General features: G+C 46.5%; 33 protein-coding genes. 17 read left to right on the forward strand and 16 right to left on the reverse strand.

Features of this window, described 5'->3' with window-relative positions:
* Positions 1 to 27 precede the first annotated feature (27 nt).
* The 5 genes from VM802_RS17715 (at position 28) to pth2 (ending at position 3,572) form a co-directional block, all read left to right on the forward strand.
* Positions 28 to 1,176, forward strand: coding sequence for a hypothetical protein (locus VM802_RS17715; RefSeq protein ID WP_325532926.1), 1,149 nt, complete (start codon positions 28 to 30; stop codon positions 1,174 to 1,176).
* A gap of 7 nt (positions 1,177 to 1,183) precedes the next feature.
* Positions 1,184 to 1,777 carry a hypothetical protein gene (locus VM802_RS17720; RefSeq protein ID WP_325532928.1) on the forward strand — a complete coding sequence of 198 codons (594 nt, stop codon included), beginning with the start codon at positions 1,184 to 1,186 and terminating at the stop codon, positions 1,775 to 1,777.
* A gap of 143 nt (positions 1,778 to 1,920) precedes the next feature.
* A complete protein-coding gene (locus VM802_RS17725) occupies positions 1,921 to 2,391 on the forward strand; it encodes a hypothetical protein (RefSeq protein ID WP_325532930.1) in 471 nt (156 codons plus the stop codon).
* A gap of 8 nt (positions 2,392 to 2,399) precedes the next feature.
* On the forward strand, positions 2,400 to 2,882 hold the full coding sequence (locus VM802_RS17730; RefSeq protein WP_325532932.1) for a DUF2441 domain-containing protein: 483 nt from the start codon (positions 2,400 to 2,402) through the stop codon (positions 2,880 to 2,882).
* A 294-nt stretch (positions 2,883 to 3,176) separates the two neighbouring features.
* Positions 3,177 to 3,572: an aminoacyl-tRNA hydrolase gene (pth2, locus tag VM802_RS17735; protein ID WP_325532934.1), complete on the forward strand. Its 396-nt coding sequence runs from the start codon at positions 3,177 to 3,179 to the stop codon at positions 3,570 to 3,572.
* A gap of 43 nt (positions 3,573 to 3,615) precedes the next feature.
* On the opposite strand, the gene VM802_RS17740 is transcribed toward pth2, so the two are convergent.
* The 5 genes from VM802_RS17740 to VM802_RS17760 form a co-directional block, all read right to left on the reverse strand.
* Positions 3,616 to 7,002 (reverse strand): UvrD-helicase domain-containing protein, encoded by a 3,387-nt coding sequence (locus VM802_RS17740; RefSeq protein ID WP_325532936.1) that lies wholly within the window; start codon positions 7,000 to 7,002, stop codon positions 3,616 to 3,618.
* Positions 6,995 to 10,213, reverse strand: a complete 3,219-nt coding sequence (gene recC, locus VM802_RS17745) for an exodeoxyribonuclease V subunit gamma (RefSeq protein WP_325532938.1) — start codon at positions 10,211 to 10,213, stop codon at positions 6,995 to 6,997. Before recC ends, VM802_RS17740 begins: the two co-directional genes overlap by 8 nt.
* 17 nt (positions 10,214 to 10,230) lie before the next feature.
* Complete coding sequence (gene recD, locus VM802_RS17750) at positions 10,231 to 12,045, reverse strand: exodeoxyribonuclease V subunit alpha (RefSeq protein ID WP_325532940.1); 1,815 nt, start codon at positions 12,043 to 12,045, stop codon at positions 10,231 to 10,233.
* A gap of 64 nt (positions 12,046 to 12,109) precedes the next feature.
* Positions 12,110 to 12,316, reverse strand: coding sequence for a YwbE family protein (locus tag VM802_RS17755; RefSeq protein WP_325532942.1), 207 nt, complete (start codon positions 12,314 to 12,316; stop codon positions 12,110 to 12,112).
* 51 nt (positions 12,317 to 12,367) lie between these two features.
* Positions 12,368 to 12,607 (reverse strand): SPFH domain-containing protein, encoded by a 240-nt coding sequence (locus VM802_RS17760; RefSeq protein ID WP_325532944.1) that lies wholly within the window; start codon positions 12,605 to 12,607, stop codon positions 12,368 to 12,370.
* 118 nt (positions 12,608 to 12,725) lie between these two features.
* On the opposite strand from VM802_RS17760, the gene VM802_RS17765 reads away from it, so the two are divergent.
* On the forward strand, positions 12,726 to 13,001 hold the full coding sequence (locus tag VM802_RS17765; RefSeq protein WP_325532946.1) for a hypothetical protein: 276 nt from the start codon (positions 12,726 to 12,728) through the stop codon (positions 12,999 to 13,001).
* Positions 13,002 to 13,074: 73 nt separating this feature from the next.
* Here the strand turns inward: VM802_RS17765 and VM802_RS17770 are convergent, their stop codons facing one another.
* Entirely contained in the window at positions 13,075 to 14,925 is a 1,851-nt protein-coding gene (locus VM802_RS17770) for an ABC transporter ATP-binding protein (protein ID WP_325532948.1), read from the reverse strand.
* A 345-nt stretch (positions 14,926 to 15,270) separates the two neighbouring features.
* On the opposite strand from VM802_RS17770, the gene VM802_RS17775 reads away from it, so the two are divergent.
* On the forward strand, positions 15,271 to 16,485 hold the full coding sequence (locus tag VM802_RS17775; protein WP_325532950.1) for a glycosyltransferase family 87 protein: 1,215 nt from the start codon (positions 15,271 to 15,273) through the stop codon (positions 16,483 to 16,485).
* Between the two features lie 60 nt (positions 16,486 to 16,545).
* Positions 16,546 to 18,834 carry a GH92 family glycosyl hydrolase gene (locus VM802_RS17780; RefSeq protein WP_325532952.1) on the forward strand — a complete coding sequence of 763 codons (2,289 nt, stop codon included), beginning with the start codon at positions 16,546 to 16,548 and terminating at the stop codon, positions 18,832 to 18,834.
* Between the two features lie 134 nt (positions 18,835 to 18,968).
* Here the strand turns inward: VM802_RS17780 and VM802_RS17785 are convergent, their stop codons facing one another.
* From VM802_RS17785 to VM802_RS17800, 4 genes are all read right to left on the reverse strand, one after another.
* Positions 18,969 to 20,051, reverse strand: a complete 1,083-nt coding sequence (locus VM802_RS17785; protein ID WP_325532954.1) for a family 10 glycosylhydrolase — start codon at positions 20,049 to 20,051, stop codon at positions 18,969 to 18,971.
* A gap of 5 nt (positions 20,052 to 20,056) precedes the next feature.
* Positions 20,057 to 21,223, reverse strand: coding sequence for a carbohydrate-binding family 9-like protein (locus tag VM802_RS17790; protein WP_325532956.1), 1,167 nt, complete (start codon positions 21,221 to 21,223; stop codon positions 20,057 to 20,059).
* Positions 21,192 to 21,596, reverse strand: coding sequence for a GxxExxY protein (locus VM802_RS17795; protein ID WP_325532958.1), 405 nt, complete (start codon positions 21,594 to 21,596; stop codon positions 21,192 to 21,194). Before VM802_RS17795 ends, VM802_RS17790 begins: the two co-directional genes overlap by 32 nt.
* 296 nt (positions 21,597 to 21,892) lie before the next feature.
* Positions 21,893 to 23,941 (reverse strand): M13 family metallopeptidase, encoded by a 2,049-nt coding sequence (locus tag VM802_RS17800; RefSeq protein WP_325532960.1) that lies wholly within the window; start codon positions 23,939 to 23,941, stop codon positions 21,893 to 21,895.
* Positions 23,942 to 24,030: 89 nt separating this feature from the next.
* On the opposite strand from VM802_RS17800, the gene VM802_RS17805 reads away from it, so the two are divergent.
* The 3 genes from VM802_RS17805 to VM802_RS17815 all read left to right on the forward strand — a co-directional run bounded on the left by VM802_RS17805 (position 24,031) and on the right by VM802_RS17815 (position 25,896).
* Positions 24,031 to 25,218, forward strand: a complete 1,188-nt coding sequence (locus VM802_RS17805) for a DUF5009 domain-containing protein (RefSeq protein WP_325532962.1) — start codon at positions 24,031 to 24,033, stop codon at positions 25,216 to 25,218.
* A 156-nt stretch (positions 25,219 to 25,374) separates the two neighbouring features.
* Positions 25,375 to 25,620 carry a hypothetical protein gene (locus VM802_RS17810; RefSeq protein WP_325532964.1) on the forward strand — a complete coding sequence of 82 codons (246 nt, stop codon included), beginning with the start codon at positions 25,375 to 25,377 and terminating at the stop codon, positions 25,618 to 25,620.
* A gap of 24 nt (positions 25,621 to 25,644) precedes the next feature.
* Positions 25,645 to 25,896: a hypothetical protein gene (locus VM802_RS17815; protein WP_325532966.1), complete on the forward strand. Its 252-nt coding sequence runs from the start codon at positions 25,645 to 25,647 to the stop codon at positions 25,894 to 25,896.
* A 1-nt stretch (position 25,897) separates the two neighbouring features.
* Here the strand turns inward: VM802_RS17815 and VM802_RS17820 are convergent, their stop codons facing one another.
* From VM802_RS17820 to VM802_RS17840, 5 genes are read right to left on the reverse strand one after another with little or no spacing between them, the layout of a single operon-like run.
* The gene (locus VM802_RS17820; protein ID WP_325532968.1) at positions 25,898 to 27,784 is read right to left on the reverse strand and encodes a monovalent cation:proton antiporter-2 (CPA2) family protein; all 1,887 of its coding nucleotides are present in this window, start codon (positions 27,782 to 27,784) and stop codon (positions 25,898 to 25,900) included.
* Positions 27,785 to 27,788: 4 nt separating this feature from the next.
* Positions 27,789 to 28,394 (reverse strand): NAD(P)H-dependent oxidoreductase, encoded by a 606-nt coding sequence (locus VM802_RS17825; RefSeq protein ID WP_325532970.1) that lies wholly within the window; start codon positions 28,392 to 28,394, stop codon positions 27,789 to 27,791.
* Between the two features lie 27 nt (positions 28,395 to 28,421).
* Positions 28,422 to 30,275, reverse strand: a complete 1,854-nt coding sequence (locus VM802_RS17830; RefSeq protein WP_325532972.1) for a chloride channel protein — start codon at positions 30,273 to 30,275, stop codon at positions 28,422 to 28,424.
* A gap of 17 nt (positions 30,276 to 30,292) precedes the next feature.
* On the reverse strand, positions 30,293 to 31,213 hold the full coding sequence (locus tag VM802_RS17835; protein WP_325532974.1) for a transglutaminase domain-containing protein: 921 nt from the start codon (positions 31,211 to 31,213) through the stop codon (positions 30,293 to 30,295).
* A gap of 21 nt (positions 31,214 to 31,234) precedes the next feature.
* Positions 31,235 to 33,811, reverse strand: a complete 2,577-nt coding sequence (locus VM802_RS17840; RefSeq protein ID WP_325532975.1) for an NACHT domain-containing protein — start codon at positions 33,809 to 33,811, stop codon at positions 31,235 to 31,237.
* Between the two features lie 596 nt (positions 33,812 to 34,407).
* On the opposite strand from VM802_RS17840, the gene VM802_RS17845 reads away from it, so the two are divergent.
* The 5 genes from VM802_RS17845 to VM802_RS17865 all read left to right on the forward strand — a co-directional run bounded on the left by VM802_RS17845 (position 34,408) and on the right by VM802_RS17865 (position 54,596).
* Positions 34,408 to 48,384, forward strand: a complete 13,977-nt coding sequence (locus tag VM802_RS17845) for an Ig-like domain-containing protein (protein ID WP_325532977.1) — start codon at positions 34,408 to 34,410, stop codon at positions 48,382 to 48,384.
* A gap of 91 nt (positions 48,385 to 48,475) precedes the next feature.
* Positions 48,476 to 49,483 (forward strand): PorP/SprF family type IX secretion system membrane protein, encoded by a 1,008-nt coding sequence (locus VM802_RS17850; RefSeq protein WP_325532979.1) that lies wholly within the window; start codon positions 48,476 to 48,478, stop codon positions 49,481 to 49,483.
* Positions 49,484 to 49,547: 64 nt separating this feature from the next.
* Positions 49,548 to 51,608 carry an OmpA family protein gene (locus VM802_RS17855; RefSeq protein WP_325532981.1) on the forward strand — a complete coding sequence of 687 codons (2,061 nt, stop codon included), beginning with the start codon at positions 49,548 to 49,550 and terminating at the stop codon, positions 51,606 to 51,608.
* Positions 51,609 to 52,175: 567 nt separating this feature from the next.
* Complete coding sequence (locus tag VM802_RS17860) at positions 52,176 to 53,591, forward strand: MATE family efflux transporter (protein WP_325532983.1); 1,416 nt, start codon at positions 52,176 to 52,178, stop codon at positions 53,589 to 53,591.
* 81 nt (positions 53,592 to 53,672) lie between these two features.
* Complete coding sequence (locus tag VM802_RS17865) at positions 53,673 to 54,596, forward strand: PfkB family carbohydrate kinase (protein ID WP_325532985.1); 924 nt, start codon at positions 53,673 to 53,675, stop codon at positions 54,594 to 54,596.
* An 84-nt stretch (positions 54,597 to 54,680) separates the two neighbouring features.
* Here VM802_RS17865 and VM802_RS17870 read toward each other — a convergent pair whose 3' ends face one another.
* On the reverse strand, positions 54,681 to 55,472 hold the full coding sequence (locus VM802_RS17870; protein ID WP_325532987.1) for a S1/P1 nuclease: 792 nt from the start codon (positions 55,470 to 55,472) through the stop codon (positions 54,681 to 54,683).
* Between the two features lie 106 nt (positions 55,473 to 55,578).
* On the opposite strand from VM802_RS17870, the gene uvrB reads away from it, so the two are divergent.
* The gene (gene uvrB, locus VM802_RS17875) at positions 55,579 to 57,633 is read left to right on the forward strand and encodes an excinuclease ABC subunit UvrB (RefSeq protein WP_325532989.1); all 2,055 of its coding nucleotides are present in this window, start codon (positions 55,579 to 55,581) and stop codon (positions 57,631 to 57,633) included.
* Positions 57,634 to 57,671: the final 38 nt, after the last annotated feature.

Genomic DNA, 57,671 nt, shown 5'->3' on the forward strand with positions numbered 1-57,671 from the left:
ATCTAGAAAATCAAATTTTCGGTTTTATTGGCGACTACTGTTGCCCTCTTGTTTTTTGCCTGTAAGAAGCAGGATAATCGTTCTAATCAGCCTCAGAGTCTCAAAACAGAGGCAAAATCTTACTTTGATGATGTACTGGCAAAGCAACCAGGAAATAATGCCATTCAGGAAACTAATCGGCTTTCCTATGATTTACTTCCCGATTGGAGCTCGGTTAAAGAAATAAAAGTACAATCATTCAGTACAGTACTGGTGCCGCTGGTCTTCTCGAATAAAATGCCATATTCGTTGGATTCGCAGAAAGAAAGAAGGTATTTAGGTGCGCCATTCCTAGCCTTTTATAAAGGCTCCTCTGGCAGCATCGTTGCAGAGGTTGTGTATAAATCCCCTACAGCAGATTCGAGAAAAAGTAAATTTGAAGGAGACATCCTTGTTACTTCTTGGGATGGAACAATAAAGAGAAGTTCTTCATATAAAAATGGAGTTGCGCATCGGACAAATGTGTCTATTAGTTATACTGCGGCGAAAGCTAAAACAGAAGGCTATAACTGTGCTGAATTTGATTATTTCCAGGATGTTTATGTTGGAGGTAAATACCAGGGTACGCAATACTTGTACTCAAAAACAGTATGTTTTGATGACGGGGGAGGGCCGAGTGGTGGTTCCGGTGGTGGCGGAGATATGGGTGGAAGTGGTACCAATCCGGATTATTCTGCACCCGATATTGATCCGGAAAATACTAATAGTGTTGACTGTAGTGCAATTGTTTTTAAGCAAACTAGTTCAGCAAACTGGCAAGAGGCAGGAATTACCAAGATTAGATTAAAATGGGTATGGAGTTCAAATGAAGGGATGACAGCAATGAGGACGGTTTATATCAACCAGGTGGTTATAGGGTTGCCACTTAAATATGCTAACGGCACTGAGATTACGCCAGGTCTTGCAGCATCGCTTGCAGCAACATATACAGACTTGGCAAAAATATTTACATATCAAGAGTTTAAAAACTCTCCATATATGCCAGATGACGGAACTGTTACCCTTTATTTCAGGAAGAAATTGAATGAGTTAATGATTGTTAAAGGGGGAACGGCTGGGGTTGCTGGATCTGGAAGCCCCAACATAATTTACAAAGAAGAGCAAAGGACTGCGTGGAATCCCTATGATTGTAAATAAAATTTAAATGAGATTCGCCATAAAAAGGAAGTTTGTAAGAGATTATTTTTTAATGGGGTTTTTTTTGACTTTTTTTAGTTCTAATTTGGTTGGACAACAACCAACTAATACAGCCATGAATCTGGATAAAATACTAAATGATGGAGCAACGGTTCGTGCTTTTGTGGACTCAGAGTTGATTAATTATAATGTCAGCATCAATGAAAAGATAGAGACCAACCATCCTTTGCTGCTTTATAATTTTAATAAGATCCAACCAGAGAAAAAGGTATATACAATATTCAATCTTCCTGTAGATAAAGTTCTGGCATATAAAAAGGACTCAGAACAATTCTGTCTGTTCTTGCTCATGGAGTTTAACAAGGATAGTCTAAATGTTTTTGCTGAGCGCCTGGGATACGCTCACAATGTCACTACTGATGATTATAAAGCGGGTGATTTTGATTTTTTAGCATGGCATTGGAAAGATATGGAAGCATTTATTCTGCCCGACAGAGTAAGCATGGGAAAGTATCCTGGCACAAATAGAGTAATTGTACAGGTTACTAATATGGATCTAAAGGAGGTTCTGAGCTCAGAGAAGATTTTTTTGACAGAATAGTCAATCTTATCTCAAGCTTATGATATACGTTTCTTGATCTGGTATATTCTAGCATAATTTCTTTCAATACATTAGATTGTCGGAAGTAGGGATCAATGAATTTCTAATGCCTACCACAGGCACTGATTTTAAAAATGTACATTATGTACAATTACTTTACATGCTTTGTTGAAGCCTCTAGGGGCGTAGCAAATTTGTCCTATACTCCTGTGTTTGATGGTGGGGATTTATACTACTCGATTAGGGGAGATGAACAACATGAATTCAAAATGACCCGTGGTGATAATGGCCAATGGAAGGTAGTAGTGGGGGAGAGATACCCTACATGGGTTCATGAGAGGGAGCAAGAGCTGAGTTCTCTAATTGAGGAAGAGGCCGCAAAGCAGAAAATCTTCCATGACAGATTAGTTGAAAAAGGTTTTATTTTTCATGAACGAACTGATAGCCATCATCCTTATTATCAGCTAGTCGTTGGAGAAAGAAAGATAGTAATGGTTTTTGATAATGGTGAATGGGTACATTTCATTGAACCGGATAAGATGACACTGATAAGAATTTTATATAACGAAGAAGACTTGGATGCTATAATTAGAGCTGCAACACCGGTGACGTAACCATAATTTTGAATCCAATTAATCCAATTATGGTTTACTACCATTGTAGCCATAGAGAACTAGATAAAGGTGATATTATAGAACCCGGGAATTGGGGAAAGATGATTCGTGAGGCAGGTACGAAGCACAGGTCATGGAATCGAGAGATGCTGTTAGAGGAAATGCGAGTATTACATTTTCCGGAGAAGCCATCGCGCCTTAACAGCTGTTTTTGCTGTATTTCTTTGGAAACAATGAATCTATATCAGAAACATCTTTGCCCCAATGGATATATTTATGAAGTTGAAATAATGGATGCTTTTGCCCCTTTTCATACTGGTGATTTTAATGCTGTTGAACCGATGCCTAGACACCACGCGGATAAGTATCAAATAGCATATGGATATTGGCAATATCGTTATAAAACGACTATTGAATTTGAGGGGAAGGCCATCGCCTGTACAGAATTCCTTACAGCATCTAGGCTGCGAGTATTGCAGAAATTATCATAGTTCAATTAGAACATACTTTTTTTATAGGTTAACTTACTCTGCACGGGACCAATAATAATAACGACTCTTTTATTATCAAATTCGCTTTATGACATTGTTCCCAATGATATAAGCGTAACAAGAAAGCGACGCGGCTGGAGCAGGCATATTAACTTCGATGCCCGTTTCGGGTGGAGCGTCAGAAAGGAAGGGTCAGGCAGCTAATGGACCAGCTCTCCGGATATTACTATTGGCGTGAGTTGCGTGATCTTTTAATCCTTTCAGAAAATGAATTAGCTTAGCGGAAATTTTTTTATGCCTTCCAGGATTGTAAAACAGGTGATCATTATGCGCAAGGATCTCAACATGCGCAAAGGTAAAATGATAGCGCAGGGTGCTCATGCTTCTATCGCTTTTCTCACCAGGCATGCGGTGATTGAAGGGAGTGAACTGCGCACTGGCCTGAAGAACCCGGAAGAAGTAAATGAATGGATGACAAAGGGATTTACCAAGATCTGCCTGTATGTGGAATCAGAGCAGGAGCTGATCGACGTTCATCAGCAGGCATTGGAAGCTGGTCTGAATACCACGCTGATAACAGATTCCGGCCTTACAGAATTTGGCGGCGTACCTACGAGAACCTGTTGCGCCATTGGTCCCAACCTGAATACCGAAATTGATATGATCACGAAAGATCTGAAGCTTTTATAGGTCTGGGTGTGTAGCCGTTAACGGTAGCACTATATGCTAAAGACTATCTCCTTGTTAATAACTTTTCCAGTACCTGTATTTTTTCGAATGATGGTTTAGTTGTAAAAATACCACTGTTACTGTTGTTGCGGATACCGCGTACAAAACAATAAATGACCCCGCCAAACTGTGTGTGGTAGTCAAATCCGGGGATTCTGTTCTCCAGGTATTTTTTCACAGCGACCGTATATATCAGGTATTGCAGGTGGTAGTTGCTCTCATTCATCGCCTGTGCCAGCGCTGTCTGGGAATAGTCTTCCTGGTTGCTTCCCAGGTAATTGGATTTCCAATCGAGGATATAATAACGGTTAGCATGTTCAAAGAAGAGATCTATTTTCCCGTTCATCATACCTTCAAGCTCCTGTTCGGAGAAACGTTTCACATTAACGGTCAGGTGCTCATCGGAGAGTTTGTTAAGCTGCGCTGATTGGAATCCGGGTACGGGAAAGTCGAACTCCAGTTCGGTGAGCCGCTTGTGACGACCAATGGAAGCCAGTTTTAAATGATCGCCATTTATATCGATGAGGGTATGGAATACATGTTGCATCAGCTGCCGCAGCATGGGGAGGTATTGTTCACGCTGGCTGGGTACGAACCGGCGGATAGCTTCTTCCAGCCACTGTTCCCAATTGGAATCATCCGCGAAGTTGATGTTTTCGAAGATGAAGTGCAGAAGATTACCTGTTTTGGCGCCTCTGCGCAGTGTGTGGAAAATGAAGTTATCATATGCATCGGGCTGTTGCTGCGGGCGGGCGCGCAGTGGCTGCTCCTGTTTGGCGGCGAGCATACTATAGCTCATCTTGCGCCAGTGTTCTTCCAGTAATGCAAAGTGAACGGGCGTATGTTTTCCTGATGCAGAAGGTTGCTGATGCTGAATATATTTTCCTTCAGGTGTTTCTGGCAGCGGGCCATCGAGCAGGACGAGGTCGTGGCCGTGCATGGTTACCTGTATACCGTCGAGGAAAGGTGTGAGCGAAGATTTTTTAACCCTGGTATTCCTGAATATATAACATTTATAAACGGCTCTGGTGATGGCCACGTAAATGAGGCGACGGTTTTCCTGCTCCTGCTGGCGCCTGTATGCTTCCAGCTGTTGTTCGGTGAGCCTGTCTTTTTCGGTGCCGGCGTAATCACCGGTTTCGGGATCACGGAAGCTCACAAACCTGATCTGCGCATTTTCTGTGAAATCAAGGAAAGGCGTCAGTACAATTTTGTATTCCAGCCCTTTACTTTTATGGATGGTAGCGATATTCACGGCTTCTTCATCGCTTTCTACCCGTTGCATGTATTCATCGCCTTCCGTGGCCATGCCGTCTATGCCACGTTTGAGCCAGGAGATTACGTCCCGCATGGAGAGATTTTTGCGGCTTTGTGTTTCGTGCACCAGTTCCGTAAGCTGAAAGAGGTTGGTGATGATGCGTTCTCCGTTTTCGGAATGTCCCTGCAACAGCATATTCCTGACGCCAAAATCGGCGATGAAGGTCATCAGTGCGGTATAGGCGCCATCTTCCTGCCAGAGGTCGCGGTACTTACCGAAGAGCGTGAGCGCGGTTTCATCATCAAGGCGGAGTATTTCCTGCACATGGAAGCCGGTAAACGGAGATAACAGCGCGCGGTTAATGCTGGATCTGTCGGGTGTTTCCATCGCCTCTAAGAGGTATAGTACCATCCTGGCTTCGTCTGTTTGCAGAATTTTAGCGTCATCAATGGTTACTGCGGGTATGCCCAACATGGCCAGCTGATGTTTTACATCACGACCTTCATTGCCTGTTCTCACGAGGATACCGATGTCTGAGGGACTGATGGCTTTATCGTTGATGCGATAGGAAGGATCAAGCAGTAGTTGCGCTACCTGTGCGGCCACGCCTGCACTGATATCGGCTTTCTTTGCATAGTGCAGTACGGTAATGGGGACTTCTTTGTGTCCCTGTTTATACAGGTATCCTTTACTGTTATTTTCAGGGCTTTCTACATTGAAATACCCGATACTGTTTTCTTCTCCTTCAAAGTAGAAGGTGTTAAAATCTTCTGTGGGCTTGAAAAACAGATTCATGGCATGGATCATATTTTCCGAGGAGCGGAAGTTATGATTCATGTCGAAGAGGTGCTGTACGTTGTTGCGTGCCCTGAAGTAGGTGAATATATCAGCAGTGCGCCATGCGTAAATACTTTGCTTGGGATCGCCGATATAGAACAGGGTGGTGTTTTCACTGAATGCGTTATGGAATATTTCGTATTGCAAGCGATCGGTATCCTGAAATTCATCGATGAATACTGCTTTGTACTTCTGCTGTAGACCGTCCACCAGTTTGGGGTTGTCTCTCTTCACCAAAGCGGTGTGCAGGTTGTTGATGAGGTCATCATAACCAAGCATATTGCTTCGTTCCTTGAATGCTTTGGTGCCGGTGGTAACTTCCTGTATAATCAGGCAGTATAACTGGTGACGTACGGATTGCACATATTGGTGCAGCTTTTCGCAGATAGTATTGAATATGTCTATTTCTTCCAGCACATTGGCGAATAACTTCTGCACATATCCTTTATCTCTTTTATCAATTAGTTCTTTGATAAAATCGGGGGGAGAAGCAACTTTATCCAGCAGGCCTTTTTTTGCATAGGTGTTGGACTCACAGCTTTTCCTGAGATCATTTGCATGGATGTTGATGTAGCCATGCAATGCTTCTTCCGCCTGCTGTTGCGCTGATTCAAGTTGTACCAGTGTTTCGAGCCATCCGGTTTGTTGTGCTTCGCTTATATCATAGCCGGCGTTTTCATCGAAGCCAAGGTATTTCTTTCCACCAAGATGTTCCCGCATAATCTTCAGCATATCGTCTTTCATATCTTCCGACCAGATATGCTGTAATAATTCAGGATGAAGTGTTGTGATATTTTTGCGCCATGATTTATTCAGTTCGTTTTCGATGATGGGCGTAATATCCGGAACCATCTCTGCGCCGAATAGCTGCTCGGTCTCAAATGCAAACTCATTCAGTGTTTGCTGGCAGAAGCCATGAATGGTGAGTACAGCTGTTTCATCCAGCAGCAGTACCGCATCGCGCAGGCGTTGCTGTACTTCAAGATAGTGAGACCTATCAATCGCATCCAGCACGAGTGTAGTGATATTATCGTCGCCTATTTCAAGACCGAAGCTCACTTTATAAGCGTTGCGGATAAATAACCTGATACGCTCCTGCAACTCTGCTACAGCGGCTTTTGTAAAGGTTACCATCAATATCTCTTTGATGGAAAGATGTTTTTCCAGCACCAGTCTTAACACCAGGATAGCAATGGAATAGGTTTTACCTGTGCCAGCACTGGCTTCTATCAGGTTACTTCCTTCCAGAGCAACCGTAGCCGCTTCAAAATGCTTATATATCTTATGCTCAATCATTGGCCGCTGCTGTTTTGTCGAAGTATTCCGGGAAGATCTCTGTCAGCGGTGTTATCAGCAGCCTGCATGCCTGCCTGTAAATCGCATACAGTTCATCTTCCTCAAAGTATCCTGCTTCGTATTCCTGCAAAATATACGGATCAGAAACGGAATGCTGTGTCTCGAAATTCTTTGTTATCAGTTTATCAAACTCTTCTTTATCCAACGTTTCTACCTTATCAGGCGTAATACCGAAGGACGGATAGAATGGGAGGACATTCACGAAGCCTGATTTGTATATCTTTACCAGTTCACTCAACCGGCTATGCGCTGTTTCCCTGGATAAAGGCGTTGCTTTAAAAACAGTTTTTTTCTCAACGCCGGAAATAAAGTACATCCCTTCAGTAGCTCCGGCTGCAACCGCTGCCAGGTAACGGATATAGGCTTCCACGAGGTACTTCATTTCATTTTTCGACCAGGTGATTTGTATGAGATGCCCGTTGAATATCTTATTGATATTACCTTTCAGCATTACGTCGCCAATCGGAAGTTCAATAGCTACTTTCTGCTCTGGCGCACCATGCGTACATGCATCATACAGGCTGCGGACCGGTGATACCTCTGCTTCCTGTTCCTGTATAGCAACATAGGCCATACTGCCCAGTGGTAGCTGTCCTTTTTTAACGAGACTGTTCTGCAAAGCGGATACCTCTGCCTCTTTCACTGGCAGCAGATTGTTTTTGAGCTGCCACTTTTCCAGTTTGTTAAGATGGAAAAGTTCGGTTTCGCTCAGGAGTATATGCTCGTCGCTGTAGTAGATACCCAGGACTTTGTTGTAATAGGCTTTGAATGGATTTTTGAAGAAGCTGACGAGATCATTCAACGTAATTTCTTCAAAATTCAGCGGGTCGGCTACTTTTTCTTTATGAATGATGTCTTTCCGGAGAGATGAATTGGTATGAAGATAACTGTAAAGACGATAGTCCGGCTGGCCGTATTTCCGGCTGAAGCCCTGCATGGGATGCTGTGTTACCAGGTGTTTTCGGATACCATGTCCTGCTGCTGTACCGGATTCGATATAATCGATCAGTTCATCCACGAGTGCGGAAGGCGGCAACAGGGTATTGTCTTTGACATCTCTTCCTATATAGCTGATGTAGAGGTACTGTTGAGCAGACATGACGGTTTCGAGGAAAAGATGTTTATCATTTTCCTTGATATTACGATCGCCGCGTTGTCGCTTCTGCTCCATGATATTAAAGCTGGACCTGATTTCGCGGCGCGGGAACTTATCGTAATTAAGGCCCATCAGCGCCACGACTTTGAAAGGAATGCTTCGCATAGGGATGAGCGAGCAGAAGGTAATTCCCCCATTGACAAACAAGCCTGAACGTATAGTACCGGTAAGTGTTTGCAGCAGGCTGTGGCTGAAGACATCGAAGGTCACTTTATCGTGCATGTATTTATTCAGCGCATTGTAATCAGACAACTCTTTAATAAGCGTAGTATAGTCTTCATCAATATCATCATCTTCCTGCGGCTCAAACACGAGGTTGTGCAATACCCGTTCGGCATACACCACCCAATCTGCGATGCTGCGGGTGTAGTGCCGCTCTTCTATTGATGCAATCAGGACTTCCACAAAATGACAGAAGCGGATGATCTCATGGGCATCGCTGCCTTCGAGTATATCCAACGGGTAGAAGCTGTCTGCTCCTGCTCCATATTCTTCTTCACCGCTCATGCAGATGCCATACATGATGCGCTGTATGCCATATCTCCAGCTTACAAAGCGGGTTTCATCCTCCTGGCGTCCATCAATACCGAAACGGATGTTAGCTGCCTGCACAATGCTTCTTATCCTGATGGGATCATTGAGCGAAAAACGGTTACGGATATATGAGAAATCAAGTAGCTGCATGACTGTTTCTGCGGTGAAGTTGTCTTCGTTCATGTGCAGAACAGCCTGTAGTGCATTGAAGAGGTTATCGTTGTCGGTATAGCTTTCATCAGCAATGGTATACCGGAACTTGTAGGGCGCATTATTGAATACAGCCTTGATATATGGTGCGTAGGCATCAATATCGCTTACCATCACAACAATATCGCGGGGAGACAGTGCTTCCTGCTTCTGATCGATGAGATGCACGAGGTAGTTGTAAAGCACTTCCACTTCCCTGGCTATGGTGTAGCAGGAATTGATGGTGACTGTACCATCGTGTATATCCTCTTCTGTAACCGGGTTACGGTCGGTGGTTGCGGCGGAGAAAATATCGTGTTGTATTTTATGCAGCAGCGTATCCGGAGCGGGTGGCACGATGCCGATCTCTTCATAGGCATTGAAGAAGGCATCGTATTCAAAGAACAGGCCGAAGCTGTTTTGGATTACCTTGCCCCAGCCTGTGAGTAAGGCGTTGCCTGCATTGGTGTTTTCCGGTATCCGGCCTTCACGCTGCCGCCACCTGGCCAGTTGTTTTTCGCTGCGGTCCTCAAACCAGAATACTTCCGGCGCCGGGTTGATGATATGAAAATGCACGTCTATATAGGCGGATAGCTCATGCAGTATCTTCACGTGGTATGCGGTGATAATGGAAAGACCGAACAGGTGTATCGCCGGGATCTTTTTGGATAAGCCCATTTCAGCTCCTTTATGGCGAAGCGTTTCCAGTATATAGTTGCCTACGATGGTTTTGTCGGGCAGGGCATCTCCGGAAAGCTGCTTTACTTTTATCCACAGCCACTCCTGCCATTCGGCCTGTTGTGTATAGCCGTTGGAGTGGTTACTCCATTCCCGGATCATATCCGGGCGGTATACCTGGTACTGGTCAAAAAGGTCCGCAACTTTTTCGGCGAGGCCCATGCGTTTAAGATCGCTGTCGGGGCCGGTTCCGGTGTAGTAGTCGGCCACGGATGGGAAACGGGAGATAAAGGCGGTTTCGCCCATCAGTTTGTAGAGCAGCCAGCTGAGGTTCTGAGGGGAGAGTACTTCTGTGTAGGCGCCACCCAGCAGCATATAGATATGATACAGCAGGTCGTTGGGTTTCATGAACCGGCAGTTGGCGGCAATGCCCAGCCGGTGGGCGAGTTGCAGTTTCAGCCAGTTGTTCATCCCCTCCGTTTGCGTAACGATATAATGGGACTGAAACACGCCGTTGCCGGCCTGCTCCAGGTCTTCCGACAATCCGGCCGCCAGGCTGTTCAGTGAATTGGAAACCTTTAAGTATAACGACATGTCAGTATCCTCGCTTGTTAATTCTTTGCATTCATCATAAATCTTGCCGCAATGCCGGAAGCCCTTTCTACCCGGCGTTCTGCTGCCAGTAGTATAATTTCTTCCGGTCCCTGTACTATCACCCGTTTCCTGGCCCGGCTTACGGCAGTATACAACAGTTCCCGTGTAAGTATGGGTACTTCTGCCGCTTCCGGCAGTACTATCAGTACTTCTGCAAACTCAGATCCCTGGCTTTTATGAATGGTCATGGCAAATGCTGTTTCTGCCAACGTAAGATAACCGGGCAGCACGCTTTTCAGTTCTCCGTTGCTGTCTTCAAACCAGGCCATCAGAACGCCGTTGTGATCGGGACGAATGATGCCGGTATCTCCGTTAAACAACCCATGTTCATAATAGTTGCGGGTAAGTATGATAGGTCTGTTTTCGTAGAAGGCGGTGTTTATATTGAGTAATTTTTTATCCTGTAAATATTTTTCGATGTCCCTGTTGATGGCATAAAGTCCCTGCCCTCCTTCGCGGATGGCTACCAGTACACGCAGTTCATTCAATTTTTTCAGTGCCGTTGCGGTATCTTCTTCCCGGATAAAAGTAGTATACCCGGAGATGAATTTTTCGAAGAGGGCTTTATCTGAAGATGGATCTATCACTACTTCAGGGTCAGCGCCAGCCGGGAAAAACTCCCTGATAGCGGCGGTGTCGCTGTTGATGATAGCCCGACTGAACTTACCGATGCCACTGTGTCCTGTGAAACGATGACTGCGTCTCAATTCCACCAGGTGCTGAAACAGTGGATGATGGTCGTTATCATTCACCGCAGTGGCGGGGATATGACGTGCGGGTTCACTGATGAAGCTGTTGATGAGTGAGCGCCGCTCTGAGGAAAAGAGATTTAGCGTTGTCTGTGCCTGGCACAGATCTCCGAAGAGGCTTCCCGCTTCCACCGATGCCAGCTGGTCTTTATCGCCCAGCAGTATGATCCTGGTTTGCGGACCGATGGCTTCCATCAGTTTGGCAAAGAGGGCTACATCTATCATGGAGCATTCGTCTGCTATTACTACATCGTAGTTCAGCGGATTGTCCTTATTATGTTTGAAGTACGGCGTGTCTTTTACGGGCTTTAGCAGGCGATGGATTGTAGAGGGGCTGAGTGCCCTGAACTTACCGGTGGTGGCGTCATCTATACTGATGGAGGTATTGCGGAGACTTTCCGCCATACGTGCGGCGGCTTTACCTGTTGGAGCGGCGAGTGCTACTTTTAGAGCCGGGTCAGTTGCAAAGAGTATGGCTAGTATTTTGGCTACGGTGGTAGTTTTGCCGGTACCGGGGCCACCGGTGATAATCGTGAAATTGTTCAATACACCCGTGATGGCCGCGGCCAACTGCCAGTCTACCGGATCATCGGTTGAGCGGATCACCTCATCCGTTGTAAAGAGACGGCTGATCAGGGCGTGTTGCTGGCGGAGTAACGCTGTTCTGTTGGCCAGCACGGTCTTTTCTGCATCCAGCAAGGTCTTTACGCTTTTGAGAAAACTGCTTTCGTAGCGGTAATAGCGTTGCAGATACAGTTTATTCTGATATAAAACGAAAGGCTGTGTGTCGTCGCCGTTTTTCCCAACAAGTGGTACGGATGTCAGCGGAGATGCCCCATTTTCAGGGATGGAGTAGCTGGCTGGCAGCGATTCCTGTTCCTGGCTGATGGTGTCAAGATCCAGGCAGATGTGTCCTTCGCTCAGTTTCCTGGAGAGGAGATATGCATAAGGCTTCAGTGCCGGAATATTGAAATATTCGGCAAACTGCTGATGAACATCATTTAGAGTGACCAGGTTTCGCATGATATGAAATACGCTTGAAATGCTTCAAAGTACGACATTTTACGCGGGATGCGGATGGGTCAACTTAATCTTCTTCTGTAACGTTGATTTCTTCCACACGGCCTATCTGTCCATCTTCCAGGCGAACCTTTATGCCGCGTGAGTGGTAAGGAGCGGATGTGAGGATGTCCTTCACGATGCCATAGGTTCGCTTACCGGTACGCTGATCTTTCTTCAGGATGATGGCCACTTCCAGGCCAGGATAAATATCGTTTCTGTTGCGTCCGTGCATATCTGAAAATAAAAAAGAGTCAGCGCAAAGCTAACTCTTTTTTAAAATTTATTATTTGGAGATGAAGATCTGCCTGAGCTGATCTATCAGCACACCGTTGCCGTTGATGCTGATATTGCTGATCTTCTCAGTGATCTTTTCCACATATTCCATTTCTTTCAGCTTAAACAGCATTGGATTGTCTTCCATCAGTTTTGCTGTATTCATGAGACTACGGGTACTCACTGTTTCTTCTCTCCTCATGATGATATTGGCCTGTGTTTTCTTTTCCGCCACCAATACCTGGTTCATGATGTCTTTTTAATACCTGACAGAAAGATCTTTTGGAATCCGCGCCTGTGCTCGTTCTTAATGGTGCTTTTTTCGTTAAATTTGTTCTGTGTTTTTAACCCGAAAAAAATTTTAACTTATGAACCTTTACAGAACCTTACATCATCCGGACGGCTGGAGCAGTCTGGCTGAGTACGAGATCAGAGGCAACGGAGTCTTCACAACTGTAAACCACGTCAATGGTGTCAACGTGCAGCCCTGGTTTGAAATCAAAGACAACAAGGTGTATCCCACAGTGCATCATCCTTCGGGAATTAGCACAACGCCGTGGTATGAGATTAGTGGCTCGGCGATGAGAAATGCGGTTAATCATCCTAAAGGGACACAAGGAGTGCCGTGGTATGAATTGCATTAAAGAAAAAGGCGCTGATGATACGGCGCCTTTATTATTTTTAGTTTGCTGTGCAAATCAATTTAACAATAGTATTCTATTTATATCCGGCTGCCTGTAGCTCAAACAGCTCTGCATATTTTCCTTTTTGTTCAAGCAATTCTTCATGGCTGCCTAATTCTGCCAGTTGACCTTTCTCCAATACGAGGATACGGTTGGCCATCCGTACAGTAGAGAATCTGTGAGAGATAAGCACTGCTGTTTTATCTTTTGTAAGATCCGCAAAGCGGAGGAAGACATTGTATTCTGCACGTGCATCCAGGGCGGAAGTAGGTTCGTCAAGGATAAGCAATTGGGCGTCTTTCATATAGGCGCGGGCCAATGCAATCTTCTGCCACTCGCCGCCGGAGAGCTCTATGCCTTGATTAAAGCGCCGCCCAAGCATCTGTTCGTAACCTTCCGGCATCTTTTCAATAAGTGGTGCAGCAAGACTCTGTCTGGCAGCATCTTCTATGAGCGAATGATCATTGGCCTGGTTGATGTTGCCTACGGCAATGTTCTGTGATACTGTCATCTGGTAACGCTGGAAGTCCTGGAATATAACGCCGATGTGTGTACGCAGCTCCTGTATATCATACTCCCGAAGGTCAACGCCATCCAGTAATATCCGACCTTCCACCGGATCATATAACCTCGATAGCAACTTCACCAGTGTTGTTTTGCCAGCGCCATTCTCTCCTACCAGCGCCAGTTTTTCGCGGGGATATAATGTAAAGTTAAGGTTACGTACGGCCCACTTATCGGAGTTCACGTACTTAAAGCCCACGTTTTCGAAAGTAAAGCCATGTTGCATCGGCTTGGGAAATGGCCGTGATTGCTGCTTGTTGGACATCTTCGGTTTTATATCGAAGAAATCAAACATGTCTTTCAGGTACATAGCTCCTTGCGTGACACTGGAGAAACGGATCAGAATTCCCTGGAAGGTAACCCTCAGTTGTCGGAAAGAGCCGGCGAGGAATGCGAGGTCACCAATAGAGAGGCGGCCACTAATCGTCTGAAAAATAATGATAAGATAAGCGGCGTAATAGCCGCCACTGCCCAGTACCGCGAACAATGTTCCCCATACGGTGTGCCGTTGTTCAAGGTTTTTCTTGTCGCGGTAAAACGTATCGGAAATGGTTTTGAAGCGGTTGATAAGGAAATTGGAGAGGTCAAATACTTTTACCTCTTTGGCGGTTTCGTCACTGGCGCCGATGTACCGGATATAATCCAATTCGCGGCGTCCGGAGGTTTGGCCCCAACTGAGCTTGTACGAGAGGTCATTGAAGTGCGACTCGCTCAGAAATGCGGGTATCACGGCCACCAGCAGTAGCAGTATCAGCCAGGGATTAAAGATTGCGAGGCCAGCTCCCAGAAAACACATCGTGATCAGGTCTTGTACCTGACTTAATACTTGTGAGAGCAGGATGGTTCTGCCGAAGGTTTGTTGTCTGGCCCTTTCCAGTTTGTCATAAAATTCTGAATCTTCAAACTGGTCGAGGTCCAGCGTGGCAGCATGCTGCATGATTTTTACAGAAGTATGGTTGGAAAACAGGTCGCCCAGTAAGGTGTCCAGCAAGGAAATAGCCCTGCTGAGGGCGTCTGATAATATAGCCAGTATGAATTCTGTTATCACTAGCTGCCACAGGTACTGGGAGTTGTGATGGATGCTGTCTTTACTCAGTATTACTACCTGATCTATGATAAGTTTACCGATATATAGAAGCAGCGAGGGCATGGCTGATTGGGCTATCCTCAGAATGATATTGGCGATGGTCAGCCCGGGGCTGGTTTGCCAGACCATCCTGAAAAATGCCGGGAGGTTACGAAGGGCGGCCAGCCGTTCTTTAAAGGTTAAGTCATCATCGTTGCCGGGGCGTTTCTTCCGGGTGCTTCCTATTGCGCTCATAACTGAAATATACTGAATCTATGTATTCCTTATAACTAAAATCATGAGCTAAATCCTTTATCTTTGGCCGGTCGAAAATGCAGTATTATGACAGTGTTCCTTATTGCCATTGCGCTTATCTGCGCTATAACTGTTACCGGGTGTATAACAGCAATCAATATGCAATCCAGGCAATGGTCTTCTTTTGAGGACTGATCAGATATTTTACTTTCTTTTAATTTATGTGGGTCCGGTATAGCGGTATGTTGTACGGGTAAAAATTGTTGGCAGCCATATAGAGGGCTTGGTCTGTTCCTGCGTTATAGTAGGGTATACACCGTTTAACCTGACAGATATTTTTAGTATATGCGTGAAAAAAGGAATGTGCTGACTTACTTGGGAGAAAAAGAGTGGCTGATTCTGTTTTTATGGTTTGGTTTAGCCTTTCTGGGCGCGATTATGGAGATTTCGAGAGATAACTATAACAATTTTCTCATCTTCAAGAATGTTTTTTTCCATGTGCTGCACCAGCAGTCGTTGTATGTGGAATATCCGGCAGATTATTACGATGTAAACCTGTACGGGCCGGTATTCAGCATTATGATCGCACCGTTTGCCGGCCTGGAAACGAAGCTCGGGGCGTTGCTCTGGGCACTTGCGGGAGCCGCGGCGTTGTACTATGCCATCAGGGAGTTGCCACTTACAAGAGTTCAGCAGAACATCATCCTGCTGCTGTGCAGTCAGGAGCTGATGGGGTCCAGTGGCTGGTTTCAGTTGAATCAGTTTATAGGGGCATTCATCATCCTTACTTTTACGTCTATTCTTAAAGGACGGGATCTGTGGGCGGCGTTCTTTGTTGTGTTAGGTACGCTTACGAAGTTTTACGGTATTGTGGGATTGGCATTCATTTTCTTTAGCAGTAATCCGAAACGCTTTATTGGCGGGTTATTCCTGTGGGGCGCGGTGCTATTTGCATTGCCGATGGTGATATCATCTCCCCAGTTTATTATTAATTCTTATTACGAATGGTATGCTGCCATTGTTCATAAAAACAGCCTGAACCTGCGCACCAATGTTACTTTCCAGGATCTATCGGCCGGAGGATTTATCAAAAGGGTATTCCGCCTCCCTAATCTGAGCAGTCTTGCAATATTGGTACCGGCGGTGGTGTTGTTCCTGTCGCAGTATATCATGTTGAAATATCGTTATAACTCCCGTTATCGCCTATACCTGTTATGTTCTGTTCTGATGTTCCCGGTGTTGTTCAGCTCAAGTTCTGAATCACCTACGTACATCATTGCTATCCCGGCTATCTGTATCTGGTATGTGATTCAGCAGCCGGTTACAAAGTGGACCAACATATTCCTGTTTTTCTCTATACTGTTGGTGAGTTTCTCACATTCCGATGTGGTAACTCCGTGGGTAAGGAAGAACCTGGCAGTGCCCTATGCCTTAAAAGCCCTACCCTGCCTGGTTTTGTGGTTAAGGATTGTTTACGAGATCTTGTCGAAGAAATTCCTCCTGCAGAAGTTGCCGCCTGTTCAGCCGGTACCAGTGCTACAAACTGCCGGCCACTTATAAAAAAATGGCTGGGAAAAGTTGTCTTGACCGCGTATATTGCCTGTTTAAAGGTTTTTGATTATGAAATCGCGATTCAAGATTGGCAGTGCCTTCGCGTTGTCTGCCGCAATGCTCGGAGGCTTGCCGGCACATGCGCAGAAGAAACAGATTGTTACGCCTGGCTTTGTAGAAAGTAAAGCAGTTGCTTCGGTAGATCCGTACATTGGCTCCGGAGGCCACGGACACGTTTTTGTTGGCGCCAGCGTTCCCTACGGCGCTGTGCAGGCAGGACCTACCAATATCGTTAAAGGGTGGGACTGGTGCTCCGGTTATCATTATTCAGACAGTGTTGTAATTGGTTTTTCACAGACACATCTCAGTGGCACCGGCATCGGTGATCTTGGCGACGTGCTCATCATGCCTTATACCGGTAAAATAAGGACCCAGCGCGGCACACAGGAAAATCCTGCCGCCGGGTACGGTTCCCACTATTCACATGCCCGCGAGACCGCCCGCCCAGGCTACTACTCCGTGCACCTTGACGATCATAATGTTCAGGTAGAACTGACAGCATCAGAAAGAGTAGCATTTCATAAATATACTTTCCCGAAAAATCAACAGGCAAACATCATCATCGACCTCAAAGAAGGGATCGGCTGGGATGCGCCGGTAGAGACATTTATACGCCAGGTAGATGAATATACGCTCGAAGGATACCGCTTCTCCAAAGGATGGTCAGAAGATCAGCGCCTCTGGTTTGCGATTAAATCTTCGGTACCTGTAAAACAGTTCCTGGTTTTTGAAGGAGATGAACAGAAAGACGGGAAATCACTGAAAGCCAAAGCTGCAAAGGGTGTTATCGCATTCGACAAATCTCCCGGACAGGTTATGCTGAAAGTAGGCATCTCCCCGGTGAGCAGTGAGAATGCACTGGCTAATATAAAGGCAGAGATTCCCGGCTGGGATTTCAAACAAGTAGTGAATGCCGCTAATGGCAAGTGGGATAAGGAACTGGCCAAAGTAAACATCGAAACAAAAGATGAAGTTGCCCGCAAAGTATTTTATACTGCGCTGTATCATACTATGATAGCTCCTGCGCTCTTCAATGATCATGATGGCAGTTATCGCGGAACTGATAAAAAAGCATATCCCAACCCGGGCTTCGACAATTACTCTGTTTTCTCTCTCTGGGATATCTATCGCTCCTGTGCACCACTCAGTACCATTCTTCACCCTGAAAAGGTAAACAGCTTCGTGAATTCCATGATCGCTATTCACAAGCAGCAGGGTAAATTGCCTATATGGCCGCTGATGGGCAGTGAAACCAATTGCATGGTAGGGTATCACGCAGTACCTACTATCGTGGATGCCTACCTGAAAGGCTTCACGGGTTTTAATGCTGAAGATGCTTTTGCTGCAATGAAAGCCTCTTCCACCCGTGATGACCTCGGTGTGAAATACGTAAAAGAACGAGGTTATATCCCCGCTGATAAAGAGTATGAATCTGTTTCGAAGGCGTTGGAGTATGCGATAGATGACTGGTGTATTGCTGCTATGGCTAAGAAAATGGGCAAACAGCAGGACTACGAATATTATAAAAAGCGCGCCGGCTACTACAAGAATTACTTCGACAGTACCATCCGCTTCGTACGTCCGCGTATGAGTGACGGCAGTTTCAAAACACCTTATGATCCTTTCAACTCCATCCATGAAAAAGGTGATTTCACGGAAGGAAATGGCTGGCAATACACCTGGCTGGTGCCGCAGGATGTAGAAGGACTCGTAAATCTGATGGGCGGCGACGAAGCCTTCACCCGTAAGCTCGACAGCCTCTTCACCGCCAAGGGGGATATGGGTGCACAGGCCTCCAGTGACATCTCCGGCCTGATAGGCATGTATGCACATGGTAATGAACCGAGTCACCATGTTACCTATATGTATACCTTCGCCGGTAACCAATGGAAAACTGCTGAAAAGGTAAGGCAGGTCATGAAAGATTTCTATTTCGATCAGCCTGAAGGCCTTGCTGGTAATGAAGACTGCGGTGCTATGTCTTCCTGGTATGTTTTCTCTTCACTGGGCTTTTATCCTGTAAACCCTGCAAATGGTGTTTATGTATTCGGCAGCCCGCTGTTTGACAAAGCCACACTGAAGCTCAAGGACGGTAAAACGTTCACTGTGCAAACAATCGACAACAGCAAAGAGAATATCTACATCCAGCGCATTACACTTAACGGTAAACCATATACGAAAAGTTTCATCACCCATGATGATATTATGAAAGGGGGTACCCTGGTTGTGAAAATGGGTAGCAAGCCTGAATACAACTTTGGTAAAGCTACTACAGACAGACCCTCCAATGTATTATAATTATCAGTATTGAGATTTGCGTGATGAGGCAGATGATTGTGATATAGCGAAATATATAAAGAGACCGCCCTGACAAATAACTGTCAGGGCGGTCTCTTTATATCATGAATGCGGTGATCTGCTGACTTTTTCTTTTATACGGAGGCCAACGTCTGGAGCACTTCCGGAGTTACGCTACCAAAGATAGATACCCCTGCGGCACCGTTCTTTAATGCCAGTGATATGGCTTCTCTCAAAGCATTATAGTCACTGTGGAAATCAGGCAGAAAGAGGCCGGCATACAGTGGAAATGCGCCGTGAAGTGCTTTGACGCCTTCTGCAACGGCATCGCCGATCCAGGCTACCGGTTCTTTATAAAATCCATGATAGATCATCGGACAAACAGCATTCAGTGGCCAGTTGGTCCAATCCTGCCGCACAATGCGCCTGGCTATTTCCGGTGTGGGAAACACCGCTGCTGAAATCGGTTTTTTATGTTTGGCGGCTACCTGTGCGATGTTGTTGACCACATTGGTGATACGGTCATATCGGAACTTGCGCCAGGATGGGCTTTGGTCGGGGTGTTCCATGTCAAGCGGATCTTTCCCGTATTGTGATTTATAGTTACTGCGGCATTGATCACAATAACAAAAATCGTATTCCGGTAACTCTTTTGACTGATCGATGCCATAGTGACTCCAGAGGTTGACGGGCAATATCACATCGCAGAAGCGTACATAATCCAGATGGATACCATCTACGTAGTCTTTTGTGAGTGCCTGTTCCACCTGCTCCCGGAGATAGTTTACCACTTCAGGTTTGGAAGGACACAGCCACCGGTAGTAATCCACATAAGGGGGATGATCGGCGCAGGACTCCCCTTTTCTGTTTTTGGCGTACCATTCCGGATGGCTTTTCAGCAGTTCCTTTTCACCGCGGTTCATTGTCCAGATCCAGCGGTGAGCCTTGATTCCATTAGCCCTGGCGGCTCTGAAGTGTACTTCGCTGTCTGCTTCAAAGAAAATATCCCCTATACCTGCTTTCTGGTAGGATGCGTAACGTTTCTCCAATACGTCTTTTGTTTCTTTCGGATCAGGATTGATCCATACTCTGTGCTTTGCTACTATTTTCTCCAGTCGCGGTGAAGCCTTGCCCGTTGCGGCTGCTGCCGACAATGGTGCCTGGGCCAGTGCAAGGCCGCTTATGCCCAGGGTTTTAATAAAATTACGTTTATCCATGTCCGTTATTTTCTTTCTGAATAAATGCGTCCCTCCTGATTCAGATGGATACTGCCTTTAAAGGTACTGCCGTTGATGATGGCCTCATACTGCGAAGAGGTACCCTCTATATTAAGATGATATACTTTATTATTTCCGGCGCTGATTTCCGGAGTTACACCCAGCTCTTTCGGTGTAGATGCAAACCGTCCGTGGGCGCGTTTGTACTGTTGCTGTCGATGATAGATGTCCCATAGGTATCGTTTGGCATCCTCAGTAGCAGGTACATTAAATATGACGTTTCCGTTGCCGGCAGTTTGTGTAGTGAACCAGAGATAGCCCCATCTTTCCGGTGCATGCATGTTGATAATATCCTGCGGTGACCACACCCAGTTGTGTTCCGGACGCTGCTGCTTTACATACCTACCGTTGCGGATATCGGTATCCCATTCCACCCTGGAGAAATTAATACGCCATATAGCGCTGTCGGCGGGATGTTGGGGGTCATTAAAGAAGCGCAACGCACTGAATGGAATGGCCATTTCTACTGTCCAGGAACTGTCTTTGTCTGAAGCCTGATTGATAGTGCCGTTAACGCTAACGGCTGTACGTAGTCCCTTGACGTCCCAGTTAAGCATAGCTGTACCACCGTTCCTGTATGGCTTTTGCATAAAGAGGTCCATTACGGTATTTAATGCATTGATCTCAATTTCGAAATATTGATGTGTATCTCCGTCTGGGTCAATAAATACTTCAAAGTCGTTGTCATGGAAGATGATGGCGTCATGTTGCTGCAAGGTGCCCCATACATGTGGCTCCTGCATAGTGGCGGCTATGTAGAGGTAGTTATCGTCCCATAGCATTTTCAGGCGGGTGCGCAAGGATGGCGCGGGCCTGGCATCCCCTTCAATATCTTTGAAATCTTCGCTCCATGCCACCATATTCCAGCTGGCCTCATCTGGTTTACCATCTATGACGATGCTGTCTGCGGCACGGTAACAAATATAATGGCGGGGCGTGCCCTTAAATGGCAGAAAGGACTCTGAGAAAGTCTGTGCTGAAAGCGGACTGAGGATAGTTAATAGTATAATTGTCTGGACTGTGATTTTTGTGATTTTTTTGATTATCCTGAGGGATAGATGATGATGATTAAGATTTTTTTTATGAAAGAGGCTTCTTATAAAATTTTGCATTGTTGACACGTTTAAATTCCAGGCTTCTGGCTCCAAAGTTGATTAATAACCCGACCTCCAGGTTAAATGCCTCAAGATAGTTAATTGTTTGGGCAAGATGTGCATCTTCTGTTTTAATTATTGCTTTTAGCTCAACGCAAATGACTTCATCAACCAGGAAGTCTACCCTTCGGGTTCCTACATGCAGGGTTTTATAGAATACAGGTATTTCTTTTTCTCTTTCAAATGGGATTCCGTGCTCAGTAAATTCAATAGCCAGTGCCCGCTGGTAAATTACCTCCTGAAAGCCATTACCCAGTATATTGTGTACGTTCATGGCGCAGCCAATTATCTTACTGGTCAGAGACGAGTAGGCATAACGATCATTGATCATTGTATTGGGTTGGTTAATCAAACAACAAAATAAATAGATAAATAAATGGATAACGATAAGCGCCGAGTGACGGCTAACAAACAATTCAATGGATAATGACAAGCGTCATTGAAATTATGTATCGAAATTAAACAAAAATCCTGATTAACAAAAAATAAAGTTACAACTTCAAATTTTGTTAATCAGGATGAAGATAAAGTTTAAAAGACGATTATTCTATTTGATCTTCCTACATCAGCAGAATCATTGTAATCATAAAGAAATCACAGTTCAGACAATATTGACGTTAATTTCCATTACCAAATCCGTACCCTCAAACTATCAGCTCTCCACATACCATCTCCTGATTTTACGCCATATACCTGGTAGAATGCGTCTACATCACTGAATGGCCCATTCACCCTGAATTTGGCGGGAGAGTGTACGTCAGTCAATACTCTTCTGGCGAGTTCCTGCTTCTTGGTGTGGCTCAGCCATCCGAGGGAGTAGCCCATAAAGTAGCGCTGAGCAGGTGTATAGCCAGCGATCTTCTCTCCTTTTTTGAATTGTTCAGTATGTTGGAAAGCATCCCAGCCCAGCAGGATACCGCCGAGGTCGGCGATGTTTTCACCTAGGGTGGCCTTACCATTGATATGCAGGCTGTCTACCACTACGTACCCGTCGAATTGTTTTACCATAACGGCAGCACGCTGATTGAACTTGGTTTCATCATCTTTGGTCCACCAGCTTTTCAGGTTGCCGGTAGCATCAAACTGGCGGCCTTCGTCATCGAAACCGTGTGTGATTTCATGACCAATGGTGGAAGCGCCGGCATAGCCATATACCAATGCATCGTCCAGTTCTTCATCGCGTTTGCCCGGAACGGTGAATATACCGGCCGGCAATACGATCTCGTTGTTGCTGGGGTTATAGTAAGCGTTATATGTTTGCGGCGTCATTTCCCATTCGGTGCGGTCTACTGGCTTACCGAGTTTACTCACATTGTACTGATGCCACCATTTGCGTGCTGCAGTGACATTGGCGAAGTAAGACTGGTCTTTGATCTGCATAGCGGAGAAATCTTTCCACTTATCGGGATAGCCTACTTTCTTGGTGATCTTCGACAGTTTATACAGTGCTTTCTGTTTAGTGCTGTCACTCATCCAGGTGAGGTTTTCGATACGTGTTTTCAGTGCGCCACGAATGTCTTCCACTAGCTTTTCATATCGCTGTTTAGCATTGGCATTGAAGAACTCTTTTACGAACAGTTGTCCGAGTGCTTCACCCATAACTCCTTCTTCAGCATCCAGTACGCGTTTCCAACGAGGCTTCTGCTTTTCCTGGCCTCTGAGCAGGGTACCATAAAATGTGAAGTCGGTATTGGCAATACTATCACTGAGTTGAGATGCGCTGCTATTGATCAGGTGCCATTTGAGATAACTTTTCCAGGCATCCAGCGGCTGCGATTTTATAGCGTTACTCAGCGTGGTATAAAATTCCGGTTGTCCTACGATTATTGTATCTGCAAATGATGTGATTCCCTGTTGTTTAATGAAGGCAGGCCAGTCGATGTTGCCGGCGATTTTGGTCAGCGCGGTTACGGGCATCTTGTGGTAATTGGCTTCAGGATCGCGCAGGGCTTCCAGTTTGCGGCTCGATTTGGCGAGTTGGGTTTCCAGTTGTACAACTGCTTGGGCAGCGGCTTTGGCGCTGGTGCTATCCAGGCCGGTGAATTGCAGCATTTTAGCTACATGCGCCGGATAGGCTTCGCGTATTTTGGTGGTACGGGCGTCGGTGTTGAAGTAGTAATCACGATCAGGCAGGCCCAGCCCTCCCTGATAGAACTGCAATGCCATTGCATCGCTGTTCTTAGCATCCTGACCTACTCCCACATTGCACAGGGCGCCGGTAAAAATATTCTGTTCGGCGGCAATCTGTAGCAGTTGCTGTGGCGTGGTAGCAGCATCGATGGCCTTCAGCTGATCTGCAATGGGTTGTATGCCGGCAGCGTTAATGGCTGCGGAGTCCATCCCGCTTTTCCAGAATGCAGCTATTTTCCTGGAAATATCGTCTGTAGGTTTTTCTATGGCCTGCTCATTGATAGTGCGTAATCTTTTATATAATTCTTCCTGTACCAGGTTAGCGACGCTCCATGAGCTGTATTCAGGAGGTATGGGGTTGCGTTTGATCCAACCGCCATTGGCAAATTCAAAGAAATCCTGTGCGGGGTTCACAGTACTGTCGACGTTTGCTGCGAGAATATCTGCAGTAGATTGGCTGGCATCGGCTGTTCGCTGGCCCTGGTTACACGCCATGAGCGTGGCTAAGCCGGCAATCCCCATGCAGGTAAAGAGATTTTTTCTCATAAAATTATCCAGGTTGTTGATTAGTAGGTAGGAAAGGTAGTTAAATTTAGCTATTTTGATGAGCCGCTTATCAATCCGACGGTTATTCTATGATCAATCAACTTACCCGTAACCGCATACTATCCATTGACGCCTTCCGTGGTATCACCATCCTTGTAATGATATTTGTAAACAGTGTGGCTGGAGTAAAAGGAATTCCATCCTGGATGCAGCATGCCCATGCTGATGAAGACAGGATGACATTTGTGGATGTGGTATTTCCTGCATTCCTTTTTATTGTGGGTATGTCTATTCCTTTTGCGATCAATAGCAGACTAACAAAGGGCGACAGTTTCTTTCAATTACAAAGGCATATCGCCTGGCGAACAATAGGGCTGCTGGTATTAGGGGTGTTTATGGTAAACACTTCTGATCTCAATAGCGAAGCAACGGGAATCAGTGCAGCATGCTGGGCGTTGTTGTTTTACATATGTGTTGTACTGGTGTGGAATGTCTATAAATTTCAGCAGCCGTGGATCAGCTGGTGTTTCAAAGGTGGCGGTATAGTGGGGTTGCTGATACTTGGATGGATTTACCGCGGCGGAGAAGATGGGACGATGCGCCTTACACCGCAGTGGTGGGGTATCCTGGGACTTATCGGTTGGGCTTACCTTTACAGCTGCATTATTTATCAGCTGTTTAAAGGTGTTGTCAGTGCTTATTTTTTAATGATAGCTGTATGTATCGGTTATTATATTTTGTGTCAGCAGCCGTTTATACATCACGGTGAATGGAGCTGGCTGGGGTCGCAAGCTGGTAATGCAGCGCATACGGCTATTGTATTGTGTGGGATGGTATTGTCATTGTTTTATTTTGATGAGGAACTGGGATTGAAAGGAAGCAGATTAGTGAGCCGGGTAACGGGCTTTTTTAGTATGTTGCTGTTGTTCGGCGTATTCCTGCGGCCTGAGTACAAGATCTCAAAAATACACGCTACCCCCAGTTGGTGTTTGTTCAGTGCAGCCATATGCGTGGTGGTGTTTGCTGTTTTATATTTTCTTACAGATATAAAAAAAGTTACTGGATGGACTACTTTCTTCAAACCGGCGGGATCTAATCCACTACTCACCTATATACTTCCTGATATTGTTTATTTTGGGATGATGGTTGCGGGCATACAGCTCCCAGCTTTGCTGGGAGAGGGGTTGCCGGGAATCATCTGGTGCATGTTCTTTGCGGTGATCATGCTGCTGCTCGTAAAAGGATTAAATAAAATTGGTATTCGCCTTCAGTTGTAACAATATTCCCCCCTGCTACGTTATAGTAACGTAATGTAGAAAATTATCTACGTGAGCAACATCCTACCCCGGTTGTTATACGTAGATATTTCGGTGGCATTTGGTTTGAGGCACATCAACTGGTACTTAATCTTTTTATCCCAAAATATGACCCTGATGAAAAAAATTGCAATTATTTTAACCGTCACAGGTGTGATTTTAGCTATCTTAGCGCAGTATGCTTTAATCAATGACTGGGTGTGGTTTAAAGTGTTTCATACCCTTGGTTTTATCGGATACATATTTATCATCAGTGGTCTTGCTTATTTTTCCCTGTGGTTTATCCATCAGCTTTCCCGCGATGAAAAAGACAGGATAAAACGTTTTTATCATCAGCAGCATGAAGCTGATAACGAAATATAACGGGCTGCGCAACGATTGTGAAGAATGTCTGCGGATACTTTTACTCTTAAATTTGAATATAAAGGCCATCCACATATCCTGGATGTGCATGCCGTTTCCAGCCAATATAAAACCGTATATAAAGTGACGGTGGAGGAGCACGAAATTACTTTTGAGCCTGATGAAGAAGGCTACGTGCGCGCAGTGAAAGACAACCCCTTGCACGAACATTCAAAGTCTGTAGATGTGGCTTTACTGCATCATGTTGCAGAGCTGATCGTTGCCCATATACAATAACTCAGTTTTCCTTTTCGCCTCTTACTTCATCGCGGATGGATGCTGCATCCCAGCCCTGGCCTTCATCAAGCCATGTTTTCACTTTGTCTGAAGCGATCAGTTTCTCCATTTCTTCCACGCGTTCTTTCATGATATTGAGGAATTCTTTCTTATCGTCGCGGAGGGCGGATAGGCCTTTGAGGCTTTTTTCGTCCTGGCGGAGGAAAGTGCGAGCAGCGCGATGGCTGTGATAGGCCCGGATGCCGAGCATGGTCAATGCGTCTGCCCCCATACGTAGTGAGGTGTCTACTGTTTCGCGGTAGATGTGCAGTACGCCGAGGTCCATCAGGTCAAAGGTATCCTCTATCTGCTGTGCTCTTACGAGCAATTGCAGGTGAGGAAAGTAGCGTTTGGCGATGTTTACTATTTCGCGTGTCTGGTCGCTATTGTCTGTGGCTACTATCAGCATTTTAGCGTCTTTGGCGCCGGCGGCAGCCAGCAGGTCGTAACGGGAGGCATCACCGTAATATACTTTGATACCCAGGTTGTGCAAGGCATCCACCCGGTCGGAGTCAAGATCCAGGATTGTACATGCGATACCATTCGCCCGCAGGAAGCGCCCAGTCATGCTGCCAAAACGACCAAAGCCTGCAATGATCACCGGATTCTTTTCATTGATTTCGTCAGCGTGCCTTTCATTTCCGGGAGCTGTGCGTGTATACCTGGGCTGCAACACTTTTTCATATAGGAGCATAATGAGCGGGGTAAGCGCCATGCTGATGGCCACCACGGCGGTGAGCATGGCGGTTGTATGTTCATCAAGTATATGCGATTGGGTACTGAAAGACAACAGTACAAATGCAAATTCCCCGATGTCAGAAAGGGCCAGTGCAAACAGCAGGTTCTGGTCTGTGCTCATCCTGAATATTTTCCCCAGACCTAGTAATATCAATGCCTTTACAATCATTAATGCTATTACAATACCGGCAATGAGCCAGGGTTGCTGCATGATCAGCCTGAAATCTATAGAGGCGCCTACTGCTATGAAGAAAAGTCCCAGCAGCAAACCTTTGAACGGCTCAATATCGCTTTCCAGCTCGTGCCTGTATTCACTATTGGCTAACACTACACCGCCAAGAAATGCGCCCAGTGCGGAGCTGAGCCCCACAAGGTTCATGAGCACTGCAATAGCCACCACTATCAACAACGCCGTAGCAGTGAATAACTCACGGACACGGGTACGCGCGATGACACGCATCAGCGGATTCACGACATACCTCCCGGCAATTATGATCACACACACAGCGGCCAGCACCACCAGTGTTTGTCCCCATCCTGGTAATCCATCACGAAGGGAGGTGCTGTGCGATCCTGGTACAGCAATACCGGAAACAGCCAGCAGCGGAAAAATAGCCAGCATCGGGATGACGGCAATATCCTGGAACAGCAGTACAGAGAAGGCGCTCTGCCCGGCTGTTGTTCCCATCCATCCTTTTTCATTTAGCGTTTGCAGCACAATTGCGGTTGAAGACAATGACAATATCATCCCCAATGCGAGGGATGCTTTCAGCGGTTGCCCTGTCCAATAAGAGATAGCAGCAATCGCGGCGGCACTCACTATAACCTGCAAACCACCCAGCCCCAGGATAGAGGATCGCAAACGCCATAGCAGCGCGGGTTCCAACTCAATACCTATCAGGAATAACATCATCACCACACCAAATTCCGCGAAGTGCATAATATCTTCTCCTCCGTTGCCTATCAATCCTGCTACAGACGGGCCTATGATGACACCCGCTATCAGATAGCCCAACACGGCGCCCAATCCCATTTTCTTGGCCAGTGGCACAAACACAATAGCGGCGGCCAGGTATACCATCGACTGAAAAAGTAAGGAATGCTGATCCATAAGATTATTGGGTTGGTGAAGGAAGTTGAAGAATCTGGTTCATGTTCGGTACCTGCAATAATGCCGAAGGCTCAAACTTATCGTCGCGCAGGCCTTCCAGCACACGGCGGTATTCCTGTGCGGCTTCTTTAATATCACTAATGTCCATCCTGTGCACGCCATAAATCACATAGGGGGAAATGTACTCCATGTTACATAGTACGGCTGTCTGGATAAATGGCGTGAGAAATTGACGTATGGTGAAACGGTGTATGCCGGTTTCGTGATAGGCGCTTTCCGAAGCGCCGGTGGAAATGATATTGGTGAAGTACTTGCCTTCGAGTGCCTTGCCCTGGTGGCCATAGGCCCAGCCATGTTCCAACACAAGGTCCGTCCACTGTTTCACAATGGCGGGTGCGCTGTACCAGTAAAAGGGATGCTGCATCAGAATAACATCGTGCTTCTCCAGCAGCTCCTGCTCGCGGTTCACATCGATGTCCAGATCCGGATAGCGTTCATAGAGGTCATTGAAGGTAATGCCCTGCATTCCTTTTACCATTGCCAGCAATTCCCGCTGCATCCTGGATTTTTCCAGAGCGGGATGTGCAAAATTGATCAAAATTCTAGCCATGAGATGAATCAGTTACAAATCATCTGATTATTCTGCGTTGGAATACTCCTGCAGTAATAACCTGTATTTATTAAGAATGCTTGATTTTGAAATGAAGCCCACCAATTTTTTGTCCTGCACTACTGGTAATGTCCACACATTCACTTCATCAAATATCTTGATCACCTGGTTGATGTTGTTCTTCAAGGAAACTACAGCCGGCGGTGCTTTCATCAGTTTCTTCACAGTAATGCTATCATAGAGTTCCGGGTTGAACATAATGGGCCGTATATCGTCCAGGGTAACGATGCCCTGAAATAGTTGTTGCTGATCCATCACAGCTATGATGTTGCGATTACCCTCTTTTACTACGTCTATCAGCTGGCGGAGGCTGGCATCAATGCTGATCTGTTGGACATCCGTTTCAACAAGGTCATTCATTTTCATGAGCAGCAGTATGTTTTTGTCATGTTCTCTGGTGAATACTTTCCCTTCTTTCGCCAGTTCTTTGATTTCGGGAGAAATGGGAGAAAACCATTTTGCTATCAGGTAGGAGATGGTGGCAACGATCATCAGGGGTATAAAGAGATCATAGCCTGAGCTCGATTCTGCGATCAGGAAGATAGCAGTGAGTGGTGCATACATTACACCGGCCATCACGCCTGCCATACCTACGATTACAAGATTGGTCACTGGTACATCATCAATACCGAGTTGTGAGCAGAGGATGGCAAAAAAGTAACCGAGAAAGCCCCCTGCAAACAGTGAGGGTGCAAAGTTACCACCATTGCCTCCGCTCTGTATGGTAATGGAAGTGGCGAATGCTTTCAACAGACACACACAACCTGTGAATACCAGTATCATCCAGCTTTGCAGTGGCAGATAACGGAAGAAGCTGTTCTGTAGAATTTCTTCACCGCTACCGCCGGCCAGGGCTTTCACGCTGCTGTACCCTTCGCCGAACAGCGGCGGCATCATCACGCAAAGCGCTGATACCAATACGCCGCCCAGCATAGCCTTGTGCAAAGCGTTCCATTGCAAATGTTTGAAGAAGTGCTCTACTTTCTGCGACAGTACCACAAAGTAACGGGCGTATAGTCCGCAAAGTAATCCCAACGCTATATAAAAAGGAAGGTTGTGATAATTGAATGGCATGCGTGATTCAAAATGAAATAACACCTCTTCCTGTAAAATGATTTTGGATAGCAGGCTTCCGCATACTGCAGCCACTATCAGCGGCATGAAGTCTGAAAATACTACGCCGGTGAGCAGGATTTCAAAAGCGAACATCATCCCGGCGATGGGTGCATTGAATGCTGCTGCGATGCCAGCTGTGGCGCCTGCAGCCAATAATAGCGTGCGTTCCTTGTAGCCCAGGTGATAGGTACGCGCATAGTTGGAGCCGAGCGCGGCGCCCGTCACTGCGATGGGGCTTTCAAGTCCTGCGGAACCTCCCAGCCCCACTGTGATGGCACTCTGCAATACCTGCGAATACATTTTTACCGGTGGGATAAAACTGGAGTTTAGTGCAATCTCGTGCAAAATGGCCGGTATGCCTTTCCTGGACTGCCCTTTGAAGAACAGTACTACCATGAGTGTAGTGAGCACAATACCGAGGAACGGGAAAACAATATAGAAAATGACCTGGGTACTGAAATGAACTTTGTAGGTAATAACGTAGTGAATGTAATGTACCAGCGTTTTGAGAATCACACCGGCCAGTCCTGCGGCGCATCCCACCAGTATACCCGATAGCAGCAGGAACTGATTCCTGTTAAGTTTGCTGTGCAGCCAGTGAATGATCAATTCATAGCTTCTGGCTTTCCTCATGCTGTACTGCTCGAAATCTCTCTTAAACCGGAAAAAGCTATGATATTTTCTGATGCGGGTAAACTGACTCATGAAGCAAATTTAGTGAATCACAGTTCAATCAATGCATATACTTTATCGTTCATGTAAGGCCCGCCAGGGTGACGTGCAGTATAGTCGAGATTGATCCAGTATTCACCTTTCAGTTCGTGGTAGTAGATCTCTTTCACCATTGGTTTAGGGAAGAGTGTTACAATAGCCTGTTTCATGATCTCAAAATCATTTTTGTCGCCGCAATACAATTCCGGGTATGCATGTCCTTTAATGAGTACGATACGGCAGCGAGCACCAATAGATTGCATACAGGAAGTCATAAGGAGGGAGTGGTCATCACAGTCGCCGCCGAGTCCATTTTGTATCGTCTCCTGGGGTGTGGCAAAGTATTCGTCTCGCCGAGAGTCCAGTACATATTTGAAATGACTGTTAATATAACGGAAGAGAGAAAGGAAGCGGGTGATCTTTCCGTACTTGTAAAAGTATTCATCAAAATAGTCGAGGGAATGTTTCACGGAGAAATTGCGGACTACGGAATCCTGGTAGTTGATTTTTTCGCGTATACCTCTTACTGTTTTATCGCGGTAGCTTTCCACTCTCCTGGGGTATAGACTGAGGATGTCCAGTTGCTTGCTGTCTTTAGCGCCCCAGTTGCCCTGTACCATACCTTTATAATCGTTCATTACATTGGAGAAGGTGTAGCGGTCTGCAAACCGGTTGATCAGTAGTATGGCGCATACCATCAGGAACATGGGAATGATGAGTGGCCTGAATACCCAGCGTAACAGGTATACCAGCAGGAGGCAGGCGATCACGGATATTGCCAGGTCAATATGCCACCCGCCGGCAACGATGGGCGGAATGAAACGGTTGATATATGGCGCCAGCATCACTATGGTGAGCAGGCCCAATACATTCAACAGTATTTTTAGAGGCGCCGAATATTTACTTTCATCAATGGCCATTACGCTATGCAAGAAAGCAAAATTATGCCATAATCACCTTGCAAAGTTTGGGATGGGTTGTTTGAAGGAGGTGCTTTTCCTTATTTGCTCCATCTGCTGTATGGTTTCATAGTATTGTTTATCCATTTTCAGCTCACTGTATATTTTACAGAGGAGGTTGAAGTTCATGATAGCGAGGATTTTGAAGTCCAGCTTTTGTGCATTTTCCACGGCGTTTTCTGCAGTGCGAATAGCTTTATGGAACTCCTGTTCATTAATATATACGGTGGCGTGCAACAGTTTATGGAATGATTCCAGGTACTTACCTCCGAAGTAATCAGAAGAATAAGTTTTGATTACCTGGTCTGCATGCCTGCAGATGCGTTCTGCCACTTTGGTGTTGCCGAGCGATAAATGGGCATGGGCCTGCCAGCAGAGCAGCATTAGCCGGAATGAGTCGGCCTTGCGGCGCAACAGCGAAGGGTAGGTTTCAAACAGCCGCGTGGTGAAGTCGAGCAGGCTTTCGTGATCTCCTAACAACAGCAATACAGTGCCCATGTTGCGGAAGACTATTTCTTGAGGTACGGTGAAAGGCCGTCTGGATGCTGCTTCCCAGTATTCAGGGTATTGGTATATTTTCAGGCGGATCTCTTCGTTTACGATACCAAATTTCATGTATTCATAAATAAAGAGCATCAATTCGTAGGGCGATACCCATATTTCTCCGTCAAATTCACTGGGATCATATAATTTCTTCACCTGGTTCATTTCCAATTCACACTGCTCAGCATCCAGTTGCAATAGTGCAATGGTGAAGAGCATGTTTCTGATTTTGAGCTTGTCTTCTTTTGTTTCTGCAAGTCCCAGCAGGGCATTCAGCACTTTTCGTTTCCTGAAGTGTATGAATTCATCATTGATAAAATGGCTGAGAAGGTTCTTTTTGAAGAATCCTGCGGGGAAGATGGATTTCAGTTCCAGTTGATTATTGCCTTCATGCTGATAATGCAGGATGAGGTATTCCAGCAGGTGCGATTTTTCGATATTGGCGAGCGGGAGATGTAGCATTTTGATGATACCATCTGTCTGTGCATGATTGATGGCATATCGTAGCAGCCAGCTGAACACGCCTAGCCGGTAGGATGATTGCGGCAGGTGTTCCAGTATGGCGAGTAGCATTTCTTCGCTGATGCCCTGGTTGTAGTTTTGCAGGTAGGACATCGCTACAAAGTATTCCTGGAGGGAAGTGTGGGCAAACCTCACTTTCACATGGAACATGATTTCCTGGCTCAGGTTTTCTTCCACCAGGATGTTATCAGCCAGTAATTCTTTATAGGCAGGAAACAGGTCAGCGTTCTGGTTGAGCAGAAGATGTTTGTCTGTATAAATACCGCTTCTGCCAAGGTCCAGCAGTGAGAGCAGCTTCTGGATGATCTTTATTTTAAAGGAGTTGCTTTGCGCATTGAATACGCGGTTTTGTATAAACCTGGACACAATTTCGAACAGGCTGAGGTGTTCATCTATAAAATGCTGGTCTGGTCCGGCATTGAGCTGGCAGAAGAGCTGCAGATAGTAAGGATGCCGCAGTTTCTGCAGGAAGCTTTCGGAGAACATCTTTACCGTAGCCTGGTCAAACTGATGGTTATGGAGGATGGCTTTTACCTCCTGATCTGCGAGTGAGGGCAGGTTGATATTGGTTTCTTCATCCATTTCTTTGCCCAGGTACCAGTAGCGGCGGAAAGCAGGATACTGTTGAGAGTGCTGGAATATCTCGGCCCATGTGCTGCTCCGGATGGAGAGGATCACCTTTACCCACGGATAGCGGTCGTTGGAGTATACAAAGTCTTCGAGTTTGGTATATAATACTTTCAGCTTCTCTCCTGCTACTGCAATTTCATCGAAGCCATCTATAATAAGTATAAGTCTGCCTCCTTTTTTTTCAAAGTGGTTGGCGAAGTATTCCCTGAAGTTCTCGCCATTACCCATATTCATCTGGTTATCCAGCCATGCGGAGAGAGAAAAGCCTTTCAATAGCAGGCTGCCTGCTGCATGCGCATGAATGAACCAACATACGTCATGTTTGAAGCGGGCGTCTTTACAGAACCAGAAATGTTCGGCGAGATGGACCAGTGCTACAGATTTTCCCCAGCCGGAAGGGGCTATGAGGGCGGTGGCTGCGTAATCACTTTCGAGGAAGCGTTCTATGTGTGCCGTACAGAAGGGGCGCGGTACAGTAAAGGGGAAGGAAATTCCTGAGCGGTTTTTCAGGGTGAGGATGGTGTAATGAGACACTGCATCGGCTTTCGCTTTGAGGTCATCCCATTTCCTTGTGTCAATCAATGCAGGTCGGGCGGCTGAGTTCATCAGCTGATAATGATGTTGTTGGAAATCGTCCCAATCTTTATACTGACAATACTGCGATAATGTATTGAGTGTGTATCTGGAGAAGCTGTGTTGAGCAACAGCAAATCCAAATACTCTTTTCAGCGTAGTTTCGCTCACCAGTTTTGTGGTGTAATCCAGTATGGATTGAGCCAGATTCTTACAATCTGCCGGTAACATGACCTCAACTCCGTAACGTTTTAAAACTTCCTTCTGTAACGTTATGATGAAGTCATAGGATAGATCAATCATAGGGGCAATAATGGATTATGGAATTTTTCGATACTCATTTAAGTACGTACAGATCAGCCGTTTAGATTTGGGAAAATTGAAATGATGATGATTGCCCGCAATATTAGCGCACGTTATATATATCATATTTTGTAATAAATAAACTTTCCAAGACAGAACAAAAAATCATTTCATATATAAATATGGCGAAAGCAATAGAGTAGTTGCAGATAGGTTCATTTTTTTGTAAGTATTCAACAGATGGAAATTTTTTTAAAAAAACTGAAAATTTACTTCAGAATAAATTAGTAAACTGGTTGACCTCTCATTTATAACCCCAATTGTTCAATTTAATTCAAGAATGAACAAACTGAACAGAAAAAATAATTAATGAACGGAGTGAACGGTATTGGCAAAATGAATAGAAATGAACATGTACTAACGATTTGTTCCTGCTATTTTCGTATCGTCTTATAACAAACCTTTAACAAAGGAAGTGTACTAACATTCTATCAACCAGTGAGTATTCTTTCCCCTGAGTTCCTCTGACCTTGCCTGCCTCCCGAGTAGCTGTAAGTACGCTTACAGACCAGTTTTTTATCCAAATATGTGATGCTATGCATTCAAACGCTACTCCTAAAGAATCTTTAAGGACCGCTTTTATTTTTTTTGTTTCTCTCTTTATGTTCTGCATTGCAGGGAGGACACTACATGCTGCGGGTGCTGAGCGCGTACCAGTTTATTCTTATGAACATGGTTATGTGAACAACTATCTACGTCTGCACCCACAAGCTCCTTTGATCGGCTATTATTCCAGGATGGGCGCTGGCCCGCTGGCAGCCGGGCCCTTATGGTCGCACGCAGGCTCACAGACACAGGTTACTTTTGGAGTTGCCTGTGCTCTCTGTTTTATCCAGGATGCTCCCAATGCTGTAGATGGTGACCCCAATACGGCTTCCCGGTTGGTTATGCCTGTAGGTGCTCTAGGCGGTATAGGGCAGAAGCTTCAGTTCACCGGGAGTTATCTCGCCGGAGATCAGGTAGTATTTGATCTGGAAGTGCCTGGCTCTATTTACACCAAACAATTATTATCAGCTATACAAATACAAACATTCAATGCAGGGGTTGCCAACAATGATCCTGTAACACTGGACAATCAACTGATCAGGGTGCAGGTACTGGGAATAGGTACCGGTACTACCAACAGATTCAGGGTTGTTGTTCCTGTGACGCATGACTTTGATGAAGTGCAGATAGGGCTTTCTGCTCTCTTTGCTGAATTTGGTTCACTACTGATATATGAAGCTGTTGCCGTCATTCCTGTAACCGTTAATACACCTACTGTTATTCCTGTTGGAGGTACTACTACCCTCAACGCTTCCATGCCGAGATTACCCGGAGCCACCTTCCAGTGGTTCAGCAGCCCTTCGGGCGGAACACCACTGGCCTCTGGTTCCTCCTTCACCACCCCTCCCCTTAGCAGGAGCACTACCTATTATATAGAAGCTTCTACCGGGTCGCCCGGATTGCAAAGCTATGTTCGTACGCCCGTACACGTGAGTGTAAGCGGTGGTGTGGGACCTTTGTGGAGTTATGCAGACCAGGAACAGAGCCCGGTTACCGGCGGTATCGCCTGTGCCCTCTGCTTTGTAGACAATCCAAACCTGGCTATTGATGGCGATACTACTACCGCATCCAAACTGGTGCTCCCGGTTGGCGTGGTTACATCTGTAGGACAGATACTCAAGTTCCCTGGCAGCTATAAGGCTGGCGATAATATAGTGCTGGATCTTCAGATTCCCAGTACCATTTATACCAAACAATTATTATCTGCGGTTAAAATACATACGCTGAATAACGGAGTGGACAACGCCGATCCGGTTACGCTGGATAATGCGCTGATAAGATTACAGGCATTGGGACTGGGTGTTGGCAGTACGCCGAAATTCAGGGTGACCATTCCCATACAGAAAGATTTTGATGCCGTACAGGTAGATTTGTCTGCATTGTTCGCAGAATTTGGTTCACTCCTCATATATGAAGCCGTTGCGGTAATTCCTGTAACCGTTAATCCTCCAGCCACTATTCCGGTTGGCGGAACCGCTACTCTTAATGCTTCTATGCCGAGAGTGCCTGGTGCTACCTTCCAATGGTTCAGCACTCCTACAGGAGGAACACCATTGGCAGCAGGTCCGTCCTTTACCACGCCAGCTCTTAGCAGAAACACTACTTATTATGTACAGGCTGTTACAGGTGCTCCTGTTTTGCAAAGCTATGTTCGTACACCTGTTGACGTTAAAGTAAGCGGTGGTATGGGGCCATTGTGGAGTTTTGCGTCCAGTGAGATCAGCCCCGTAACAGGTGGTATTGCCTGTGCGTTATGTTTCGTAGACAATCCGGGTTTTGCGGTGGATGCTGATACGACCACTGCTTCCAGGATTGTGTTGCCGGTTGGTGTGCTGACTTCTGTGGGTCAGCGCCTTATTTTCTCCGGTAGCTACAAAGCTGGTGACTATCTGGCACTTGACCTGGAAATTCCCAATAAAGTATACACCAAACAAGCATTGTCTGGTATCCAGATAGAGTCATTCAACAATAACGTTTCCAATGGCGATGTAACTACTATCGGAACTTCACTGATCCGCCTACAGGTACTTGGTGTAGGCCCTGGCGGTATTAATAAATTCAGGGTGGTGCTGCCGGTGACAAAAGACTTTAACTCTGTACAAGTGAGCCTCTCTGCATTGTTTGCGGAGTTTGGCGCCCTGAAAATATATGAAGCGGCTGCCTTTATTCCTGTAAAGGTTGGGCAGGACAGCATCACTATCACTACTGGTCAGCCAGCAACGTTAACTGCTTCTATTGATCCGCGTGTTGCGAGCCCCACATTCCGCTGGTACACTACACCTTCTGGTGGTACGCCTGTGTTTACCGGCAGCAGCTTTACTACGCCGGCATTAACGCAGACCGCTACTTATTACGTGGAGGCTGTTGCCGGAGATGGCCTGACAAGCTATGTCCGTACGCCTGTTTACGTTAGAGTAAGAGGCGGAGCCGGTTCATTATGGAGTTATGCAGATGATGAAGTTAGCCCCATTACCGGTGGCATAGCCTGTGCATTATGTTTTGTAGACAGTCCGAAATTGGCTGTGGATGCAGATTCTACCACTGCGTCCAAAATAGTGTTGCCGGTGGGTGTGCTCACGTCTGCGGGACAGATGCTGAAGTTCCCAGGTCTCTATAAAGCAGGGGACAATATTTCCCTTGACCTGGAAATACCAAATAAAATATATACCAAACAAGCATTGTCTGGTATCCAGATAGAAACATTCAACAATGACGTTTCCAACAATGACGCCAGAACAATCGGTACATCTCTGATTCGACTGCAGGTATTGGGTGTAGGCCCTGGAGGAATCAATAAGTTCAGGATAATATTCCCTGTGCTGAAAGACTTTGATGCGGTGAAAGTGAGCCTGTCTTCTCTGTTTGCAGAATTTGGCGCACTCAAGATCTATGATGCAGCTGCCATTATTCCCATTACTATTTCACCTGATTCGAGTAGTATTACACGCGGAGGTTCTGCTACCTTTAATGCCAGTATACCACGTGTTCCGGGCGCCACTATTCAGTGGTTTGATGCGCCTGTAGGTGGTAATGCAGTAGGTTCTGGCACCACGTTTACCACTCCTCCATTAAACAGAAGCACAACTTACTATGCAGAAGCAACAGGCTCTGATGGACTGAAGAGTTTTGTAAGAACACCCGCCACTGTATCTGTAACCGGCGGCATGGGGCCATTGTGGAGCTATGCAGATCAGGAACAGAGTCCGGTTACCGGCGGCGTAGCCTGTGCGCTTTGTTTTGTAGATAATCCAAACCTGGCAATCGACGGCGATACTACTACCGCATCCAAACTGGTGTTGCCGGTAGGTGTAGTTACATCTGTGGGCCAGATTTTGAAATTCCCCGGCAGCTATAAGGCTGGCGACAATATTGCCCTGGATCTCCAGATTCCTGGTGCTATCTATACAAAACAATTACTGTCTGCAGTTACAGTACATACTTTGAAAAATGGCGTAGATAATGCTGATCCTGTTACCCTGAACAGCTCTCTGATAAGATTGCAGGCACTGGGAATAGGGCTTGGCAGCACGCCTAAGTTCAGAGTGATTATCCCTGTGCAGAAAGACTTTGATGCAGTGCAGGTGGATTTGTCAGCACTGTTTGCGGAATTTGGTTCACTGTTGATCTACGAAGGAACAGCATTTATTCCTGTAACGGTAACACCACCGGCACCTGTTACGACATCCGGAGGTACTGTTACGCTTACACCTGCCATTGATGTATCAAGGGTAAGCAACCCTGTCTTCAAATGGTACACTACTCCTACCGGAGGTGCGCCTGTATTTACTGGTGGTGCATTTACTACCCCTCCATTGGATCGTAATATTACTTACTACGTAGAAGCATTCTCTCCGTCAGATGGATTGAACAGTTATGTGCGTACAGCCGTTCCTGTTAAGGTGGGCGGAGGTCCTGGCACTATCTGGAGCTTTGGGCAAGATCAGGCCGGGCCGTTTACTTCTGGTATTGCATGCGCAGCCTGCACCATTGAAAATCCGGAACTGGCCGCTGATGGGGACACCACTACTGCTTCCAAATTTATCACAGGAATTGGTATTGGTACTACACTGAGCCAGCGGGTGATATTACCTGGTGTGTATCAGGCTGGCGATAGTATTGTGCTTATCATGGATCTGCCTTCTGATCCGCTGGCAGGTGCACAGTTATTGCCCAATATTAAAGTGCAGACCTACAATAATGCTATAGCTGGTCCGGCGGTTGCCAATGGGGATCAGATTTCACTGAACAACACCGGTGTTGTGCGACTGAGCGCACTGGGAGCAAGTATTAATGGTACCAATAAGTTCAGGGTAACAATTCCGGCTACAAAAACCTTTGACGCTGTAGAAGTAGGACAAGGTTCTCTGGCTGCAATATCTTCCTCATTGCGGTTGTATGAAGTAACAGCTTCTATCCCGGTTACGGCTACACCTTCTCCGGCGATAGCAGGCTATAATAAACCGGCAACGTTGAATGCCGCTATCAGGGTGCCGCAGGCCACTTTCAAATGGTATACTACACCTACAGGCGGTACTCCGATTCCTAATGCCGGAGCTACTTTTACCACAAACAACCTGACCAGGCCTACTACTTTCTATGTAGAAGCCACAGATCCGGCTGGTAAGACGAGCTTTACACGCACAGCTGTTCCAGTTAAGATCAGCGGTGCGGCAGGCCCATTATGGTCATATGGTACAGACCAGGTAAGCCCCATTACCGGCGGCGTTGCCTGTGTGCTTTGTACGATAGAAGATTCGTTGAAAGCAATTGACGGAGATACTACAACTTCTTCCCGGCTGATTGCTCCTCTCGGCGTATTAGGAACTGTAGGACAGAAGATCATCTTCCCTGGTACATATCAACCTGGGGATAGTATTATTCTCTTCCTCAGCTCTCCGACAGATCTCCTGGCTTCATTATCCTTACTGGGAGCTATTTCTGTTGAGACATTCAACGGAACTACCGCGAACAATGATCCTGTAACCCTAAATTCATCGCTTGTAAACCTGAGTCTGTTGGGGGTTGGTACTAGTGGTGAAAAGAAATACAGGGTATCTATACCAGCCACCAAAACGTTTGATGCCGTTCAGGTGAACCTGGGCGGAGTTGCTACTGTGAGCAATTCCCTGCGCATCTACGAAGTGGCAGCCAGTATACCGGTAACAGTGGCGGTAACACCAACAGATACAACTGTAAATGCGGGTCAGACAGCTATTTTCAATGCATCTATTCCAAGGATACCAGATGCTACATTCAATTGGTATGAAACGCCAACAGGAGGAACACCAATCGCAACTACCAATACATTCACCACTCCGCCACTCACCCAGAACAAGACATATTATGTGGAGGCGAATTCTCCAACTGATGGTCTGATCAGCTTTGTTCGTACAGCTGTTACCGTTAAGGTTAATGATCCTATTACCTGCGGTAACCCGACTTCGCAGACCAACGCTGTAACCGGATTGCTGTGTGTGGACTGTGCGATTACGACTCCTGAACTCGCAATTGATAACGACGTAAATACAGCGGCCACGCTCCATATGTCCATAGGCTTACTCGGCGAGGTGGAGGAAACCGTTACCTTCCCAGCCCTTAGCCAGGCTAATGATAGTCTGTATCTTGGACTGGGCGTACCGGGTAATATACTGCAGCTGAATCTGCTGGTAAGTGCCACAGTGACGTTATACAATGGAAACACCCAGGTCGCTACTCATGCCCTTGATCAAAACGCATTGCTGAATCTGCGTTTGTTTGGAGACAGCACCCGTGGTTTGATTGCCTTTAAAGAGGCGGTACCGTACAATAAGGTGAAATTAAGTATCAGTGGTGTATTAGCCGTAGCAGGTAGCGCCGTGAAATGGTATTTCGCCAGACAGGTAGCACCGGGTACAGTAGCTCAGGTAGAAAGCAGCGTGGTGAATGTGTGCAGTGGTGGAACGGCAACGCTGAAAGCTACAGGTCCGGCAGGAAGTACCTTCAACTGGTATTCATCCTATACTGGCGGGACGCCAATATTCACGGGACCTACCTTTACCGTACCTAATGTAACCAAGGATACTTCCTATTTTGTGGAAGTAGCCAGCACCAGCAACTGTACGTCTGCATCCCGCACGCAGGTGCAGGTAAGGATTGGTCAGCCAAGCGTTGCTGTAACGCCTTCTTCAGCCACTGTGACGGCCGGTGCTACTCCTACCTTTAATGTAGTTAATCCTGTAGGAACCAATAAATATAACTGGTATACTACCCCAACGGGCGGTACACCTGTATTTGTTGGGCCTACTTTTACTGTACCACCGGTAAATGCAACGATCACTTATTATGTTGAATCTACAGATGCGGCAGGCACCTGTAAGAGTCTGCGTACACCGGTGCTTGTTAATCTCACTGGCGGCGGACCAGTTAACCCGCCGGTTGGTGATATAGATTGCGGTGGCGCCACCAGCCAGCTGAGCAACGCCAATGGCCTGTGTATTGGTTGTTATGTAGAGAAGCAGGATTCTGCTGTTGATAACAGTACTGCTACTTCTTCGTCTCTGCATGTGGTATTAGGCTTGCTGAACGGCTATACCCAACAGACGCTGATTTTCCCGAACCCAGGAAACAGTGGTGATAGTGTTAGATTGGGATTGTCGACAGATGTTGGGCTTGCTGATGTTGGCGTATTGACCGCTATTAGTGTCAGTTCATATAATGGTACTACTTCCAATGCTGATGAAGTGACTATTAATGATCCGGGAGTGAACCTTCAGTTACTCACAGGAACACCTAAGGCAACACTGACATTCAAGCCTAAGGGTCAGTTTGACCGTGTTGTGGTACGTCTTACTTCAGGTATTGCCACAGCGCTTACATCACTCAATATTTACTATGCGCAGATATTTGCTGGCGCGCCTACAGTAGAAAAAGATACTGTATACGCATGTGCCGGCAGCCCAGCTGTATTAAAAGCTACCGGCCCTGGCGCCACCTTCAGGTGGTATACCCAACAGACGGGTGGAAGCCCGATTGCAACCGGTGCAACATATACGATCAACAGTGTTACTGCCAATGCAGTATACTATGTTGAAGCAGTTTCCGGTGGTGGTTGTACAAACCCCACAAGGAAAGCTGTTACAGTATTGGTTGGCTTGCCAAAGGTGATTGTAGCTCCTGAAACCGTGAAGGTGAATAGTGGTAGTACTGCTACATTTACTATAGTAAGCCCGAACCCGGCATACCAGTATAACTGGTATGATGCACCGATTGGAGGTACGAAAGTAGCAGGACCTGTCACTTCATTTACAACGCCGCCATTAACAGCAGCGAAGATCTACTATGTGGAAGCGGTAGATCCCATAAGCGGTTGTGTAAGTTCTCAACGTACAAAAGTGACTGCTGATATTAACCAGTCGCCTGAACCTACCCCATGTAGTTACGCAACAGCGCAACAAAGCCCGATCGTTACCGGTATTTGTGCACTGTGTAGTGTAAGCAACCCAGGTAATGCCGTTGACCAGGATGCTAACAGTGCATCCACCATCACAGCCACACTGGGTGCACTTGGATATGTTGGTCAACTGCTTCAGTTCAGCAATACATATGCCGCCGGTGATAGTGTTACGCTGGATCTGGAAGTTCCAGGCCAGCTTATAAGCGCTGGATTACTGGGTGGTATCAAGCTGCAGACTTATGCAGGAACGTCGCCCAACGGTGATGAAATAACTCTCGACAACCAGCTTATAAGATTAGAATTGTTAAGCGCCGGCAACAGGTTCAGGGTAACCTTGCCTGTTACCAAACCATTTAATGGGGTGCTGGTAAGCATTAATGGTGCAGTGAGCCTGCTCACAAGCGTAAATGTATACTTTGCAGCAGCCTTCCCGTCAAGGCCGGTACTGCAGGCGCCTACTTACGCTTCCTGCGGCGGCCAGCCAGTAACAATGACCGTTACAGGCCCTGCTAATGCGGATACTAAATGGTACAGTACAGCAGTGGGCGGAACGGCATTAGGTACCGGTTATACCTTCACTACTCCGGCATTGACAACAACAACTACTTATTATGTAGAATCCGGTAAGTTCAATTGCGCTTATCCGATCAGAGTGCCGGTAATAGTAACAGTTGGTAGCAGCACTGCTGCGCCGACAGCCCCGGGTGTAACCATCTGCTCCGGCGGTACAGCTACGCTGGTGGCTACAGCGCCTGCAGGTGCTACATTCCACTGGTATCAGAGTGATACCAGCACTGTAGAGCTGGGCAATGGTACGTCTTTCGTTACAGCTGCACTCACTGCTGATACAGCTTACTATGTAGCTGCAGATAATAACGGCTGCTTCAGTACACGGACAAGAGTACCTGTAACAATAGCAGCCGGTGCAACCAACTTCACCGTAACACCAACCAATACTACCGTAAGCCGTGGTCAGGGTGCTATCATCAACGCATCTGCAACAGGTACCGGTATTGTATTCAAGTGGTACAACGCGGCGGGCGACAGCATCTTCGCTGGCCCAAGCTTCAACACTGGTCCATTACAAGCTGCTGCTACATATACAGTAGCAGCTGTAAGCCCGGGAGGTTGTGCTACACCACGTATAACCGTAACCGTTAATATCGCAGGTGGTACTACGAACGATGTGCCATGCGATTTTGCAAACAACCAGACCAATGATGCCAATGGTATCTGCATAGGCTGCTATGTTGACAACCCAACCTTGTCTGTTGACAGCAGTACTACTACCAGCTCCACCATGCATATCATTGCAGGTCTGTTGGGTGGTTATGTAGAACAAACACTGATATTCCCATCTGTCAGCAATCCGGGTGACAGCGTAAACATCTTCCTGTCCTTCCCGATTGGCATTGCCGATATTGGCCTGCTGTCTTCAATGGAAGTGGCTACCTACAATGGTACTACCTTTAACAATGACCGTCTGGCCATCGGCAATTCTCTCCTGACTTTGAGATTGCTGACCGGTAACCAGCAGGCAATACTGAGCTTTAAACCAACCAGCCAGTTTGACCGCGTAGAATTGCGGCTGAACTCTGGTGTGGCTCAGCTGCTGACTGCTGTGAATGTACATTATGCACATCGCACTGTTGGAATACCAACCGTGTTGAATGATTCACTTACTGTTTGTCCTGGCGATTCTGCTCTCCTCCAGGTGAAAGACCCTGCAGCCGGTGTTACCTATAAATGGTATGGACAGGCAAGTGGTGGTCAGCCATTATTCACCGGAACTGCTTACCAGACAATGGCAATAACTGCTGCTACTACATTCTATGTAGAGGCCAGCAAGACACTGAATGATTGTGCTAACCCGCAACGTGTACCTGTGAAGGTAGGAGTCACTCAAGCACCAGTATCACCAGGCGCACCTGTAACAGTTAATGTATGTCTGGGTTCCAGTGCAGATCTTTCTGCAACAACGCCTGATCATAGCCTTACCTACAAGTGGTACAATGTACCAACAGGAGGAACCAGTCTGAATACAGACAGTGGTTATGTCTTCAGGGTAACGAATATACTTGCTGACACGATCTACTATGTAGAAGCTGTTAACAAGTGTGGTACTGCTTCACCGAGACAGGCTATCAGCGTGAAGATATCCTCTTCCCTGAACGCACCGGTAGTGGCACCAAATCCAGATACAGTGAGCGTAGGTACACAGGCCGTACTTACTGCTACCAGCAACACTGCGAACGCTGTATACACGTGGTTCGGCAGTCAGGCTGGTACTGATTCCCTGTTCACAGGATCAACCTTCAGTCCGCCGACACAGTCTGCTACCGGAACGGTGGTGTACTGGGTAGAAGCATCACTCGCCACATGTAAATCTCAACGTGTACCCGTTACTGTTGTATATGTGAACGGTGGTCCGGCACAACCGGTACCATGCGAAGGAGCAATATCACAGACCATAGGTGGTTCTGGCCTCCTGGTACTGGGTAACGTATATAATCCGCAACTGGCAGTAGATAATGACGCCAATACCGCAGCTTCTCTGGTAATTAACCTGGGTGTACTCAACGCGGAGGTTTGGGAAAGGGCTAAATTCAATGGTGTGTCCACAGCCGGCGACACTGTAAGAGTTCTGCTCACCAACCCGAGCCAGGTGCTTTCTGCAAGCCTGCTTGGCAGTGTACAGCTGACTACTTATAATGGAAGCACTCCGGGTGATTCAGTGTTGGTTAACAGTTCACTGGTTAGACTCATCCTGCTGAGTGATACAAGAAAAGCCATTGCTGAGTTTGTACCGACTAAACCATTCGATGCCGTAGAAGTGAAACTGAAATCCGGAATTGCCGGTGCACTGAACGCAATAGACTTTAACTATGCACAGCGTGCTCTGAAAGCTCCGTCAGTACAGGCACCACAGGTAACGGTATGTAAAGGCGCAACAGCCACTCTGAATGTACAGAACCCTATAGCAGGTCTCACTTACCGCTGGTTTACTTCCAATGGTATTTATCTGGCCGGTCAGGATGGTGCTTCTCTCACTACAGGTGCATTGAGTGCTGATACAGCCTTCTATGTAGAATCCTACCGTAATGGCTGCGCAAGTAATGGCAGATCACTCATAAATGTAACAGTAACCACAGGCGCTACATCAGCAGACATTAACCTGGCAGATACGGCAATCTGTACTCCGGGTGTGGTTACGCTGACTGCTTCATCTTCGACAGTTACCAACCCGGTATTCAAATGGTATTCAGATGCAAACCTGCAAAACCTGGTAAATACAGGTGCTACATTCACAACACCTGCCTTGTCTGCTACTACAGCATACTATGTAACAGTGGAGGGCACCAATAAGTGTGCGAATGCTGCGGGTGATGCGAAAGTGGTAACCGTAACAGTAGCCACCCTGGAAGCTCCGATTATCAACGCTTCTTCAGTGAATATATGTGTGGGCGACAGTGTGACACTCACTGTTCAGAATGCAGTGAATACACTCACCTACCGCTGGTATAATGTAGCTACAGGCGGTACACCGCTCTTCACAGGACCAGTATATGTGGCTAAAGGCCTTACAGTATCGACAGACTTCTATGTGGAAGTGGCTGCTGGTAACTGTACTGGTGGTACAAGAACTAAGATCTCGATTGGTGTAGGCGAAGCTCCGGTGCCAATCCTTGAATCCAACAATGTAACGGTATGCCAAGGCGGCAGTGCAATACTGAAAGTAGTGTCTTCTACTGCCGGTCTCACTTATAACTGGTATAATGCACCAACAGGCGGTACACTGCTGTTCACCGGCCCGATCTTTACAACTCCGGCAATAACAACAGCAACTGCGGACTTCTATGTGGAAGCTGTGGGCGATCCGACCAAGTGTGGTACACCTTCTGCAAGAGCCAAAGCAACAGTAACGACGGTTCCTGTTCCGCCAGCTCCGCCAGTAGTAAGCGCTAGTGTGAGCGTATGTAGAGGACAGAATGCAGTACTGGCAGTACTGAATCCGCAGGCAGGTGTTACTTACCAGTGGTTTGACGCTGCAACAGGTGGTACACTGGTATTCACCGGTCCTGTATTCACCCTGGTTGCTGATGTCAATACCACTTATTATGTACAGGCACTCATTGGTGGTGGTTGTGCGAGTGCATCAAGAACAGCGGTAAGTGTTACTGCCAGTGATGCTCCGGCAGCTCCGGTTGTGAATGCATCATCTCAATCTGTATGTATCGGGGGTACTGTAACACTGACTGTACAGAGTCCTGCGACGGGCGTGATCTATCGCTGGTATGATGCCGCAACAGGTGGTAACCTCCTCTTCACAGGCGCTACCTATGTAACAGGCCCGCTGAACGCAAACACAGACTTCTATGTGGAAGCAACCAGTGGTACCTGTGGCAGCGCAACAAGAACTAAAGTGTCCATTGGTGTAGGACAGGCGCCGACACCAACCCTTGAATCCGATAACCTCACCGTTTGTGTAGGTAATACTGCTACATTGCGTGTAACATCCGCAACAAATGGCATAACCTATAACTGGTATACAACAGCCACTGGCGGAACACCGGTATTCACCGGTCCTGTTTATACAACGGGCGCGCTTAACAGCAGTATGGACTTCTATGTGGATGCAACCGGTGACCCTTCACAGTGTGGCAGTGCGTCACCAAGAGTAAAAGCAACGGTAACAGTGGTAAGCGCTCCGGCTGCACCCGAAGTGATGGCAACAAGTCTGAAGACATGTGCGGGTACGGGTATAACTGTGGCAGTGAAAGCTCCGCAGGCTGGTCTCACTTATCAGTGGTATGATGCTGCAACAGGTGGCAACCTGCTGTTCACCGGAGCGGTATATGATGTGCCGGTAGTAACCAGCAACACTACCTTCTATGTACAGGCGCTTGTAGGCGGTGGCTGTGCCAGCGCAACCAGAACAGGTGTAAGCGTAACCGTGGATCCGTCTCCGGCAATACCGGCTGTAAATATAGATAATGTGACAACCTGCATAGGTGGCACTGCAACCTTTACTGTACAGAATCCGGATGCTACACTCACCTACCGCTGGTATGACGCTCCTGTGAAAGGTAACCTCCTGGCAACAGGCACCAGCTACACAACAGGTGCACTGGGATCTACTACAACCATCTACCTGGAAGCACTCAATAATGTAGGCTGTAGCAGCTCACGCAAAGGCGTAACAGCTACCGTGGTTACTACAATAGATGCGCCGCTCGCAGATCCGGCAACTACCTGCGCAGGTCAGACCATCGTGCTCTCCGTGAAGAACAAACAGGCTGGTGTGATCTACAGATGGTACACCGCACCAGCTGGTGGTACAGCAGTATTCACCGGCGGCGACTACTCCATCACTCCGACAGCAAACGTAACATACTACCTGGATGCGGCTACCAGCGGAGGTTGTACAAGTGCAAGCAGAACTGCGGTGAATGTAACCGTTAATCCTGCACCGGCAGTGCCTGCAGTAGCAAATGCTACACTAGGTACCTGCATAGGTCAGACTGCTACACTGACCGTTCTCAACCCGAGCCCATCGCTCACTTACAGATGGTACACTACACCAACAGGTGGCACACCAATAGCAACCGGCGCTATATATGTAACACCGGCAATCACTGCTAACCAGATGTACTATGTAGAAGCACTTAACAGCAACGCTTGCCCAAGTGCTACCCGCACAGCAGTAAGCGTGCAAGCTACTACGGCTCCTGCTAGCCCGTCGGTAACCGGAAATGAAGCTGGTGTTTGCCCAGGCAAGACAGCAACGCTTACTGCAACATCTAATATAGCAGGTGCTATCTTCCGCTGGTACAGTGCACCAACAGGCGGTACGCCGCTCTTCACAGGTGCGGTATTTACAACCAATGCACTGACAGCCAATACTACCTACTATGTGGAAGTGTCTACAACAGGCGGTTGTACAAGCGCTGTAAGAACAGCTGCTACCGTGAATATCCTGCAGCCGCTCGAAACACCTAATGTGACTGTAGATAATACCACCGCTACCAGCATCACATTCCGCTGGAATCCGGTTAACGGTGCAACACACTACGAAGTAACGCTCGATAACGGTGTAACCTTCATCCCGCCTAGCTCCGGTGCAAACGGTACTACTCATACAGTATCGGGCCTGCAACCAAACCAGAGCGTAACTATCAAGGTAAGAGCGGTAGGGGATGCTGATTGTCAGACCAGCGCACTGTCTAACGGTGTAACCGGCAAGTCGGCTAATCCGCAGGGTAACAACATCTTCATACCGAATCTCTTCAGCCCGAACGGCGACGGCATCAACGATGTGGAATATGTATACGGTACGGCTATCGCACAGCTGGAATTCAGGATCTATAACCAGTGGGGTCAGCTCATATTCACCTCCAAAGACCAGCGTCAAGGATGGGATGGAACTATGGGCGGACAGAAACAACCGGTAGGTGTATATGTATGGATCGTGAGAGCAACAATGCAGGACGGCACCGTGATTACTAAGAAAGGTAACGTGACCCTGATGAGATAACATCACCTGTTGCGTAAACTAAATAGACCGGGATGCAGACAAGCATCGCCTGCATCCCGGTTAAATTCTGAACACGTAAAAATATGTTCCTATGAAAAGGATCTTTATTATAACAATACTTTTATGCGGCAGTCTGCTGTCTAAGTTTTCTATGGCTCAGGTAGACCCGCACTTCTCGCAGTATTATGCATACCCGCTGTGGCTTAACCCTGCATTGACAGGTATTATTGACGGTGATTTCAGGGTGAGTGGAAACTACCGCAACCAGTGGGCTAACTATGGGAAGCCATTTTCTACTGCAGGAGTTTCTATTGACGCGGCTACAGAAAAAAATGTTGGGGTAGGACTGAACGTAATCAATATGTCGGCTGGCGATGCTGGGTATAATTACTTCAGCCCCATGGCCAGCGTTTCCTATAGCGGTGTGAAATTTGGTCAGACCAAAACCACGCAGCTTGTATTTGGTGTACAAGCCGGCATTATCAACAGAAGGGTGGATCCTGCCAAATTCCAGACTGGCAGCCAGTATCAGCCGGTGATAGGATATGATCCCAGTATGTTCAATGGAGAAACGGTAAAAACAACTTCTTCTACCGTTTTTGACGCAGGTGCTGGTGTTATGTTTTTCGATGGAAATCCTAACCATATGTTCAATCCATTTGTGGGATTTGCTGCTGCTCATCTCACCCAGCCTAAAGATCCATTTGCAGATAAGGGCGATGAAAGAAAGCTCCCCGTACGCTACCAGGTGCATGGCGGCTCCAGGATAAAGCTCAGTGATGTGATAAGCCTTACTCCTACCGCTTTGTATATGCGCCAGGGGAATGCAGAAGAAGTCGTTGCCGGTGTGTATGCGCAGCTGATAGTAAACCCGGAATTTGATCTGCTGGTAGGCGGTAACTATCGTTTCAATGATGCGGCTATTCCATTCGCCGGTTTCCACTTCAAGAATTTTGTGCTGGGTCTCAGCTACGATACCAATACTTCCAATATGCGCCGCCTGGTAAATGGCAGCCAGAGTTTCGAAATATCCCTTTCCTTTATCAGCCGGAAGAAACGTGTATTGGGTGAAGAATACTTTATCTGTCCGAGATTATAATTCATGGATCAACCTGATGAAAATGGAGGAAAATATTTACAAAGAAAAAAGAAATGGAACCCTCATGAAAAAAATTACACTCTATTGGCTGGTAATTTTTATAGGCATTATTAACTCCATACACGCGCAGTATGTTTATGATTATAAACATACTGCTGACATCTACTACAATGCCAGGGATTATTATTCTGCGGCACAGTATTATAACAAAGCTTTAGGCACTTTTAAAGTGAAAGCCGAGCAGATCATACCCTATGCGGTGGCCGGCGCTACACCTCCCAAAGGCAAGTTCAGGGACTATCAGCAAGTAGTGGCCAGGCTTGCAGAATCCTACAGGCTTTATAACGATTTCGGTAATGCGGAAACATGGTATTCACAATTGGTAGGGTTCAATAATCCAGCTTATCCGCAGGCACGCTATTGGTACGCTGTATGTCTCAGGGCAAATGGTAAGTACCAGGAAGCATTGGATCAGTTCAAGAAATTCAAAGAATCATATACAGGTGCCGACGATATATCTGCACGTGTGCCGCTTGAAATAGCCAACTGCGAATTCGCATTGGCAGAAGATGGAAAACAGCCACGTTTTACTATTTCAAAAACTGCCGGAAATGTAAATGAAGGCGGTGCTAACTATGCTCCGGTGGTACTGAATAAGAGTACGCTGATGTTTACCTCTTCCCGTCCTGAAACACCGCCATTGCCTAATGCAAAGGCAGAAGCGGACAAGAAGAAAGACAAGAAGGGTAATCCGTATGTAAATGATTTGTACGTTGCGACAGGCAGCGATAATTCTTACAGTAACAGCCAGAAGCTGAATCTTCCGGCTGCAAAGGGCTATGACCAGGGAGTTTCGGCGGTTTCACCTGATGGCAATGCTCTCTATCTTACAAGATGGAACATCAAAAATGGTAACAAAACAGCTGCCGTCTACATAAGTACCCGGCAGAATGGTAATTGGTCTGAACCTAAAATACTCGGCAACAATATTAATGTGGAAGGTTACAACTCAATGCAGCCTTTTGTTACGTCTGATGGTAAGTATCTGTTGTTTGCTTCCAACAGGCCAGGCGGTATGGGTAAGAACGACCTGTGGTATTGTGTAATGAGCGGTAATGTGCCCGGCAGCGCACGTAATATGGGTACTGCCATCAACACGAAAGACGAAGAGCAGGCACCTTTCTATGATTCAGAAAAGAATCTACTCGTATTCAGTACAGATGGCCGTGTAGGTCTCGGTGGCCTTGACTTCTTTTCCAGTGAAGGCGATTTTGGTACCTGGTCTGTACCAGTGAATATGGGGAAACCTCTCAATTCGCCTAAAGACGATATCTATTATACGCCTCTTGATAATACACATCCGTTTGCTAGTGGTTTTATCAGCTCCGACAGAGAATCTATTTGCTGCCTGGAAGTATTTGGGGTGAACAGGATCCGCAAAGTAGCCGGTGGTCTTATTGTTGACTGCGATACCCACAAACCACTGGAAGGCGCTACAGTAACGCTTCTGGATACCGTTCGCCGCAAAACCATTCAGAAGATCACCCTGGGGCCCAATGGTCGTTACAGCTTTGAACTGGATCCACAGCGGTATTATAAGATACTCGCTGAAAAAGAAAATTATTTCAGCAAAGCCATCTATTTTAAAACTGATTCACTTAACAGCATCGATTCTCTCGATAATCCAACACTTTGCCTGAAACATTACGAAATAGAAAAACCAATTGTGCTGAACAATATCTATTACGATTTCGGTAAAGCCACATTACGCCCTGAATCGAAGATTGTATTGGATACTGTGGTGGATATTCTGAATGAGAATCCGAAGCTCACAATAGAGATGAGTGCGCATACAGACAGTGTAGGTTCTGTTAAATTCAATAATAAGCTGTCGCAGGATCGTGCACAGTCCTGCGTGAATTACCTGATCAGCCGAGGCATTTCGTCGTCGCGTCTCATTGCTAAAGGTTATGGGAAGTCACGTCCTATTGCACCCAACTCACTGCCTAATCACAAAGACAATCCTGACGGACGTCAGCTAAACCGAAGAACAGAGTTTAAGGTATTGCGCAGGCAGGTACAGGTGGCGCCCAGTAATTACGATACCGAAGAAAAAAGTCAGTAACCATAAAGTACCGGGATGCCCCGGTTACTACCATATCCTATAGTGAAAACAAACTATGATTCCTGTGATTGTTATGGTTTTTGTGAATTCTGATGTAGAGATGAAATAGTTGTACTAAAGCGAATAACCCGTCCTGGATCATATCCTGACGGGTTATTCGCTTTTATTCTTACATCAAGATGTTTCTTTCGGGGAATCAAAAAAGCTGAACTAAATCGAAGAAATGCATGGTTTCCGTTAGTGTGGCTGAGGTTTCTGTGTACCAGTTAAACGAGAGGGGCTTCCAAAAGTTACACCAGCCTGGAAAAGGAATCGATTATGGAAGGGTTTTATTGTGGACATTACAGGAGATAATATTCTCCCCAGGAATATTTTTTGGAGATAAAGATTTTTATCATCCGGAAAAACTTTTACTTTTGTCAGGCATCTACCCGGTGTTATAAACAGCGCATATGAAAAATTAATCAGACAACGGTACTCCGTTTGTCGTCCCCTTACATCACCACTTTGAGTCCTGGCATTTTATTGCCGAATGTTTCCTTATTTTAAATTTTTCAATTATTTCCTATGTCCACGGAGAACCAGACGCGTCGGCGCTTTGCTGATTTTATTCATTTGTTCAAATTAGCGGTTACCGGTGCGGAGAAAGAATTTACAACCGGTAGTATCAACCGTGCTATTTTTCTATTATCTATTCCTATGATCCTGGAAATGGCGATGGAGTCGCTATTTGCAGTGGTGGATATTTTCTTTGTAAGCCATCTTGGCATAAAAGCCATTACTACAGTGGGGCTCACAGAGTCTGTGCTGAGCCTTGTTTATACTGTGGCCATGGGCCTGAGCATGGCGGCTACCGCTATGGTGGCCCGCCGCACCGGAGAGAAAGACCACGATGCGGCCGGCCGTGCAGCTGTGCAGTCGCTCTACCTGGGTATGGCGGTATCTGTACTGATCAGTATCGCTGGACTTATTTTCGCTAAAAAGGTACTGTTGCTGATGGGGGCTTCTCAGGAAGTGGCAGACTACGGTTACGTATATACGGAAATATTGATGGGTGGTAACATTGTGATCATGTTGTTATTCCTCATCAACGGTATTTTCCGCGGAGCCGGAGACGCTGCATTGGCAATGCGTTCACTCTGGCTAGCCAATGGCCTCAACATTGTATTGTGCCCGCTGCTGATATCCGGTTTTGGACCGTTGCCTGCCCTGGGCCTGAAAGGAGCTGCAATAGCCACTTTTATAGGCCGTGGTACAGGCGTGTGCTACCAGATATATCATCTGCTGAAAGGAAAAGGGCTGGTACGGATTGCGAAGCAGCACCTTAAGCCTGCATTCAACATTATTGTATCTATTCTGAAACTTGGTTTGGGCAGCACTGCTCAGATGCTGATTGCCTCTGCCAGCTGGATTTTCCTGGTACGCATTATCTCTTATTTCGGGAGCGATGCTGTTGCTGGATATACTATCGCTATCAGGGTTGTGATATTCACGATACTGCCGGCATGGGGGATGTCTAACGCAGCGGCTGCACTCGTAGGACAGAATCTTGGTGCGCAGCAGCCAGAAAGAGCTGAAAAATCGGTATGGCGCGCTGCCTTGTTCAATGTGATATTCCTCGGATCATTAGGGCTGGTATTCCTGGTGGCAGCGCCTGTGGTGATAAAGCTGTTTACCTCTGAACCGGCTGTAGTGCGGTATGGCGTACAGTGTCTTCGTCTCATGAGCCTTGGATATGTGTTTTACGCCTACGGTATGGTGGTTACGCAATCATTCAACGGTGCAGGTGATACACGCACACCCATGCTCATTAACCTGGTGGCATTGTGGCTCTGGCAAATGCCCCTCGCCTATGTACTGGCAATATGGCTCAATTGGGGGCCTTTGGGAGTGTTTTGGGCAATTGCTGTATCTGAGTCAACCATGGCGGTTGCAGCGGTATTACTGTTCAGGAAAGGCACCTGGAAACAGGTGAAGATTTAGTTTCCGCTTTCTCCATAAGTAATTACCTTTGCCTGGTTTTGTATTAAAATTTTTTAACGAATAAATTCCAGGTAAAAACATATGTCCCTCACTGTTGTCGGCACTATGGCATTCGATGAGATCGAAACGCCATTTGGAAAATCAGGAAAGATCATTGGTGGTTCAGCCACCTTTATCGCATGGGCAGCATCCAATTTTGTAACGCCAATTAACCAGGTGTCCGTAATCGGTGAAGATTTCCCGCAGGCGGAACTGGATGCACTTACAGCAAAAGGCGTGGCATTGGATGGTGTACAGATAAAGAAAGGAGAAAAATCATTCTATTGGGCTGGTAAGTATCATATGGATATGAACTCCCGTGATACATTGGTAACGGATCTCAATGTACTGGCTGATTTTCAGCCTGTAATCCCGGACAGCTATCAGGGCAGCGAATTCCTGATCCTGGGTAACCTGACTCCACAGGTACAGATGAGCGTACTGGATCAGATGAAGGTGAGGCCCAAGCTGATCGTGATGGACACGATGAACTTCTGGATGGAAGTAGCACTGGATGATCTGCTGAAAGTACTTAAGAAAGTAGATGTACTGATGGTAAATGACAGTGAAGCGCGTCAGCTTAGCGGTGAATTTTCATTGGTAAAGGCAGCTCACAAGATCCTGACTATGGGACCGCGCTACCTGATCATTAAAAAAGGTGAGCATGGCGCATTGTTGTTTCATGAAAATCATGTGTTCTTTGCTCCGGCTATGCCGCTCGAAGATGTATACGATCCCACAGGCGCCGGCGATACTTTTGCCGGAGGTTTCATTGGTCATCTTGCAAAAACAAAAGATATCTCTTTCGAGAATATGAAGACAGCCATCATTGTAGGTTCTGCAATGGCTTCTTTTTGTGTGGAGAAATTTGGTACTGAGCGACTGAGAGAGGTTACAGCAGAGGATATCAGCGCCCGTCTGGAGCAGTTTGTTCAGCTGGTGAATTTTGATATAGACCTTGTATAGATTTTTGAATTTTGAGATGTAGGAGTTTGAATTATAATGACGATGTTTATCCTAATTCAAATTCCTACATCCCGAAATTCAAAATTATTTAAAGATCCCGTTCAACACTTCCGCCAGCCTCAATCCTCCTTTCAGCAGTTGTTTGTTCAGATCATTGATAAATACATAATTGTATCTGTAGCTAAGTTTTGAATCTGGCTGAGTATAAGCATAGATTTTATCTGACAGCTGGTGTGATTCAAACATCCAGTCGGCAATGGAGCCGCTCTGCATCAGTTTCACTTCTTCCGGTGATGCGATATCCAACGCCTGAGTGTATTCAGTATAGCTCAGTTGCTGGAAATCTATCAGCTGTTCATCCCATACCTTGTGCAGGTTAGAAGGTTTGTCGAACCACATTACATTGATTTTGTTGCCACCCATATCTTCATCTCTGCCTACATGCAGCGGCATATGCATGTCGCCTATCATGTGTACGAGGAAAGAGAGCATGAATTCCTGTTCGCTTTTGGCCAGTGATTTGTTCTTCAGTTCTTTTATTGCCATTTGTGTGGACGTGTGGAGATTCTCGCCGTCAGCGGTCTTCAGCAGGCTGTCGAACTGACTACGGGCAATATTTGACGGAAAATCCAGGTAATGCCATTTGTTGGTGTGATCATACACATGTGTGGTGTCTGATTTGATAAAGTCAGGCCAATTAGCTACCATAGCGAGGCTCCGCCTTCCCAGGATAGCGGTAATGGCTTTGCGGGCCTGCGGAGTAAGGTGTTGATATGCAATTTCAGCCACTACCCTATGACCAGTAGGTCCCCAGGCGTAGGAGGAAACAGGTAATAAAAAGGCGAGCAGCAGCCCTGTTACGATCATTTTTCTCATAAGTACATCCTTGATTGAAGAAGCGAAAATAAAGCATCTTTTTTTAACACTTTTTCACGACCTTCTTTTAGTATTTTTACATACTACTCAAAACACATTATTCAATATGTCATTTAAGATACATGCGCCATATGCTCCCGCTGGTGATCAGCCGGAAGCGATTAAACAGTTGACTGAAGGCTTACAGGCCGGAGAGCCCTTCCAGACGTTGCTGGGGGTGACCGGTTCGGGGAAAACGTTTACAGTGGCCAATGTGATTCAGAACGTACAGCGCCCTACACTGGTGCTCACACATAACAAAACGTTGGTAGCGCAACTTTATGGGGAGCTGCGGCAGTTTTTTCCGGACAATGCGGTGGAGTACTTCGTTTCCTACTATGATTATTACCAGCCGGAGGCATATATGCCTGTAAGTGATACTTATATTGAAAAAGACCTGGCCATCAATGAGGAGTTGGATAAACTTCGTCTGAAAGCCACGTCTAACCTACTTTCTGGCAGGAGGGATATTATTGTGGTAGCCAGCGTATCCTGTATTTACGGTATGGGTAACCCAACCGATTATGAGAATGGGATCATCCGTATCAACAAAGGGCAGACAATGAGTCGCAATACTTTGTTGCATGGCCTGGTAAATTCACTGTATACTCGTACTACCGGCGACTTTAACAGGGGGAATTTTCGTGTACAGGGAGACACGGTGGATATTAATCTGCCATATGTGGACTATGGTTACAGGATTACTTTCTTTGGAGATGAAATTGAAGAGATCGAGAGCTTTGATGTGCAGAACGGAAAGCGTATCGGCACAATGGAGAATGCCGCGATCTTCCCCGCAAACCTTTACCTGGCGCCGAAAGATATTATGCAACAGATCATCTATGAAATACAGGACGAACTGAAGGCACAGGTAGATTATTTTAAAGCTAATGGCAAGCTGATAGAAGCACAGCGTTTGTCAGAGCGAGTGAACTATGATGTGGAGATGATCCGTGAATTGGGTTACTGTAGTGGTATTGAGAACTATTCCCGTTTCCTTGACCGGCGCAAACCAGGCACCCGCCCGTTTTGCCTGCTGGACTACTTTCCAAAAGATTACCTGCTGGTGATTGATGAAAGCCACGTGACCGTGCCACAGATTGGTGGTATGTATGGAGGTGACCGTTCCCGCAAGCTGAACCTGGTGGAATTCGGGTTTCGCCTTCCTTCGGCGTTGGACAACAGGCCACTTAATTTTTATGAGTTTGAGAACCTGCTGAACCAGGCCATATTTGTGAGTGCGACGCCTGGTGAGTATGAGCTGAAGAAAACAGAAGGTATTGTAGTGGAGCAGGTGGTTAGGCCAACCGGTCTGCTGGAACCTCCTATTGAAGTGAGACCCAGTGTGAATCAGGTGGATGATCTGCTGGAGGAAATAGATAAGCGTGTGCAGAAAGGGGACCGTGTGTTGGTAACTACACTGACCAAGCGTATGGCCGAAGAAATGGACAAGTATCTGGGCCGTATCAATATCAAATCGCGTTATATCCATTCTGAGGTGGATACCCTTGAACGTATTGAGATCCTGCGGGATCTGCGCCTTGGTAACATCGATGTATTGGTAGGGGTGAACTTGTTGAGGGAGGGGCTGGATCTTCCGGAAGTATCGTTGGTGGCCATTCTGGATGCTGATAAAGAAGGCTTTCTGAGAGATGAGCGCTCGCTGACACAAACGGCTGGCCGCGCTGCGCGTAACGTTGACGGATTGGTGATTTTTTATGCCGACAAGATGACGGACAGTATGCAACGTACCATTGATGAAACGGACCGTCGGAGGGAAAAGCAGGCCGCTTATAATATTGCGCATAAAATTACTCCAAGGACAGTGCGGAAGAGTAAGGAGCAGATCCTCGGACAAACCTCAGTGCTGGAGATCAAACATTTTGATGAAACGTCGCCATTTGCTGTGCATGATGAAGTGATGCTGGTAGCCGAGGATGCGATGGAATATGCAAAAGCGTCTGCAGCTACAGAGAAAACGATCCCGCAGCTGGAGAAGGCTATTGTAAAGGTGAGGAAGGATATGGAAAAGGCAGCCCGTGATCTCGATTTTATGGAGGCAGCCCGTTTACGCGACCAGATGTTTGCGATGGAGAGAGAGTTGCAAGAGATGAAGCAATAATATTACATAGAATTTATTTACATATAATTGTTCAGTTT

Source organism: Chitinophaga sp. (genome assembly GCF_035538455.1).
GTDB lineage: Bacteria > Bacteroidota > Bacteroidia > Chitinophagales > Chitinophagaceae > Chitinophaga.

What these genes read in the sequence shown, in the direction of transcription:
- VM802_RS17720 (WP_325532928.1), top strand. Translation starts at nt 1,184, where the DNA reads ATGAGATTCGCCATAAAAAGGAAGTTTGTAAGAGATTATTTTTTAATG.
- VM802_RS17725 (WP_325532930.1), top strand. Translation starts at nt 1,921, where the DNA reads ATGTACAATTACTTTACATGCTTTGTTGAAGCCTCTAGGGGCGTAGCA.
- pth2 (WP_325532934.1), top strand. Translation starts at nt 3,177, where the DNA reads ATGCCTTCCAGGATTGTAAAACAGGTGATCATTATGCGCAAGGATCTC.
- VM802_RS17740 (WP_325532936.1), bottom strand. Translation starts at nt 7,002, where the DNA reads ATGATTGAGCATAAGATATATAAGCATTTTGAAGCGGCTACGGTTGCT.
- recC (WP_325532938.1), bottom strand. Translation starts at nt 10,213, where the DNA reads ATGTCGTTATACTTAAAGGTTTCCAATTCACTGAACAGCCTGGCGGCC.
- recD (WP_325532940.1), bottom strand. Translation starts at nt 12,045, where the DNA reads ATGCGAAACCTGGTCACTCTAAATGATGTTCATCAGCAGTTTGCCGAA.
- VM802_RS17755 (WP_325532942.1), bottom strand. Translation starts at nt 12,316, where the DNA reads ATGCACGGACGCAACAGAAACGATATTTATCCTGGCCTGGAAGTGGCC.
- VM802_RS17760 (WP_325532944.1), bottom strand. Translation starts at nt 12,607, where the DNA reads ATGAACCAGGTATTGGTGGCGGAAAAGAAAACACAGGCCAATATCATC.
- VM802_RS17765 (WP_325532946.1), top strand. Translation starts at nt 12,726, where the DNA reads ATGAACCTTTACAGAACCTTACATCATCCGGACGGCTGGAGCAGTCTG.
- VM802_RS17770 (WP_325532948.1), bottom strand. Translation starts at nt 14,925, where the DNA reads ATGAGCGCAATAGGAAGCACCCGGAAGAAACGCCCCGGCAACGATGAT.
- VM802_RS17775 (WP_325532950.1), top strand. Translation starts at nt 15,271, where the DNA reads ATGCGTGAAAAAAGGAATGTGCTGACTTACTTGGGAGAAAAAGAGTGG.
- VM802_RS17780 (WP_325532952.1), top strand. Translation starts at nt 16,546, where the DNA reads ATGAAATCGCGATTCAAGATTGGCAGTGCCTTCGCGTTGTCTGCCGCA.
- VM802_RS17785 (WP_325532954.1), bottom strand. Translation starts at nt 20,051, where the DNA reads ATGGATAAACGTAATTTTATTAAAACCCTGGGCATAAGCGGCCTTGCA.
- VM802_RS17790 (WP_325532956.1), bottom strand. Translation starts at nt 21,223, where the DNA reads ATGCAAAATTTTATAAGAAGCCTCTTTCATAAAAAAAATCTTAATCAT.
- VM802_RS17795 (WP_325532958.1), bottom strand. Translation starts at nt 21,596, where the DNA reads ATGATCAATGATCGTTATGCCTACTCGTCTCTGACCAGTAAGATAATT.
- VM802_RS17800 (WP_325532960.1), bottom strand. Translation starts at nt 23,941, where the DNA reads ATGAGAAAAAATCTCTTTACCTGCATGGGGATTGCCGGCTTAGCCACG.
- VM802_RS17805 (WP_325532962.1), top strand. Translation starts at nt 24,031, where the DNA reads ATGATCAATCAACTTACCCGTAACCGCATACTATCCATTGACGCCTTC.
- VM802_RS17810 (WP_325532964.1), top strand. Translation starts at nt 25,375, where the DNA reads ATGAAAAAAATTGCAATTATTTTAACCGTCACAGGTGTGATTTTAGCT.
- VM802_RS17815 (WP_325532966.1), top strand. Translation starts at nt 25,645, where the DNA reads ATGTCTGCGGATACTTTTACTCTTAAATTTGAATATAAAGGCCATCCA.
- VM802_RS17820 (WP_325532968.1), bottom strand. Translation starts at nt 27,784, where the DNA reads ATGGATCAGCATTCCTTACTTTTTCAGTCGATGGTATACCTGGCCGCC.
- VM802_RS17825 (WP_325532970.1), bottom strand. Translation starts at nt 28,394, where the DNA reads ATGGCTAGAATTTTGATCAATTTTGCACATCCCGCTCTGGAAAAATCC.
- VM802_RS17830 (WP_325532972.1), bottom strand. Translation starts at nt 30,275, where the DNA reads ATGAGTCAGTTTACCCGCATCAGAAAATATCATAGCTTTTTCCGGTTT.
- VM802_RS17840 (WP_325532975.1), bottom strand. Translation starts at nt 33,811, where the DNA reads ATGATTGATCTATCCTATGACTTCATCATAACGTTACAGAAGGAAGTT.
- VM802_RS17845 (WP_325532977.1), top strand. Translation starts at nt 34,408, where the DNA reads ATGCATTCAAACGCTACTCCTAAAGAATCTTTAAGGACCGCTTTTATT.
- VM802_RS17850 (WP_325532979.1), top strand. Translation starts at nt 48,476, where the DNA reads ATGAAAAGGATCTTTATTATAACAATACTTTTATGCGGCAGTCTGCTG.
- VM802_RS17855 (WP_325532981.1), top strand. Translation starts at nt 49,548, where the DNA reads ATGAAAAAAATTACACTCTATTGGCTGGTAATTTTTATAGGCATTATT.
- VM802_RS17860 (WP_325532983.1), top strand. Translation starts at nt 52,176, where the DNA reads ATGTCCACGGAGAACCAGACGCGTCGGCGCTTTGCTGATTTTATTCAT.
- VM802_RS17865 (WP_325532985.1), top strand. Translation starts at nt 53,673, where the DNA reads ATGTCCCTCACTGTTGTCGGCACTATGGCATTCGATGAGATCGAAACG.
- VM802_RS17870 (WP_325532987.1), bottom strand. Translation starts at nt 55,472, where the DNA reads ATGAGAAAAATGATCGTAACAGGGCTGCTGCTCGCCTTTTTATTACCT.
- uvrB (WP_325532989.1), top strand. Translation starts at nt 55,579, where the DNA reads ATGTCATTTAAGATACATGCGCCATATGCTCCCGCTGGTGATCAGCCG.